At 42.8% G+C, this 57,212-nt stretch carries 56 protein-coding genes and 1 riboswitch (1 of these 57 running past the window's edge); of the genes, 27 read left to right on the top strand and 29 right to left on the bottom strand.

What is annotated here, in order from left to right:
- Positions 1–1,253, top strand: partial view of a two-component system sensor histidine kinase EnvZ gene (envZ, locus tag F0228_RS11235; RefSeq protein WP_105057739.1) — the 3' portion only. 43 nt of this gene lie to the left of the window's left edge; 1,253 of the gene's 1,296 nt are visible here — the last part of the coding sequence; the start codon falls outside the window, past its left edge; its stop codon occupies positions 1,251–1,253.
- 363 nt (positions 1,254–1,616) lie between these two features.
- Here envZ and recG read toward each other — a convergent pair whose 3' ends face one another.
- The 4 genes from recG to gmk all read right to left on the bottom strand — a co-directional run bounded on the left by recG (position 1,617) and on the right by gmk (position 7,509).
- On the bottom strand, positions 1,617–3,695 hold the full coding sequence (recG, locus tag F0228_RS11230; RefSeq protein ID WP_171730405.1) for an ATP-dependent DNA helicase RecG: 2,079 nt from the start codon (positions 3,693–3,695) through the stop codon (positions 1,617–1,619).
- Between the two features lie 632 nt (positions 3,696–4,327).
- The gene (gene spoT, locus F0228_RS11225; protein ID WP_171730406.1) at positions 4,328–6,454 is read right to left on the bottom strand and encodes a bifunctional GTP diphosphokinase/guanosine-3',5'-bis pyrophosphate 3'-pyrophosphohydrolase; all 2,127 of its coding nucleotides are present in this window, start codon (positions 6,452–6,454) and stop codon (positions 4,328–4,330) included.
- A 39-nt stretch (positions 6,455–6,493) separates the two neighbouring features.
- Positions 6,494–6,766 (bottom strand): DNA-directed RNA polymerase subunit omega, encoded by a 273-nt coding sequence (rpoZ, locus tag F0228_RS11220; protein WP_009848003.1) that lies wholly within the window; start codon positions 6,764–6,766, stop codon positions 6,494–6,496.
- Positions 6,767–6,885: 119 nt separating this feature from the next.
- A complete protein-coding gene (gene gmk / locus F0228_RS11215; RefSeq protein WP_008224466.1) occupies positions 6,886–7,509 on the bottom strand; it encodes a guanylate kinase in 624 nt (207 codons plus the stop codon).
- Positions 7,510–7,810: 301 nt separating this feature from the next.
- Positions 7,811–7,910: riboswitch (purine riboswitch) on the top strand.
- A gap of 58 nt (positions 7,911–7,968) precedes the next feature.
- Here gmk and F0228_RS11210 point away from each other — a divergent pair.
- The 3 genes from F0228_RS11210 to F0228_RS11200 all read left to right on the top strand — a co-directional run bounded on the left by F0228_RS11210 (position 7,969) and on the right by F0228_RS11200 (position 10,795).
- Entirely contained in the window at positions 7,969–9,339 is a 1,371-nt protein-coding gene (locus F0228_RS11210) for an NCS2 family permease (RefSeq protein WP_061033126.1), read from the top strand.
- A gap of 185 nt (positions 9,340–9,524) precedes the next feature.
- A complete protein-coding gene (locus F0228_RS11205; protein WP_008224461.1) occupies positions 9,525–9,950 on the top strand; it encodes a phosphate-starvation-inducible PsiE family protein in 426 nt (141 codons plus the stop codon).
- 212 nt (positions 9,951–10,162) lie between these two features.
- Positions 10,163–10,795 carry an alternative oxidase gene (locus F0228_RS11200; protein ID WP_008224459.1) on the top strand — a complete coding sequence of 211 codons (633 nt, stop codon included), beginning with the start codon at positions 10,163–10,165 and terminating at the stop codon, positions 10,793–10,795.
- Positions 10,796–10,874: 79 nt separating this feature from the next.
- On the opposite strand, the gene F0228_RS11195 is transcribed toward F0228_RS11200, so the two are convergent.
- Positions 10,875–11,741, bottom strand: coding sequence for a YicC/YloC family endoribonuclease (locus F0228_RS11195; RefSeq protein ID WP_061033127.1), 867 nt, complete (start codon positions 11,739–11,741; stop codon positions 10,875–10,877).
- Between the two features lie 248 nt (positions 11,742–11,989).
- Here F0228_RS11195 and rph point away from each other — a divergent pair, with 248 nt between their 5' ends.
- Positions 11,990–12,706: a ribonuclease PH gene (gene rph, locus F0228_RS11190; protein ID WP_061033128.1), complete on the top strand. Its 717-nt coding sequence runs from the start codon at positions 11,990–11,992 to the stop codon at positions 12,704–12,706.
- A gap of 107 nt (positions 12,707–12,813) precedes the next feature.
- Entirely contained in the window at positions 12,814–13,455 is a 642-nt protein-coding gene (pyrE, locus tag F0228_RS11185) for an orotate phosphoribosyltransferase (RefSeq protein WP_004741430.1), read from the top strand.
- A gap of 91 nt (positions 13,456–13,546) precedes the next feature.
- Here the strand turns inward: pyrE and lpxL are convergent, their stop codons facing one another.
- The 3 genes from lpxL to coaBC all read right to left on the bottom strand — a co-directional run bounded on the left by lpxL (position 13,547) and on the right by coaBC (position 16,555).
- Positions 13,547–14,530, bottom strand: coding sequence for an LpxL/LpxP family Kdo(2)-lipid IV(A) lauroyl/palmitoleoyl acyltransferase (gene lpxL, locus F0228_RS11180; RefSeq protein ID WP_171730407.1), 984 nt, complete (start codon positions 14,528–14,530; stop codon positions 13,547–13,549).
- A gap of 17 nt (positions 14,531–14,547) precedes the next feature.
- Complete coding sequence (gene slmA, locus F0228_RS11175) at positions 14,548–15,138, bottom strand: nucleoid occlusion factor SlmA (RefSeq protein ID WP_004741428.1); 591 nt, start codon at positions 15,136–15,138, stop codon at positions 14,548–14,550.
- A 169-nt stretch (positions 15,139–15,307) separates the two neighbouring features.
- Entirely contained in the window at positions 15,308–16,555 is a 1,248-nt protein-coding gene (gene coaBC, locus F0228_RS11170) for a bifunctional phosphopantothenoylcysteine decarboxylase/phosphopantothenate--cysteine ligase CoaBC (protein WP_171730409.1), read from the bottom strand.
- Between the two features lie 225 nt (positions 16,556–16,780).
- Between coaBC and radC the strand changes: the two genes are divergently transcribed.
- The 6 genes from radC (at position 16,781) to F0228_RS11140 (ending at position 20,806) form a co-directional block, all read left to right on the top strand.
- Entirely contained in the window at positions 16,781–17,455 is a 675-nt protein-coding gene (radC, locus tag F0228_RS11165; protein WP_004741426.1) for a DNA repair protein RadC, read from the top strand.
- Positions 17,456–17,746: 291 nt separating this feature from the next.
- A complete protein-coding gene (gene rpmB, locus F0228_RS11160) occupies positions 17,747–17,983 on the top strand; it encodes a 50S ribosomal protein L28 (RefSeq protein WP_004728407.1) in 237 nt (78 codons plus the stop codon).
- A gap of 13 nt (positions 17,984–17,996) precedes the next feature.
- A complete protein-coding gene (gene rpmG, locus F0228_RS11155; RefSeq protein ID WP_002535344.1) occupies positions 17,997–18,164 on the top strand; it encodes a 50S ribosomal protein L33 in 168 nt (55 codons plus the stop codon).
- A gap of 202 nt (positions 18,165–18,366) precedes the next feature.
- Positions 18,367–18,897, top strand: a complete 531-nt coding sequence (locus tag F0228_RS11150; protein ID WP_171730410.1) for a hypothetical protein — start codon at positions 18,367–18,369, stop codon at positions 18,895–18,897.
- Between the two features lie 3 nt (positions 18,898–18,900).
- Positions 18,901–19,710: a bifunctional DNA-formamidopyrimidine glycosylase/DNA-(apurinic or apyrimidinic site) lyase gene (mutM, locus tag F0228_RS11145; protein ID WP_171730412.1), complete on the top strand. Its 810-nt coding sequence runs from the start codon at positions 18,901–18,903 to the stop codon at positions 19,708–19,710.
- A 91-nt stretch (positions 19,711–19,801) separates the two neighbouring features.
- Complete coding sequence (locus F0228_RS11140; protein WP_171730413.1) at positions 19,802–20,806, top strand: NAD-dependent epimerase; 1,005 nt, start codon at positions 19,802–19,804, stop codon at positions 20,804–20,806.
- Positions 20,807–20,886: 80 nt separating this feature from the next.
- Here the strand turns inward: F0228_RS11140 and F0228_RS11135 are convergent, their stop codons facing one another.
- The 3 genes from F0228_RS11135 to F0228_RS11125 all read right to left on the bottom strand — a co-directional run bounded on the left by F0228_RS11135 (position 20,887) and on the right by F0228_RS11125 (position 23,439).
- Positions 20,887–21,639, bottom strand: a complete 753-nt coding sequence (locus F0228_RS11135; protein WP_171730414.1) for a glycosyltransferase family 25 protein — start codon at positions 21,637–21,639, stop codon at positions 20,887–20,889.
- Between the two features lie 251 nt (positions 21,640–21,890).
- A complete protein-coding gene (gene coaD / locus F0228_RS11130; RefSeq protein ID WP_171730415.1) occupies positions 21,891–22,373 on the bottom strand; it encodes a pantetheine-phosphate adenylyltransferase in 483 nt (160 codons plus the stop codon).
- 1 nt (position 22,374) lies between these two features.
- Positions 22,375–23,439, bottom strand: coding sequence for a glycosyltransferase family 9 protein (locus F0228_RS11125; RefSeq protein WP_171730416.1), 1,065 nt, complete (start codon positions 23,437–23,439; stop codon positions 22,375–22,377).
- 95 nt (positions 23,440–23,534) lie between these two features.
- Here F0228_RS11125 and F0228_RS11120 point away from each other — a divergent pair, with 95 nt between their 5' ends.
- The gene (locus tag F0228_RS11120; RefSeq protein WP_171730417.1) at positions 23,535–24,248 is read left to right on the top strand and encodes a 3-deoxy-D-manno-octulosonic acid kinase; all 714 of its coding nucleotides are present in this window, start codon (positions 23,535–23,537) and stop codon (positions 24,246–24,248) included.
- 309 nt (positions 24,249–24,557) lie between these two features.
- On the opposite strand, the gene waaA is transcribed toward F0228_RS11120, so the two are convergent.
- Positions 24,558–25,820: a lipid IV(A) 3-deoxy-D-manno-octulosonic acid transferase gene (gene waaA / locus F0228_RS11115; protein ID WP_171730418.1), complete on the bottom strand. Its 1,263-nt coding sequence runs from the start codon at positions 25,818–25,820 to the stop codon at positions 24,558–24,560.
- A 132-nt stretch (positions 25,821–25,952) separates the two neighbouring features.
- On the opposite strand from waaA, the gene F0228_RS11110 reads away from it, so the two are divergent.
- The 3 genes from F0228_RS11110 to F0228_RS11100 are packed head-to-tail and all read left to right on the top strand — an operon-like array spanning position 25,953 to position 28,875.
- Positions 25,953–26,984, top strand: coding sequence for a UDP-N-acetylglucosamine 2-epimerase (locus tag F0228_RS11110; protein WP_171730494.1), 1,032 nt, complete (start codon positions 25,953–25,955; stop codon positions 26,982–26,984).
- A gap of 9 nt (positions 26,985–26,993) precedes the next feature.
- Positions 26,994–27,785 carry a glycosyltransferase family 2 protein gene (locus F0228_RS11105; RefSeq protein ID WP_171730419.1) on the top strand — a complete coding sequence of 264 codons (792 nt, stop codon included), beginning with the start codon at positions 26,994–26,996 and terminating at the stop codon, positions 27,783–27,785.
- Positions 27,786–27,795: 10 nt separating this feature from the next.
- A complete protein-coding gene (locus tag F0228_RS11100) occupies positions 27,796–28,875 on the top strand; it encodes a glycosyltransferase family 4 protein (protein WP_171730420.1) in 1,080 nt (359 codons plus the stop codon).
- Positions 28,876–28,895: 20 nt separating this feature from the next.
- On the opposite strand, the gene F0228_RS11095 is transcribed toward F0228_RS11100, so the two are convergent.
- From F0228_RS11095 to rfaD, 12 genes are all read right to left on the bottom strand, one after another.
- The gene (locus F0228_RS11095; RefSeq protein ID WP_171730421.1) at positions 28,896–29,588 is read right to left on the bottom strand and encodes an acylneuraminate cytidylyltransferase family protein; all 693 of its coding nucleotides are present in this window, start codon (positions 29,586–29,588) and stop codon (positions 28,896–28,898) included.
- Positions 29,588–30,649 (bottom strand): nucleotidyltransferase family protein, encoded by a 1,062-nt coding sequence (locus tag F0228_RS11090; protein WP_171730495.1) that lies wholly within the window; start codon positions 30,647–30,649, stop codon positions 29,588–29,590. Before F0228_RS11090 ends, F0228_RS11095 begins: the two co-directional genes overlap by 1 nt.
- A complete protein-coding gene (locus F0228_RS11085; RefSeq protein ID WP_128162732.1) occupies positions 30,642–31,274 on the bottom strand; it encodes an acetyltransferase in 633 nt (210 codons plus the stop codon). Before F0228_RS11085 ends, F0228_RS11090 begins: the two co-directional genes overlap by 8 nt.
- Positions 31,275–31,296: 22 nt before the next feature.
- Positions 31,297–32,370, bottom strand: a complete 1,074-nt coding sequence (gene neuB / locus F0228_RS11080; RefSeq protein WP_171730422.1) for an N-acetylneuraminate synthase — start codon at positions 32,368–32,370, stop codon at positions 31,297–31,299.
- A 7-nt stretch (positions 32,371–32,377) separates the two neighbouring features.
- Positions 32,378–33,571, bottom strand: a complete 1,194-nt coding sequence (gene neuC / locus F0228_RS11075; protein ID WP_171730423.1) for a UDP-N-acetylglucosamine 2-epimerase — start codon at positions 33,569–33,571, stop codon at positions 32,378–32,380.
- A 17-nt stretch (positions 33,572–33,588) separates the two neighbouring features.
- Positions 33,589–34,740: a LegC family aminotransferase gene (locus F0228_RS11070; protein ID WP_171730424.1), complete on the bottom strand. Its 1,152-nt coding sequence runs from the start codon at positions 34,738–34,740 to the stop codon at positions 33,589–33,591.
- Between the two features lie 12 nt (positions 34,741–34,752).
- Positions 34,753–35,943 carry a UDP-N-acetylglucosamine 4,6-dehydratase gene (locus F0228_RS11065; RefSeq protein WP_171730425.1) on the bottom strand — a complete coding sequence of 397 codons (1,191 nt, stop codon included), beginning with the start codon at positions 35,941–35,943 and terminating at the stop codon, positions 34,753–34,755.
- 57 nt (positions 35,944–36,000) lie between these two features.
- Positions 36,001–37,104, bottom strand: coding sequence for a glycosyltransferase family 52 (locus tag F0228_RS11060; RefSeq protein WP_171730426.1), 1,104 nt, complete (start codon positions 37,102–37,104; stop codon positions 36,001–36,003).
- A 61-nt stretch (positions 37,105–37,165) separates the two neighbouring features.
- Positions 37,166–37,918 carry a glycosyltransferase family 25 protein gene (locus F0228_RS11055; protein WP_171730427.1) on the bottom strand — a complete coding sequence of 251 codons (753 nt, stop codon included), beginning with the start codon at positions 37,916–37,918 and terminating at the stop codon, positions 37,166–37,168.
- Entirely contained in the window at positions 37,911–39,113 is a 1,203-nt protein-coding gene (locus F0228_RS11050; protein ID WP_171730428.1) for an O-antigen ligase family protein, read from the bottom strand. The genes F0228_RS11055 and F0228_RS11050 overlap by 8 nt, the downstream gene beginning before the upstream one ends.
- A gap of 1 nt (position 39,114) precedes the next feature.
- Positions 39,115–40,068: a lauroyl-Kdo(2)-lipid IV(A) myristoyltransferase gene (gene lpxM, locus F0228_RS11045; RefSeq protein WP_171730429.1), complete on the bottom strand. Its 954-nt coding sequence runs from the start codon at positions 40,066–40,068 to the stop codon at positions 39,115–39,117.
- 78 nt (positions 40,069–40,146) lie between these two features.
- Positions 40,147–41,088, bottom strand: coding sequence for an ADP-glyceromanno-heptose 6-epimerase (gene rfaD / locus F0228_RS11040; protein WP_171730430.1), 942 nt, complete (start codon positions 41,086–41,088; stop codon positions 40,147–40,149).
- A gap of 152 nt (positions 41,089–41,240) precedes the next feature.
- Here rfaD and F0228_RS11035 point away from each other — a divergent pair, with 152 nt between their 5' ends.
- A complete protein-coding gene (locus F0228_RS11035) occupies positions 41,241–42,404 on the top strand; it encodes a nucleotide sugar dehydrogenase (RefSeq protein WP_171730431.1) in 1,164 nt (387 codons plus the stop codon).
- Between the two features lie 108 nt (positions 42,405–42,512).
- Entirely contained in the window at positions 42,513–43,151 is a 639-nt protein-coding gene (locus F0228_RS11030) for a TetR/AcrR family transcriptional regulator (RefSeq protein ID WP_171730432.1), read from the top strand.
- Positions 43,152–43,423: 272 nt separating this feature from the next.
- Here F0228_RS11030 and F0228_RS11025 read toward each other — a convergent pair whose 3' ends face one another.
- The 5 genes from F0228_RS11025 to F0228_RS11005 form a co-directional block, all read right to left on the bottom strand.
- Entirely contained in the window at positions 43,424–44,575 is a 1,152-nt protein-coding gene (locus F0228_RS11025) for a peptidoglycan DD-metalloendopeptidase family protein (protein WP_171730433.1), read from the bottom strand.
- Between the two features lie 149 nt (positions 44,576–44,724).
- Positions 44,725–45,546, bottom strand: a complete 822-nt coding sequence (cysE, locus tag F0228_RS11020; RefSeq protein ID WP_102424919.1) for a serine O-acetyltransferase — start codon at positions 45,544–45,546, stop codon at positions 44,725–44,727.
- A 204-nt stretch (positions 45,547–45,750) separates the two neighbouring features.
- Entirely contained in the window at positions 45,751–46,788 is a 1,038-nt protein-coding gene (gene gpsA / locus F0228_RS11015; RefSeq protein ID WP_171730434.1) for an NAD(P)H-dependent glycerol-3-phosphate dehydrogenase, read from the bottom strand.
- A gap of 175 nt (positions 46,789–46,963) precedes the next feature.
- The gene (secB, locus tag F0228_RS11010) at positions 46,964–47,431 is read right to left on the bottom strand and encodes a protein-export chaperone SecB (RefSeq protein WP_004741403.1); all 468 of its coding nucleotides are present in this window, start codon (positions 47,429–47,431) and stop codon (positions 46,964–46,966) included.
- A gap of 105 nt (positions 47,432–47,536) precedes the next feature.
- Positions 47,537–47,971, bottom strand: a complete 435-nt coding sequence (locus tag F0228_RS11005; RefSeq protein ID WP_171730435.1) for a rhodanese-like domain-containing protein — start codon at positions 47,969–47,971, stop codon at positions 47,537–47,539.
- 289 nt (positions 47,972–48,260) lie between these two features.
- Here F0228_RS11005 and rfbB point away from each other — a divergent pair, with 289 nt between their 5' ends.
- The 9 genes from rfbB (at position 48,261) to F0228_RS10960 (ending at position 56,886) form a co-directional block, all read left to right on the top strand.
- Positions 48,261–49,349 (top strand): dTDP-glucose 4,6-dehydratase, encoded by a 1,089-nt coding sequence (gene rfbB / locus F0228_RS11000; protein WP_171730436.1) that lies wholly within the window; start codon positions 48,261–48,263, stop codon positions 49,347–49,349.
- Positions 49,349–50,236 (top strand): glucose-1-phosphate thymidylyltransferase RfbA, encoded by an 888-nt coding sequence (gene rfbA, locus F0228_RS10995; protein ID WP_171730437.1) that lies wholly within the window; start codon positions 49,349–49,351, stop codon positions 50,234–50,236. Before rfbB ends, rfbA begins: the two co-directional genes overlap by 1 nt.
- Positions 50,236–51,117, top strand: coding sequence for a dTDP-4-dehydrorhamnose reductase (rfbD, locus tag F0228_RS10990; RefSeq protein ID WP_171730438.1), 882 nt, complete (start codon positions 50,236–50,238; stop codon positions 51,115–51,117). The genes rfbA and rfbD overlap by 1 nt, the downstream gene beginning before the upstream one ends.
- Positions 51,118–51,121: 4 nt before the next feature.
- On the top strand, positions 51,122–51,661 hold the full coding sequence (rfbC, locus tag F0228_RS10985; protein WP_171730439.1) for a dTDP-4-dehydrorhamnose 3,5-epimerase: 540 nt from the start codon (positions 51,122–51,124) through the stop codon (positions 51,659–51,661).
- Positions 51,658–53,088 (top strand): lipopolysaccharide biosynthesis protein, encoded by a 1,431-nt coding sequence (locus F0228_RS10980; RefSeq protein ID WP_345775979.1) that lies wholly within the window; start codon positions 51,658–51,660, stop codon positions 53,086–53,088. The genes rfbC and F0228_RS10980 overlap by 4 nt, the downstream gene beginning before the upstream one ends.
- 34 nt (positions 53,089–53,122) lie before the next feature.
- The gene (locus tag F0228_RS10975) at positions 53,123–54,202 is read left to right on the top strand and encodes a DegT/DnrJ/EryC1/StrS family aminotransferase (protein ID WP_171730440.1); all 1,080 of its coding nucleotides are present in this window, start codon (positions 53,123–53,125) and stop codon (positions 54,200–54,202) included.
- Complete coding sequence (locus F0228_RS10970) at positions 54,199–54,837, top strand: acetyltransferase (protein ID WP_171730441.1); 639 nt, start codon at positions 54,199–54,201, stop codon at positions 54,835–54,837. The genes F0228_RS10975 and F0228_RS10970 overlap by 4 nt, the downstream gene beginning before the upstream one ends.
- Positions 54,838–54,868: 31 nt before the next feature.
- The gene (locus tag F0228_RS10965; RefSeq protein WP_171730442.1) at positions 54,869–55,849 is read left to right on the top strand and encodes a glycosyltransferase; all 981 of its coding nucleotides are present in this window, start codon (positions 54,869–54,871) and stop codon (positions 55,847–55,849) included.
- A 116-nt stretch (positions 55,850–55,965) separates the two neighbouring features.
- On the top strand, positions 55,966–56,886 hold the full coding sequence (locus F0228_RS10960) for a glycosyltransferase (RefSeq protein ID WP_171730443.1): 921 nt from the start codon (positions 55,966–55,968) through the stop codon (positions 56,884–56,886).
- The last annotated feature ends 326 nt before the right edge of the window (positions 56,887–57,212 follow it).

Raw genomic sequence — 57,212 nt, 5'->3', positions numbered from 1 at the left:
TAACGCTATTGGTCGCTAGCCAAATCTTTTCTTACTACGCCGTGTTTAACTACGCTTTGATGCCGAGCTTACAGCAGTTTAATAAGATATTGGCGCACGAGTTAAACCTAGTATTGGACCAAGGCAGTGATATCGAGATCGACGCACCACTGCGCCAGCGCGTACTTGAGCAACTTGGAGTAACGGTCCACGCCAAGGACAGCGAAGCGGCGGGTGAGTATTACCACGCAGTATCGATTGACCTGATGAGTGAGGAGATGACCAAAGAATTAGGCTCTGAAACAGAAGTGCGGCTGATTTTAGGTAAAGAGAGCTATGTGTTGTGGATGGACATAGCACAGCTGCCTAACTCATTGATTCGAATTCCGCTCTCTGAGCTACAAGAAGAAGACTTTGCACCGCTATTTCGTAATAGCTTGATCATGGCGATGTTGATCGTTGCTGGTGGTTGGCTGTTCATCCGATTGCAAAACCGCCCACTCATTGCGCTTGAGAAAGCAGCGCAGGGTGTCGGTCGTGGTGATATTCCACCGCCACTGCCTGTGCAAGGTGCTCAAGAGATTCGTTCAGTAACTCGCGCCTTTAACCAGATGTCGAAAGGCATTCAAGAACTGGAAGAAGACAGAGCTTTGTTGATGGCGGGTATCAGTCATGATTTACGCACTCCATTAACGCGTATCCGTTTAGCCACCGAGATGATGTCGCCAGAAGATGCCTATTTAGCGGAAGGCATTATCAGTGATACCGAAGAGTGTAATGAGATCATCAGCCAGTTTATGGACTACTTGAAGCCCGTCGATCGTGAATCATTCCAAGCGGTGTTTGTGGATGATATTGCACGCGAGGTATCAAGCTCTGAAGGTGGCTATGAGGTACAGATTGAAACTGATATCCCGGATACCATGAAGCCTGCATTAGGCAATCCGATCGCGATGAAGCGTGCGGTGAGTAACTTGGTGGTGAATGCGCTGCGTTACGGTAATGGCTGGGTCAAGGTATCGACTGGCATGACAGCGGATAACAAACTGGCTTGGGTAACGGTAGAGGATAACGGCCCGGGTATCCCACAAGACCAGATCGGCAAGCTATTTGAACCCTTCACTCGTGGTGATACGGCTCGTGGTAGTGAAGGAACAGGATTAGGTTTGGCGATCGTCAAGCGTATTGTCAGCCAACACCAAGGCGCAGTGGTGGTCAATAATCGCAGTGAAGGTGGCTTAAAAGCGCAGATCAGTTTCCCTGTTAAGCCCTAGTTGTCATCGGTCCGTGTGATTTCGATGAGTTTGGTTCGGGGAACTATTAAGAGATCCCCGACTCGGTCATTCTTCCCTCTCGGAGATGACGGTATGATAAGTGTTCAGGTTTATTAAGCGCAAACGGTGTGTTTAACCTTGAAGCTCTTTCTTACTGTGTAGAACTGACGCTAGAGAAAGAGGTTGAGTAAGACTGGTGGTAAAATCTGAGTCGGACGGTAGCTATCTGCAACCTTTCGTCATTCCCTATCGTGATGAACGAATGAGTAGGGAATCTCGCTCTTGGCTTATTAAAGTAATGCGCAGAAAAAAGGCTTCCTTATGGAAGCCTTTTTACGTTGTAAGCGGGAATATCTGGGGCTATTACGCCTTAGAATACACATCACGTTCACCCAACCAGCGATTGATGATCGCCTTAGCGTTATCTGGGTAGCTATCATGAATATGGCGTGCGATACGCTGCACTTCAGGAATTAAACGTTGGTCTCGTACCAAGTCGGCAATCTTGAAGTCAGCCAAGCCGGTCTGTTTAGTGCCAAGCAGTTCACCTGGGCCGCGGATCTCTAGGTCTCGCTGAGCAATCACAAAGCCATCGTTACTCTCACGCAGCACCCCTAAGCGCTTCTGAGCTGTTTTTGATAGTGGTGAGTGATACAGCAGTACACAATGACTTGCGACCGAACCACGGCCAACACGGCCACGTAATTGGTGTAATTGCGCTAGGCCAAGACGTTCTGGGTTCTCGATGATCATTAAGCTCGAATTCGGTACGTCCACACCCACTTCAATCACGGTTGTGGCAACCAGTAAGTGCAGTTTGTTCTCTTTGAACTCCTGCATCACTGCTTGTTTTTCGGCAGGTTTCATTCGGCCGTGTACTAAACCAATTTTCACATCAGGCAGTTTTCGTTGCAGCTCTTCTGCGGTGTCTGCAGCAGCTTGCGCTTCCAATACTTCAGACTCATCAATCAGTGTGCACACCCAATAGGCTTGCTTACCCTCATTGAGGCAGGCATTACGCACGCGCTCAACAATGTCATCACGCTTGGTATCTGGAATTGCCACAGTTTGAATGGGCGTTCGACCCGGTGGTAATTCATCAATGATTGAGGTTTCGAGATCGGCGTAGGCCGTCATTGCCAATGTTCGTGGAATTGGCGTTGCTGTCATCACTAACTGGTGAGGATAGTAGCCTTGCTTAGCACCTTTCTCACGTAGTTCTAGTCGCTGGTGGACACCGAATCGGTGTTGCTCATCAATGATGACTAATCCAAGGTTTTTGAACTCGACGTGTTCTTGGAATAGGGCATGAGTACCCACCACCATTTGCGCTTCGCCGCTGGCAATTCGCGCCAGCTCAGTCTCACGAGCTTTGCCCTTGAGTTTGCCTGCCAACCAACCAACTTGAATGCCCATGGCTTCAAACCAGTTGGCGAAATTGATCGCGTGCTGCTCAGCCAATAGTTCCGTTGGTGCCATCAGTGCTACTTGCTGGCCATGTTCCAGTGCGCGAACAGCCGCTAGTGCAGCAACCAAGGTTTTACCTGAACCTACATCCCCTTGTACTAAGCGCATCATTGGGTGTGGTTTTTCTAAGTCAGTTTCAATCTCTTGGGTTACGCGTGCTTGAGCATTGGTTGGCGAGAATGGCAGCTGAGCCAGTAGCTTATCTTTGAGTGTATTCACTGGAGGAAGCGGCATCGCTTTGTCTTGCTGTCCTTTACTGCGGACCGACAGCATCGATAGGTTTTGAGCCAGTAGCTCTTCCATAATCAAGCGCAGCTGTGCTGGGTGTTTACCTTCATCAAACAACTCTAGGTCGATACCCGGAGGCGGTCTGTGAATGGTATGCAGTGCTTGTGCTAGGGTGATTTGATGGTCGTATAAGCCAGACGGTAGCAGTTCATTGACGGCTGCTTTGTCGATCAGTTCTAACGCTTGGTCGGTCAGGTTACGCAGCGTGACTTGTCTTAGTCCTTCAGTGGTTGGATACACCGGAGTCAGGTTTGCTTCCACGTCTGGTTGCTGTCTTGGAGCAAAGAATTTGTAATCCGGATGGACGATTTCAAGCCCCATATTGCCACGCTTGATTTCGCCATAAGCATGGACTTGTTTGCCCTCGGTAAAGTTGTTCTTCATTCCGGCAGTGAAGTTGAAAAAGCGCAGCGTAATGGTGCCATTACCATCGCTGATCTTTACCGCCAACATCTTACGTTTACCGAAAATGGTATCTACGCTCATCACCTTGCCTTGAACAGCGGCCCAGATTCCTGCGTGCAGTTTGATGATCGGATAGATACGCGTTCTATCTTCATAGCGCAAAGGCAGATGAAATAGCAGGTCTTGCACATTGTTAAGTCCAACCTTTTCCAGTTTCTCTGCGACTTTAGCGCCGACTCCAGATAAAGAGTTGAGAGGGATAGCAGATAAAAGCTGTGACATAACAAGGCTCATAAACGTAAGAGTGATGATCTATTCAAGCATTTTACTGGATTTTTGTACAGGATAAAGCTTAGAAGCAGATACGTGATGCGAGTAAACGGGATTCGAAGAGATTAAGAGCGAGTACGGGATATGAGAGGAATAGGGTAGTAGAAAAAATCAAAGCAGATACGGGATGCGGGTAAACGAGATGCGAAAGGATAAGAGTAGATACGGGATGTGAGTAAACGAGATGCGAAAGGATAAGAGCAGATATGGGGGGCGGGTAAACGAGATGCGAAAGGGTAAGAGCAGATATGGGATGCGAGTATGCGGGATTCGGAAGGATAAGAGCAGATATGGGATGCGAGTATGCGGGATACGAAAAGACTAAGAGCGAGTACGGGATGTATGTAAATGGCAGATGAGAGGAATAGGACAGTAGAAAAAATTAAAGCAGACTCGAAATACGAAAAGTTGAGTGGTGAAAAGCTTTTGCTCTGCGCATCTCGAGACTCGTATCTCTCATCTGCCTTATCGCTTTATCTATCGATATTCAAAAAACTAAATCAGATGTGGAGCCAAGATAGTGAGTCACGAAGTCTTTTGCTCTTCGCATCTCGCTATCTCGAATCCCTCATCTTTACTTTGCTCTAGTTCTTACGGCGTCTTACTTTGAGCGCGTGTGGCATCACACGTAGCTTCTTCATAATGCTCGCAAGGTGAACACGATCTTTGGTGGTCAGCAAGATTGTCACTGTGTACAAGCGTCCATCACGTTCTTCGGTTGAAATACCGTGAATGTTAGAGCCTGTTTTCGAGATAACGTTAGTTAACTCAGCCAGTGCACCTTGGTGGTTCTGCAGATCAACCTGTAGTTCGGCTGTGAACTCTTGGTCGTAATCGTCAGACCATTCCACCGCCATGTATTTGTCTGGTTCTTTTTGGTAACCACGAACGTTTGGACACGTTTCACGGTGAACCACAAGGCCACGACCTGGAGATACATGGGCAATGATGTGATCATCTGGAATTGGGTGACAACAGTTAGCGAACGTCAGTAGTAGACCTTCAGCACCACGGATAGGAAGTTTCTTCCTCGGTGTGTCGCTGTTGTTTTCCACTTCAGTCAGTTCGTCAGCATCACCTAGCAGGCGACGAGCAATCACGATACTCATCAGCTCGCCAAGACCAATTGATGCTAGCAAGTCTTCAACGCTATCGAGACGAAGATCAGACAACACATGTTCAACGTTCTCTTCGCCAATATCACCAATTGAGTGCTCGCCAAGTGCGTGGTTCAGTAGGCGACGACCTAAGGTAATCGACTCTTCACGGCGCATAGTCTTCAGAACCTGACGGATCTTAGTACGCGCACGTGATGTCACCACGTAGTTGAGCCATGCTGCATTCGGACGTGCGCCTGGAGCACTGATGATCTCAATGGTTTGACCGTTCTTCAGCGATTTGCTGAGTGGGTAAGGGTTCATGTCTACACGAGCACCTACACACATGTTGCCGACATCGGTATGTACCGCGTAAGCAAAATCGACCGCTGTTGCGCCTGCAGGAAGTTCGACAATGCGACCCTTCGGCGTGAACACGAAGATCTCATCTGGGAACAGATCAGACTTAACGTTTTCAATGAATTCGAATGAGTTACCAGCGCTTTGTTGTAGTTCAAGTAAGCTCTGCATCCAACGTTGTGCTTTAACCTGTGCGGTTGTGCCATTACTGCTGCGTGAGCCGTTGCCTTTGTAAGACCAGTGTGCCGCGACACCTTTGTCCGCCATTTGATCCATATCTTCAGTACGGATCTGAACTTCAACTGGCACCCCGTGAGGGCCGATCATTGATGTGTGCAGAGATTGGTAGCCGTTGGCTTTTGGTACCGCGATGTAATCTTTCATGCGGCCTGGGCGAGGCTTGTACAGGCTATGGGCCTGACCAAGTACGCGATAACAAGTATCTGGGGTATCAACCACCACGCGGAAAGCGTAGATGTCCATAATGGTGTGGAAACGCTGCTCTTTAGTTTTCATCTTGTTATAGATGGAGAACAGGTTCTTTTCACGACCAAGTACGCGAGCAGGTAAACCAACTTCTTCAAGGCGGCCTTCAATTTCGCTATGGATACGTTGAATCATCTCTTTACGGTTACCACGCGCAGCTTTCACTACGTTTTTCAGTACGCGATAACGGTTAGGGTAGAGGGCTTCGAAGCCCAGCTCTTCTAGTTCGGTCTTGATGTTATGAATACCAAGACGGTGAGCTAGTGGAGAATAGATTTCTAGGGTTTCACGAGCAATACGACGCTTTTTGTCAGGACGAAGTGCCCCAAGCGTACGCATGTTGTGAGTACGGTCAGCTAATTTGATCAAGATAACGCGGATGTCTTGCACCATTGCGAGAACCATTTTACGAAAGTTCTCTGCTTGCGCTTCTTTGCGATCACGAAATTTAAGCTTATCCAGCTTAGATACACCATCTACCAATTCAGCAACGGTATTGCCAAATTTTTCCTCTAGATCTTCTTTAGTGACATCACAGTCTTCAATCACATCATGAAGTAGAGCAGCTTGTAGGGTTTCGATATCCAGACGCATTTCTGCCAGGATTCTTGAAACAGCTACAGGGTGGATAATGTATGGTTCACCGCTTGAGCGGGTTTGCCCTTCATGGGCGTCTCTCGCTACCACATAAGATTGACGCAGAGCCTCAATTTGAGGCTCTGTTAGGTATTCTTGGGCAACGTCTTTGAGGCTATCGAATAGATACAAATTAAAGGCCCGGAAGGTTAATTAGTTCGAATGACGTTCTTATCGAGTGTGAGCGATGCTGCTTACTGCTGCAAGTTCAGCCGCTTCTTGCTCTTGTTGCTCTTGACGTTCACGAGCATCTAGTACGTCTTTAGTGATAAGACCTTCTTCGATTTCGCGAAGAGCGATAACCGTTGGCTTATCGTTTTCTTCAGGCACTAGTGAATCTTTACCGCCAGTTTGCATTTGACGTGCGCGGCGAGCCGCAATAAGAACTAGGTCGAAACGGTTGCCAACTTTTTCAACAGCGTCTTGAACAGTTACGCGTGCCATGAGGACTCCAAATAGTAATTAACTAATAAATTTTTGATGACGAGAAAGTATACAAGTTAAACTAGAGACTTTCTAGATCACCGTATACTTATCTCAATGGAAAATCTAGTCTTGCTAGCTTATTCCGCCAGTAGAGCAGTAAGCATGCCGCTGTATTTTGCTGCTTGCTTATCTTCTTTTAAGCGTTCCGCACGAATGATAGCTCTGAAGTCCATTAGGGCTGCATCAAAGTCATCATTCACGATCACGTAGTCATACTCATTATAATGAGAGATTTCTGACTTCGCTTCGCTCATGCGTTTCGCAATAACTTCTTCGCTGTCTTGACCACGAACGTTTAGACGACGCTCTAGCTCACCATTTGATGGTGGAAGAATGAATACACTCTTCGCTTGAGGCATCTGTTCACGGATCTGACGAGCACCTTGCCAGTCGATATCTAGGAATACATCGATACCGCGGTCTAGGTTTTCTTCAATCCAAACGCGTGAAGTACCGTAGTAGTTGCCGAATACTTCAGCGTACTCTAGGAATTCATTCTTCTTGATGAGATCTTCGAAGTGATGCTTCTCTACGAAGTGGTAGTGAACACCATTTTCTTCACCAGGGCGCATACCGCGAGTGGTGTGTGAAACAGATACCTTCATTGCGTAGGTTGGATTGGTTTCTAGCATTGCTGAGATCAAGCTCGACTTACCTGCGCCACTAGGTGCAGATACGATGTAAAGAGTACCTTTGCCCATCTGTATATTTCCACTGTTGGTTGGATTGAGTGAAGGCGATAAACCGACACTATAAAAGATAGCACTGACCTTAATTACGTTCCGGTAATTGCGCGTATAGAGCGGCAACTGGTGAAAATTAGGTCAGAAAAATGGAGGCGAAGAGTAGCATATTTAGATGATTGAGAACAACTGGCTTGATCGTTATTTATTGGCGAATGATCTTCTCAAAGATCGTTCTAGAAATGTAATCACTCATCAACTGCACTTTTTTATGTGATCTGGACAAAATTTGTTGAAGTTTTAATCTCAATCCTTACAATCCGCGCAAACGATTAAATGCTGTATATGTCTAGTAAAAAGGTCTAGACGTTTCTACTACCGAGCCTATCTTGGTGACTACAGTTTTTAGTGTAGAGACCTCTCTATTCTCACAGCATTTGAATCTCCAAATTCTTAATTTATTGCAAAGGTTTTGTTGTGAGTACCGATTCCACCCTGAAAGCCCAGAACACCTCTGGTTCGCTTGATTCAATGTTTAAAATCACTGAAAGAAAGACCACGATCGGCACTGAGCTGTACGCAGGTTTCATTACCTTCTTGGCAATGAGCTACATTCTGGCGGTTAACCCAGCGATTTTGGGTGGTATCCCAGGTATGGATAAAGGTGCGGTATTTACTGCAACGGCTTTGGCTGCAGCCATCTCGACGTTAATCATGGGCATCTGGGGTAACTACCCTGTGATGCTAGCGCCGGGCATGAGTATGAATGGCTTTTTCAAAGGCCTGCTATTGAGTGGTTCTGTGGCTGTGCTTTGGAATGAAGCGCTATTTGGTATCTTCCTTTCTGGTATTTTGTATCTCGCATTCTCATTGACCAATATTCGTAAATCGATGATTGAATCGATCCCAGAGGACTTAAAGCTGGCGATTACGGTCTCGCTCGGTTTGTTCATCGCGTTCTTAGGTCTTAAGAACGCGGGCATCATCGTTTCGAATCCGTTTGTATTGGTTGGTTTAGGGGATATCTCAGACCCACAAGTGATCATCGCTTACATCAGTATTTTTATTGCGCTTGGCTGTATGGTTCGTGATATCAAGCTAGCGACATTTATCTCATTCGTATCAGCGATTGCACTGACAATCCTAGCTGACGTGTTCATGGGTACATCAAATGCGCCAATCCCAGAGCAGCTAGTCGCGATGCCACCGAGCATGGCAGGTAGCTTCGGCGCGATTTTCGATTTCTCTGCGTTCACCCCTGAGAAAATGTTCGATCTATTGTTCATCGTACTTATCTTCCTGATTGTCGACTTCTTTGATGGCTTGAGCACGATTGTTGGTGTTGGCCGTGATGCAGGTATCATCGATAAAGATGGTAAGGTGCCAAATGCGAAGTCTGCTCTAGTGGCAGATGCGGGTGGTACGGTGATTGGTTCGATTCTTGGTACCACATCGATTACTGCTTTCTCTGAGTCGGGTATTGCCTCTTCTCAAGGAGCGAAGACAGGTTTGGCGGCAGTGATGGTTGCAGGCTTGTTCCTAATCTCGCTATTTCTGTACCCAATCTTCTCTATTTTCTCGGCGGCTATGGTTGCGCCGGCGATGGTCGTGGTAGGCATCTACATGGTGGGCCGCCTTGGTCAGATCAATTGGGAGAAGAAAGAGTCTCGCATTGCAGCCTTCTTCACCATTATGTTCACGGTACTAAGCTTCTCACCTGCAAATGGTATGGCGATGGGCTTTATCAGCTATGCATTCACTATGGTGGTCGCAGGTAAGGGTAAAGAAGTTCACCCGTTAATCTATGGCCTGTGTGTGGTGTTCCTAACCTACCTGATTCTGCTTTAAGGCTAATTGGCCGAGTTAAGCTGAGACAAAGAATGAATAAATGGCTCTGCAGTGAATGTGGGGCCATTTTTGTATCTGCCTCAACAAAAGGTGTGCCATTGTTGGTGTTCTCCGATAGAGAAGGGGCGACTTATATTGAGGCATGCTATTGTAGAGATTGGATTAATTATTTTTGAAGAGTGACTATGCCTTCTCATTTACCCAAATCTTTCAGTAAGCCTTTCTTAAAGGTTTTCCATATTCTTGAAGCGGTGCTGCTGGTGGCGATTACCCTTGCAACACTGTTTGCGATGCTTGAGGAGTTCATGCACGTCTTCACAGAGCGCAGAGTACAACTGACCGATATTCTGTTGATGTTCATCTATCTCGAAGTGTTGGCCATGGTTCAGCAGTTTGTGATGAACGGTAAGATCCCTGTGCGTTATCCAATCTACATCGCGATGATGGCGATCGCTCGTTACATTACTCTGGGAATGAAGGAACTCGATGCGGTTCTGATCGTTTGGCTATCTTTAGCAGCATTTATTCTAGCGGCCGCAACCTTGCTGATTCGAGTTGGTCATCACTACTGGCCGTATGTGGACCTTCGAACCAAGCAGCCGGACGAGTAAAACCGTCGACTTATAAGTCATTTAAGAGCCCAGCCATGTCGCTGGGTTTTTATTATCCCTATTGTGTCAAAAAGACATTAAGGTGTCTTTTTGTATGTTGTTAATATGGAGTCTTAATGACTCCTTTGCTTGTCTTTTCCTTGATATATAAGTCTTTGTGTTGTGGCATGAATGTTGATTAGTGAGTATTAGACTCATATAAGGAACACGCTATGCATTTTGAAAGCACTCATTACAAACCTGAAATATTCTCCGAAAAGGTTGCGCTTCTTGTTACTCGACTTCTCAAAAAAACGCTTAACCTGTTTTATGGAAAACATTTAGCCAAACGTGCGATGTTGTTGGAAACCATTGCGGCTGTACCAGGCATGGTCGCAGGTGTATTTAACCACCTTAAAGCACTACGTCGTATGAAAGATGACGGCGGTTGGATTAAAGAGCTATTGGATGAAGCAGACAATGAACGGATGCATTTGATGATTTTCCTGACCGTTACCAAGCCATCCATTATAGAACGCATCTTAGTGATGTTACTGCAGTTTATCTTTCTCATCATCTACGGCGTTATCTACCTAGTTTCTTCTAAAACTGCGCATAGGATTGTCGGCTACTTTGAAGAGGAAGCCTGTAACAGTTATTCAGAGTACATATCCAAAATTGAAGAGGGGGCTCTGCCCAACCATCCAGCGCCAGAAATCGCGATTACCTATTATCGCCTACCTGAAGGCGCAACATTCTTAGATGTGCTTTTCCGTATCAGAGAGGATGAAGCTAAGCATCGCGACAAGAATCACGACATTGCCAATCTCTACAAAACGAAAGACTTACCTGAACATCAATGCTAATGCTCCTTTATTACTAAAATAAAGAAAAGCCCCTGCATCTTTCGATACAGGGGCTTACTTGTATTAGCTCTGCATTGGCTTATTCAATGTTCTGAATTTGCTCACGCATCTGTTCGATAAGAACCTTTAGCTCTACGCCAGATGCTGTGATGTCAGTGCTGATAGACTTAGACGCTAGCGTGTTTGATTCACGGTTGAACTCTTGCATCATGAAGTCCAGTTTACGGCCACATGCGCCGCCTTTCTTCAATACTGCATTGGCTTCTTTCACGTGAGAGTCAAGGCGGTCTAGCTCTTCGGCTACGTCTGACTTCTGTGCGAGTAAGATAAGCTCTTGCTCAACGCGAGAACCTTCAAGCTCAATTTTCGCTTCTTCAAATTTGTTAAGCAGTCGCTCACGTTGCCATTCTAGGATCTCAGGCATGCGTGCACGTACTTTTACCACTTCTTCAGTGATTGCATCTAAGCGCTGTACGATTAGCGCCTTCATGTTCTCACCTTCACGAGCACGAGCATCAATGAACTCTGCAATCGCATCGTTGAACGCTGCTAGCAGGTCTTTGTTGATCGCATCCATGTCTTGCTCAGGCGTTTCCATCACACCAGGCCAGTTCATTACTTGGAATGGATTCAGACGGCTCTCTTCACCTGTCATGGTCATCACTTGGTTCGCCGCATTGATCACTTGCTGCGCCAAACCTTCGTTGATGCTTAGCTCGCCTTTTGCTGCTGGGTTAGCTTCAAAGCGTAGGTTACATTCTACTTTGCCGCGCGCTAGGCGCTTACGGAAACGCTCGCGTAGGATTGGCTCTAAACCACGGAACTGTTCAGGCATACGGAAGTAAGTTTCTAGGTAGCGCTGGTTTACACTACGGATTTCCCATACTGCGCTGCCCCAATCGCCTTTTACTTCTTTGCGTGCGTACGCGGTCATACTATAAATCATCGAATTTTCCTGTCTTTTATCATTCTGAAAATAACGCGCACGCATAGTATCACGATACGGGTGACAGCCGAAGCTCATCACTTTTGCTAAGGAATCACTTTTCTTGAACAGCGTCTTCGAATGGTAAATAGCTTTGCACGATAAACTGCTATATAATCTCGCCCCAATCAAATATGTCTCACCCCTTTCTTAGGTGATGCACGCTTTCGATAGTAAATCACTTCAGACTGTTAATAAGGTAGATACCAATGCGTCCAAATGACCGCGCTGTAGATCAAATTCGTCCAATTAAAATTACTCGTAACTACACAGCTTATGCTGAGGGTTCTGTATTAGTTGAGTTCGGCAACACTAAAGTTCTATGTAATGCGACGGTAGAAGAAAACGTACCGCGTTGGTTGAAAGGTCAAGGAAAGGGTTGGGTAACGGCTGAATACGGCATGCTGCCACGTGCAACGCACACTCGTAACCGTCGTGAAGCAGCGAGCGGTAAGCAAGGTGGTCGCACGATGGAAATCCAACGCCTGATCGCTCGTAGCCTACGTGCTGTTGTGGATCTTAAAGCGATGGGTGAAATAATGATCACTGTTGATTGTGATGTTATTCAAGCAGACGGCGGTACACGTACTGCGTCTATCTCTGGCGCAAGCGTAGCAATGGCTGACGCAATCAAGAGCCTATTAGACAGCGGTAAACTGAAAAAGAACCCAATGAAAGGCCACGTAGCGGCAGTTTCAGTGGGTATCGTTGGTGCAGAAGCACTGTGTGACCTTGAATACGTTGAAGACTCAGCAGCCGATACAGATATGAACGTTGTAATGACGGAAGACGGTAAGATGATTGAGATTCAAGGTACCGCAGAAGGCGAACCGTTCAGCCACGAAGAGCTGATGAAGCTTTTAGCCCTGGCGAATAAGGGCATTGCCGATATCGTCGAAGCGCAGAAAGCAGCGTTGGCCGACTAGTCATTTTTAATAGCTCCCAATTTGGGGGCTATTTTTTTGTCTGTAAAACCCGAAAGGGTGGTACAGAGCGTAAGTTAAGTTTTATTGAGTAAACATAGAGGATGAGCATGAAAGCATATCAACGTGAATTTATTGAATTTGCACTAGAGAAAGAAGTACTTAAGTTTGGTGAGTTTACTTTAAAGTCTGGCCGTAAGAGCCCTTACTTCTTCAATGCTGGATTGTTTAACACAGGCCGTGACCTAGCGCGCTTAGGTCGTTTCTACGCAGCAGCACTGGCGGATTCTGGTATTGAATTTGATGTACTGTTTGGCCCTGCATACAAAGGTATCCCAATCGCAACGACAACAGCTGTTGCACTGGCCGATCACCACGATGTAGACACGCCTTACTGCTTTAACCGCAAAGAAGCAAAAGACCACGGTGAAGGTGGCAACCTAGTCGGTAGCGCACTGGAAGGTCGCATCATGCTGGTGGACGACGTAATCACTGCAGGTACTGCAATTCGTGAATCGATGGAAATCATCCAAGCGAATGGTGCTGATCTAGCGGGCGTTCTTGTTGCGATTGACCGCCAAGAGAAAGGTAAAGGTGAGCTATCTGCGATTCAAGAAGTAGAACGTGACTTTGGTTGTGCGATTATCTCTATCGTTAGCCTGACTGACCTAGTAACTTTCCTTGAAGAGAAGGGCACTGACGCAGCGCACCTTGAAGCAGTGAAAGCGTACCGCGCTCAGTACGGCATCTAATACAATTTGTTATAGCTATAGAATGCAAAAGGGGCTGATGAATCATCAGCCCCTTTTCTTTTGGTTCAGAATAGTATTTATAGCGGCTACTCTACTTATAACGAATACCGCGTTCAGCTTCTGGGTCTTCCATGGTTTTGAAACGTTTGTGTAGCCACATCCACTGTTCTGGTGCACGTAAGATGATTTTCTCAAGGTAGCTATTCATGTAAACAGCAGCTGCTTTCTCATCTTTTTGCGGGTAGTTATCTTCGATGGACTCATCGGCCATGATTTCATATTTGCCGTTGTCGTTTCTAAAGCCAGAACCTGGAACAATCGCGCAGCGGCTGGTGTAAGCCAGAATGCTAGTACCAGTCGTCGTACACGCATCAGGCACTGCGAAGAAAGGCACAAATACAGATTTATTGCGACCGTAATCATGATCAGGAAGGTAGAAGAGGATCTCACCCTGACGCAAGATTCGGATCATGCGCTTCACATCTTTACGGTGAATGAGGCGGTTGCCGTTTTGGGTACGACCGCGGTACTGAATGAACTCATAAGCAGGGTTGTTGTGTGGACGATACACCCCTAAGCCAGGAATACCGAGTACAGCCATCGCTCGTGCGGTGATCTCTAGGTTCAAGGCATGCACACAGCAGAGAAGAACACCTTTGCCATTGGCTTTGTGCGTACGCAGCATCTGAGTGTCTTTGTCTACTAAGATTCGCTTGAAGCGCCACGTCGGCCAGAACCAAGTAATACCGGTTTCGATCAGCGCCATACCCGTATTCTTAAAGTTCTCGCTCACCATAGCCGCAACTTCATTTGCTGGCTTGTCTGGGAAGGCGAGTTCTAAATTGCGAGTGGCGACTGCGACGCGCTTTTTGCCATAACGAGCGCCTAAAGTGCCCAATGAGCGGCCTAACAGTAATAACAGGCGGTAAGGTAGAACGTTAACGATAAGCGCCAACAACCCAAAGCCGAACCATACTCCCCAATATTTAGGGTGAAGCAGTGCCAGTGTAAAAGGCGGCTTAGTAATAACGTGTTGTGCAGTGCTGCTTGTCGGAGAAGTTTTCGTCATAACCATCACTTAAAGTTGGATTGCTACTTAATCTGAGCGCTGAGTAGTGCCCAATAAGCATCGAAGTTTTCTGTTGGTTGATACTTGAAGTCAGAACGCACAAAGCGATTTAGGCTGCCTTCAACTTGGCCGAGCAATTGTGCCGCTAAGATTTTCTCATCAACCGGGAATGATTTCCCTTCACGAAGCTTTCTTTCTCGCAGAATTTGGCGAAGTTGAGTCTCAATGCGTTCGAATAGCTGATTGATGCGGTCACGTAGGCGCTCGTTTTCAAACATTAGAGCATGGCCAGATAAAATTCGAGTCAGGCCTGGGTTACGTTCTGAGAAAACTAAGATCAGTTGCAGTACTAGGCGTATGCGCTCTAGCGTGTCTTTCTCTTCATCCAGAATGCGGTTGATTCGAGACATCAAGGCTTCTTCAATAAACTCGATAAGGCCTTCAAACATGCGAGCTTTGCTAGGGAAGTGGCGGTAAAGTGCTGCTTCAGAAACGCCAACTTGCTTGGCTAATTTTACCGTCGTGATACGAGAAGCACCTTCGGTCGATTCCAACATTTGTGCGAGAGCTTGTAGGATTTCTTCACGACGGTTTGATTTTCGAGTACCAGCCATCTATTTACTTCCTTTCCTAAAGATGAGGATTGAGTGAAGAAGGATTATAAACACCATTCAATTCTGTTTCCTAGTTTTGTAAGCCCTAGGTCAACAGAATCGAGAGGTGTCAGCAGATTGTCAGCTCAAAATTGTCTATTTATCCGACAATATTGCTCTAATCAGTGAGTTAGTGATTCTTTTCTAGCAGTTGTTGGATCTGCTCAAGGATCTGGAATCCAAGCGCACCTTTGCTATCCAATGGCAGAGATTTATCGCCACCTTTCCAATAAAGGTGCAATTCGTTGCTGCTACTATTGAAGCCTTGGCCTTCAACAGACACATCATTAGCGCAAATCATATCCAGGTTCTTTCGCTCTAGCTTACCGCGAGCATATTTCTCAACGTCTTGCGTTTCAGCCGCAAACCCTACTGTAAATGGGCGGCCTTCAGTCATTGCCGCGACAGAAGCGACGATATCTGGGTTTTTCACCATGTGAATCGTCATGTCATCTTTACCATCTACTTTTTTAAGTTTCTGGTCTGCAATGGTTTCAGGGCGGTAATCAGCAACGGCGGCGCAGCTGATGAAAACATCGTGTTGGGCGGCGTGAGCAGTAACGGCATCAAACATCTGTTGAGCACTATCGACATCGACGCGAGTCACTTTTTCTGGAGTAGCGAGTGACACAGGGCCGCTCACTAAAGTGACCGTCGCACCTTGTTTAGCAGCGGCTTCAGCTAATGCATAGCCCATTTTCCCTGAGCTATGGTTGGTGATGTAACGCACTGGGTCAATAGCTTCACGAGTTGGTCCTGCAGTAATAAGTACAGAGCAGCCAGCAAGTGGTTTAGGTTGGAAGAAGTCTTCACAGCGGTGTACAAGCTGCATTGGCTCTAACATGCGGCCCATGCCTACATCACCACACGCTTGTTCGCCAGCCGCTGGGCCCCAAATCTCACAACCACGACGTTTTAGCGTCGCGATGTTCTCTTGAGTGGCAGGGTGACTGTACATCTGTTGGTTCATTGCTGGCGATACCGCAACTGGCGCATCGGTCGCTAAAACCAATGTGGTCAGTAGGTCATTGCCCATGCCAGCAGTCATACGTGCAATAAGATCGGCAGTCGCCGGTGCCAACAATACTAAGTCAGCCCATTTTGCGAGTTCGATGTGACCCATTGAAGCTTCAGCAGCAGGATCAAGCAAACTATCAGACACTGGCCTTCCCGAGACCGCTTGCATGGTCAGTGGAGTGATGAACTCTTTGGCTGCATTGGTCATGACGACCTGCACTTGTGCCCCACGTTCAACCAAGCGTCGAGTCAGCTCGGCACATTTGTAAGCAGCGATACCACCACTAATACCAAGAAGAATTTTTTTCCCTGCTAGGCCTGGTTGGTCAGCGTTACTCAGTGGATTAACCTGTGTTTGCATGATTCTGTTCCTTAATTTTTCTGCGACTTACGATATCAGAACAAAGGATGAGTGCCTAGAAGCAGAACTTGAACAGACTTGACGCTCATCAAATTGGCGTTATCAAACTTATCAATTACACGGTTTTGTTGGTGGCTCGGCTGACTTTATCTCTATTTAATGATCTCTGGATACTAGCTGGTTACGCTGATGGGTTATGTTCATAAGCAATGGATTTGCTCTTCTATGCCGATAAATAAAATGCCTGCAGAGTCGATGCCAAGAGAGAAACTGCTTACTCGAGGGCCAGATTCTTTGAGTGATGCTGAGCTGCTAGCCATCTTTCTTCGAACGGGCACGCAAGGAATGAACGTTCTAGAGCTGGCAGATAAGCTGCTCAAGGACTTTGGCTCGCTTAGGCACCTTTTTTCTGCAACACAAGCTGAGTTCTGTGCTCATAAAGGGATGGGGCAGGCGAAGTATGTTCAATTGCAAGCCGTACTGGAGATGACGCAGCGTTATCTCGCAGAGACCTTATCTCGAGGCGATGCACTGACCAGCCCGAGTCATACCAAACTCTATCTCTCAAGTATGTTGCGCGACCGCCAGCGAGAAGCCTTCTATATACTGTTTCTTGATAACCAAAATAGAGTAATAAAGGATGAAGTGATGTTTGAGGGGACGATTGATGCTGCATCGGTTTATCCTAGAGAGGTCGTTAAACGGGCACTTCACCATAATGCTGCCGCCCTCATATTGGCACATAACCACCCTTCGGGTATTGCAGAGCCAAGCCAAGCAGACAGACGAATAACTCGTCGATTGACTGATGCCTTAGCGCTGGTGGACATTCGAATTCTCGACCATTTTGTGGTCGGAGACGGCGAAGTTGTCTCTTTTGCTGAGCGCGGATGGATTTGAATCACATTTTAGGTTGTTAACTACGTTAAATCTGCTATCATTCCGCCCACATTTTTAGACCTAAAATCAGCTCTGATTACTCAAGCAAGCTGCGCTGCACAAAAAAAGATCACGAAATCCGCAAAAAGGATCTGTTCGGGTCTTGAGCAATGCGTGTCAAGTTAGTATAATGCGCGACCTTTGATAGCCTTGTATGGATTTTCCATAACGGTTTTTACCTTCTATTTTAATTGATAGAGAGGTTCGGCCACCAAGGTTGATATCGAGCTGAAACGATTGGAGAAGACATTCATGTCCCGAGTATGCCAAGTAACTGGTAAGCGTCCAGTAACGGGTAACAACCGTTCACACGCACGCAATGCTACTAAGCGCCGTTTTCTGCCGAACCTACAAACTCATCGTTTCTGGGTAGAGAGCGAAAAACGTTTTGTTAAACTACGTCTAACTGCTAAAGGCATGCGTATCATTGATAAGAAAGGCATCGATGCTGTTCTTGTTGATATCCGTGCACGTGGCGAAAACGTTTAAGAGGAATTAAGCAATGGCTAAAGGCATTCGTGAGAAAATTCGTCTAGTATCTTCTGCAGGTACTGGTCACTTCTACACAACTGATAAGAACAAGCGTAACATGCCAGGCAAATTTGAGATCAAAAAGTTTGATCCAGTAGTTCGCCAACACGTTATGTACAAAGAAGCGAAAATCAAGTAATTGATGCTTTTTTGGCTCTTCTTCAGTAGAAGAAAGAATTGAAAAACCCAGCTTAATCGCTGGGTTTTTTTATGCCCAAAATTTGGTGACTTCATGTACTTTTTAGTCTTTATAAGGATCTAGCCGGTACAAATAGCAACATAGAAAGTATCGCCACTTTCACGATATACTGAAGGCTCAATAGGTTAGATGGCAGAATCAGATGAGATATCGTGGACGCAGGTGGAACAACATACTCATGTTAAGCGTGATCGCTTTTATTGGGGTGCTCAACCTTCCGACTTTGATCAAAGCGTATCTTATCGAGCCAGAACCTGAGCAACAGGTTAGTAGCCCTTATCCCTACCTGTTAAATCCTGGAGCCGAGTTGCAAGCGTTGCACTTTGCTAAGTGGTCATTGGTACTCGAAGATGGTCAGTGGGGTTATCAATTGAAAGGTTCCGCCCCAGCTCAAAGCATTAGCGCTCAAGAACGCGCTCAACGCTGGCAACAGCTTGTTGGTACCGAGGTTGACTCGCAAACCTATACTGACCTTGCTTCTCAGCTTACTACCCCACACACCATAGAAGTGTGGTATCAAGACCAAGAAGAGCCTCAACGTATTACTTATTATCAGCTGCCTGAGTTTTGGTTGTTAAAAAACTGGAATGATCAGTGGTTGGCGGTGTCTATTGAAGAGAGCTACCTGTTTCCAAGTCTTAGCCAAGACAATCCCTCAACATCGGACGATTAGATTATGCCTGAATTACCCGAAGTCGAAGTAAGCCGCATGGGGATCTCGCCTCATTTAGTCGGCGAGACCATTAAGACACTGACCTTTCGTACGCCAAAGCTGCGTTGGGATATCCCACAAGAGCTTAAAAAGCTAGAAGGGCAGGTGATTCGTGCGATCTCGCGTCGTGCTAAGTACCTGTTGATTGAAACTGATACAGGTACTGCAATTGTTCATCTTGGAATGTCTGGATCACTGCGCGTATTAGATGCCGATTTCCCGGCGGCAAAGCACGATCACGTGGATCTCAAGCTGACTAACGGCAAAGTACTGCGCTATAACGATCCGCGTCGTTTTGGCGCTTGGTTGTGGTCGGCGCCTGATGAAGTTCACTCTGTGTTGCTTGGCTCTGGACCTGAGCCGTTAACCGACGATTTTAATGCTGACTACACCGCTGAGAAGGCAGAAAAGCGTAAAGTTGCGGTCAAGCAGTTCATCATGGACAACAAAGTGGTGGTCGGTGTCGGGAATATCTACGCTAATGAAGCTTTGTTCTCTGCAAAAATCCACCCGTTACGATCGGCAAACAAAGTAACCAAAGCTGAATGGATCTTGTTAACCGATGAGATCAAACAAGTGCTCGCGACGGCTATTAAGCAAGGTGGCACGACGTTGAAAGATTTTTCTCAGGCGGACGGTAAACCAGGCTACTTCGCACAAGAGCTGCAAGTGTATGGTAAAGCAGGTGAAAAGTGCCCAAGCTGCGAAGCGCTGATTCAAGAGCTAAAAATCGGTCAGCGCAATACGTTTTATTGCGAAGAGTGCCAAGTATAGAAAATCTGAACTCGTGTTCACTTTTTATTGCTAGTCGGTAGGCTAGCGAGTGGCTACAATTGTACTAATTATATGAATTGAGAATAGTAGAATGAAATATTTAGTAACTGGCGTTGCTGGTTTTATTGGCTCTGCAGTGTCAGAGAGACTATGTGCGGCAGGACATGAGGTTGTTGGTATCGATAACCTAAATGACTACTACGAAGTCTCTCTGAAACATGACCGCCTTAAGCGAATCGAACATGAAAACCTTACCTTTATCGAGCTTGATCTAGCTGATAGAGAAGGTATCGCTGATCTTTTCGCACAGCAAAAATTTGACCGCGTTATCCACTTAGCGGCACAAGCTGGCGTTCGTTACTCAATCGATAACCCAATGGCTTATGCGGACAGCAACCTTGTTGGTCACTTAGCTATTTTGGAAGGCTGCCGTCATAACAAGGTTGAACACCTAGTTTATGCTTCTTCAAGCTCGGTATATGGTCTGAACCAGAAAATGCCATTCCACACGGCAGATAGCGTTGACCACCCGATTTCATTGTACGCAGCGACTAAGAAGTCGAATGAGCTGATGGCGCATACCTATTCTCATCTATACGATGTGCCGACAACAGGTCTACGCTTCTTTACGGTTTACGGCCCTTGGAGCCGCCCTGATATGGCGATGTTTAAGTTTGCGAACTTAATCGTGGCGGGTAAAGAGATCGACATTTACAACAACGGCGACATGATGCGTGACTTCACTTATATCGATGATATCGTTGAAGGCATTATTCGTGTACAAGACCGAATTCCAGCAAAACAGCCAGATTGGACAGTAGAGCAAGGTTCACCAGCAACCAGCTCTGCACCATACCGTGTATTCAACATCGGCCATGGTAGCCCAGTTAAATTGATGGATTACATCGAAGCATTGGAAACTGCGTTAGGTATCGAAGCGAAGAAGAACTTCATGCCAATGCAACCTGGTGATGTATACGCAACTTACGCCGATACTGAGGATCTGTTTGAAGCAGTTGGCTACAAGCCTCAAGTTAAAATCCAAGAAGGCGCCAAAGCATTCGCGGATTGGTATAAGGCTTACTACTCACTGTAACCCCCAATTGTAGTTATAAAAAATAGCGCTCAATGAGCGCTATTTTTTTGTTTTTAATACAGGATTATTCCGTTTTTATTCTAAAACTTTGGGCTGTACTCTTTATTCAAGGTAAACAAGTGATTGATGTTTGTGACTAGATTGAGCACCATACTTTTCAATTTATTCATTAGTTTCATTGAAGCAACAAAGTAATTCTTTTCTCCTTGATGCTTACGGTTACCAATGATCGACGGCTTATCATTTCGTTGCATTCCTGCTTGATTGACACCAAACATCGGTTGATTGTGAATCCAAGTGTTTCTCAAGAATACATCAACAGGGTGTCTAAAGGTTTGACTATGTTTGATGAATGCTTTTGCGGCAGTAGGAGATAGCGCATAGCCAGCCGTCCCTTGAGGTACCTTTAAATATTTGACTAGGTTCTGTTTCTCGTACTTACAGACTGGATAATTTAATCTGTTCTTACTATTTTGTAATCGAATATACCCGCATTGTTCAATATGTTGTTTTGCGATGGTTAAAGTATTCCGAAAAGTATCTGCATCAATATCAACATGATCTTCGAAAACTAATATGGGTTCATTAAGTTCGACACACTTTTGCCAAACTAAGTAATGACTTGCATAGCATCCAACTTCGCCAATTGCGTGTGCTCTCCCCATATTGTATTGAAATTCATTGCTCTCAATTCTTTCGAGCAAAGGGTGTTCATCGACTCGAGCATCCACCCCAATAAAAAATTCAAAGTCAACCTGAACATCCTTAAGGGCAGTAGTTGTCGACTTTTGTCTACAATGATTATTTTTTAAGGTAATACAGTATGATTTCATAATGTTGTATTGATGTGTTTGTTGTTAGGGGAATATGTTAGCACCTACCTGTTTTGTTGCGATAGTTAGCCACTTTCCTGTAAGTGAGGGTTGTGATTGATGTCAACAATCCTAGAACTAATGAGGTTAATTTGTTACTAAAGATGTGTTTGAGGTTCTTAACTGTAAAATCTATTACTCGCTGTAGTAATTGATTCATCCGAATTAAAAATAGCGCTCAATGAGCGCTATTTTTGTTTTTGAATACAGGATTATTTCACTGTTTTCAGTTTGATTTCATCTGCAACTTTCTGTGGCACAAACTGACTTATTTCCCCACCGTGTATCGCGACTTCACGAACAATAGTCGAAGATAGGAAAGCATACTCTTCCGAAGGGGTTAGGAACACGCTTTCAAGGCCGGGGAGTAGCTTGCGGTACATGCTAGTGAGACCGAACTCGTACTCAAAATCCATAGTTGTTCTTAGGCCACGTACCAATACGTTAGCTTTCTGCTCTTTGGCAAAGTCGACAAGTAAACCAGAAAAGCCTTCAACAGATACATTAGGTAAGTGAGACACGGCATCACGCAACAGCTCTACTCGTTCATCTAACTGAAACATGGTCTTTTTGCTTGGACTCGCGGCTACTCCCACCGTGATATGATCAAACATGCTTGCAGCTCGGACAATAATATCGAGGTGACCATTGGTTACCGGATCGAAAGTGCCTGGGTAGATAACGTGAGTGGTCATATTAGCTGTCCTTGCTTGGTGTTTTAATAGAGTTTAAGGCTTTATCGAGTTTCTGCTGTACCATGTCGAGCGTGATGTCTTTCATCAGATCATCGCCTTTTGCTCGAGTTCCCCACGGAAGGTCTTTAACCGGTTTCCCTTGTTGCGCCTCTACATGTTGTTGATAAACACTGACTACGATATCAAGGTCATTGTAGGGCCCTGTTCTTCGAGGATCACTGTGTGCGTATAACCCGATGACAGGTGTTGATTGTGTCGTTGCCAGATGTGCTGGACCGGTATCTGGTGCGATTACCACGGTCGCATGCTTGAGTACTGCGGTGAGCTGTTTTAGGTGAGTTTTACCAATTAAGTTGATGATAGGAGATTGGCATAGCGCTTCGATGTCGTTACCAAGGTTTACTTCTCTTGGTGCTGGAGAGCCACACAGTACCACTTGCATCCCTTTTTCTACTGCATAATCGGCAATAGCGGCATATCGCTCAGTTAACCAGTTACGTGAATCTTTGCTTGCGGCAGGAGAGATAACCAAGGTTTGTTTCCCAGCCATGGTGTCGATGGCTAGTTGTTCGTCTTCCTGTGTTAAAGGAATATCCCACAGGGGTTTATCGAAGGGTACACCAATGTAGCGAGCAAACTCGGCAAAGTTATCTAACACATGAAACTTATCTGAAATAGGCAGGTGGCGATTAGTAAAGAGTGATTGCATTTCACGAGTACGGTTTTTGCCAAACCCTACTTTACACTTCGCCTTTATTCCCCAGGAAAGTACGCTGGCTCTGAGTGCGGCTTGCATGTGTAGCAGCGCATCAAATTTTCGATCTGACAATTGGCGCCATAGTTCACGCATTCCTTTGAAGCCTTGTTTCTTATCGAAAATAATTACCTCAATACCCGGCAGGTCGCCGATCAGCATGGCTTCTATTTTCCCGGTTATCCAAGTAATTTTCGTTTCAGGCCACTGCTTCTGGATGGCTTGAACCACAGAAATAGCATGACAAACATCGCCAATCGCGGATAGGCGAAGTATGCAAAGAGATTGAGGTGCAGTTGAGAACAGTGACATAAAGAGCCCAAAAAAGTGAATAACATCAGAATTATGCAGATACTCGCATTAGTTGTAAAATAGCAATGACGAAAAGCGACCCAAAGGCCTCATAGATGGAAACGATTAACACTAAGAACCAAACAATTTGGTATGACCCTGAGCTTCTGGCACAAGTGCCGGAGGGTGAGATGGTTCAGATCTTTGAGGCAGAATACTGGCAGCAACGTGAGTCTATTTCAGGGAGTGCACAGGGGCGTGGTACCACCTGGTTTATTCAACTTGATGGAATGCAAGCCGCGTTGCGTCACTATCGCCGTGGTGGGCTATTTGGCAAACTCGTCGAGGACCAATATCGATTTTCTGACTGGGAAAGCACGCGCTGTGCGATGGAGCTTAATGTTCTTAAGGTACTAGCTAATGCAGGTGTGAATGTACCTAAGCCGATTGCCGCTCGGGCGACGAAAAGCGGGCTTTTTTATCGTGCAGATCTGATGTCGGAACGAATTCCCAATGCGAAAGATCTGGTTGATGTCTTGGTTTCTGATCCGATACGTGCGGATGTTTATCAAAAGATTGGCCGCGAGATACGCAAAATGCACGATGCTGGGGTTAATCACACTGATCTCAACATTCATAATATCCTGCTTGATGATTCACAAAAGGTGTGGATTATTGACTTTGATAAGTGTGGTCAGCAAGCGGGTGATGACTGGAAAGAAGGTAACTTGAGTCGCTTAAAGCGCTCATTCCTAAAAGAAGTGAACAAGCGCCAGATTCAATGGCAAGAGTCAGATTGGGAGCCTCTTTTAACAGGCTACCAAGGCTAACGAAATCGAATGGTTTTTAGGGCGTATTGACCTTTTGCGGTTAAATTTTGTTCGGATGGGGACGCCTAGTCAAAAGCGTTTTTATCGCGGCGAGGGGGAAGTAGCCTAGTCATTCTAAGCAAATCTCCCTTAACAAAGAGTAAAGTGCTTTTTGCGGGGGCGTCTAGCTCGAACCCTTCGGGCAGCGTTTGCTGGTCATTTCTACTACGTTATCGGCTTATCATGTAGGCTAGCTACACATCAAAGCCTCTGCCTTGTATAAATACCCAGCAACTCGCTGCAAAAATCAGCTCAAAAGATCAACACGCCCTAGTCAATAATATATTGTAAGGTGCTATCCAACGCCCCTCGGTTCTGCTCAACCACTTGATAAGCCGCTAAGCCCCTGTCTTGACACAAATCAGGGTGGGTAAATAGCTCTCTGAGCTGGTCAGTAATTTCATTGCTGTTTTGACAAATAGTAACAGCATTCGCCTCAAGCAGTTTGTCGGTGATTTCGCTAAAATTAAAGTAACTAGGGCCATTCAGTAGAGGCAACTTCAGGGCTGCTGGCTCTAGCAAGTTATGCCCTCCTACTTTATCTCCAACAAGGCTTCCGCCCATAAAACAGACATCAGCACCGCCGAGTAGTACCAACATTTCGCCCATGGTATCAGCGATATAGACTTCAACATCAGATGTTAATCGCTGCTGACTCGTTCGAGTTATAGTGTTGAAGTCGTGCTGCTTAGTGAGCTCTGCCACTTGGTTAAATCGCTCAGGGTGGCGAGGAACGATCATCAGCAACGCATTTGGATTGTCTTTAAGAAGTTGCTTATGAGCATCTAAAACAATGTCGTCTTCACCTTGATGAGTGCTAGCAGCAATCCAGACATCGCGATCAAAACCTATCTGTTTCCTCAATGCTTTGCCTTTTTCAACGTGTTCAGTAGAGACTTCAATATCAAACTTGATTGAGCCCGTCACATGCACAGATGCTTTATCTAGGCCTAGCCTTACAAAACGTTCCGCATCACTAGGGTACTGACAGAGTACCTGAGAAAGGTTATTAGCTAGAAGGTTAAACACGGGTTGGAATTTGGCGTAGCGTTGGCATGAACGTTCAGAAAGGCGAGCGTTGAGTACTGATATAGGAATCCCAGCTTTCGCCACGCAATGTAGCGTGTTTGGCCAAAGCTCTGTTTCCATAATCAACATCTGCTTTGGCTGTACTGATTTAAGGAAGCCTCGTACACACCAAGAAAAATCAATCGGCATGTAGCGATGTTCGACCAAATCACCAAGCTTGTCTATTTGCTCAGCACCTGTGCTGGTTGTCGTGGTAACAATGATGGCTTGATTTGGTTCTCTCTGCCTCAATTGCTTGATAATAGGTATCGCAGCAATAGATTCACCCACCGACACCGCATGAATCCAGATAGGGCTTTTACCTTGAACTTGCGGCGTGATACCGAAATGCTCTTTCCAGCGCTTGCCGAAACTTGGTTTGCCGGGTTTGCTCTTATAAAGCCCATAGAGGAGTAGTGGAGAGGCCAATGACAATATAAGAGTGTATATAAGCCGTATAAGCATAAGAACAGTGACACCAGAGGGTAAAATCAGTAATGAGAAGAGTATTTTCTTCAATCTCGAAAGTAAAGAGCGTTATAATTAAATGCTTAGTGACACTTTCAAACGGAAATGGTGAACTCTATCTCATCGCTTATTCAAACCGATCAATCCTATCGTTTTTTGCTCTATGTCGAGCAAAACTACTCATTTGCTATCCTTCGCCCATTTTATAATTACGCGAAGCAACTTGGCCATGACGTAAAGTGGTTGCTCGTTGGTGAGGATGCTTCTGAACATCTTTTATTAGATCAAGAGCAGCGCGTGTCTTTGACAGAAGCTGTCGCCTATAATCCTTGTGCTGTCTTAGTACCCGGAGATCGCGTTCCTGCTTTCATTCCAGGGTTGAAGGTGCAAGTGTTTCACGGTTTGAATGAGAGTAAACGAGGGAACTTATATCCTGAGCGTGGTCTATTTGATTTGTATTGCACAGAAGGCCATGAAAGAAGCAACTCATTGGAACCATTAGCTAAGCAGCGCGGCTACTTTCAAGTCAAAGAGACTGGCTGGTTGAAGCTAGATAGCTTGTTAAATTACCAAACCAGTGACAAGCATTTTGAAAGACCTCAAATTCTATTCGCTTCCACTTTTTCGCCAAGTTTATCCTGTGCTGAATTGGTTTATGAAGAGCTTAAGCGCCTAAGCAAACTGAGCCAGTGGCAATGGTTAGTCACATTGCATCCTAAAATGAAGCAAGAGACACGAGAAAAATACCAGGCGTTGGAAGGGGACAACCTTCTGTTCTTCGACAATGATCGAGTGATTGAAATGCAGCATCGTGCTGATGTGATGGTATGTGACAACTCATCGATCTTTCAGGAATTTTTGTTGCTTAATAAGCCGGTTGTTACGGTAAATAACCGAGACCCTCAAGCGAGTTTCATCAATATTACCCAAGCAGAGCAGTTAGAATCCGCAATTCAACAAGCGATGCTACCGGATGAAGCAAGAGACAAAGCCATCGCTAATTATGGTCCGTCAATAACGCCATATTTGGACGGGCAATCCTCAGCGAGAGTTCTGAGTGCTATTACGGATGTGCTAGAAAGCGGTTGGCAGGATAAAAAACCAAAAAATTGGATTCGTAACTTTAAAATCCGTAAATCTTTAAACTATTGGAAATTCTAGGGCTGAATAATGAGAAAACATACCCTGTCTGTCATTGTTATTACCAAGAATGAAGAAGACCGAATTGAAACTTGCCTTAAATCTGTGGTTGATATTGCCGATGAGCTAATTGTGTTAGACAGCGGTTCAACGGACGCAACCGTTGAGATATGCCAAAAATATACAGACAACGTGACCATCACCGATTGGCCGGGCTTTGGTAAGCAAAAGCAACGAGCGCTAGATAAAGCGACATGTGATTGGGTGTTATCAATCGATGCAGATGAAGCTTTAGACCCTGAAATGAGCAAGGCTCTTGTTGAATTATTAAAACAAGATCAAATCAAACATACTGCTTACAAACTTCCTTGGGGAGTGACGCTCTATGGAACAACACTTAAGCATGGCCGCAGTGCTCGTGCTGTGTTGAGGCTCTTCAAAAGAGAAGGTTCTAGATATACGTTGGATGAAGTGCACGAAACTGTTGTACCGGAACAAGGAACGACGGGTATCCTGAAAGGCTACTTGCTCCACTATACTCACCGAGATTATGGGCACGGCTTAGATAAAGCGGCGCAATATGCTTGGCTTGGTTCTCAAAAATATCACCGTAAAGGTAAGAAATCACACGGCTTATTTCTTGCTCTACTACGAGCGATGTGGACGTTTTTCCTTGTGTACATTATCCGTCGTGGTTTTATGGATGGCAGTGTCGGTTTCATTATGGCTATGACTTACGCTCAGGTGAATTTCAATAAATATGTTGGTTTGTGGATTCTTGAAAATCGCTCAGAAGACAGTTCAACAGACCAAGCTAAATAGGGACCGATAGATGAAGATTTTAGTTTGTGCATCTTACTTACATGCATGGAACAGTTTGCGTCCAGAAGCTGCGATTTTTATCGAGCTAGCTCGTCAAGGGCATCAAGTGACGATCATGACTCAGGGAGAATCTGAGCACGTATCGAAGCTAGAAGAGCACGGCATCCGAGTTGTTGATGGCTATCCTAAACGTAAAATTTGTTTTGATACCATTAAAAAGATCCGTCATGAGTTAAAAACGCACAATTACGATATCTGCTATGCTTTTAACTCTAAGACAATACCCAATGCAGCTTTTGCGTGTATTGGCTTTGACGTTAAGTTGGTTGTTTATCGAGGTACTACTGGCGGGCTGTATCGACATGACCCAAGTGCTTACCTAACTCAGCTCCATCCTCGCGTGGATGGTATTGTGTGTGTGTCTGAAGCAGTACGACAGGATGTAGTGAAGCGTGTTTGGAAGAACAAAGATAACGTTGTTACCATATACAAAGGGCATGAATTGGATTGGTACAAGGTACCACCAACTGAGCGCTCTGAATTTGGTTTGAGTGAAGAGGATGTTGTTGCGATTACTGCAGCGCACGTCAGGCCAAGCAAAGGTATTTCCGTTTTGCTTGAAGCGACCAAATACATTTCGGCACCCAACTTCCATCTGATCTTAGCGGGTAGTGGTTATGAGCCTCACTTTGATGAGATGAAAGCGAGCCCTATGAGTGAGCGAATTCATTACATAGGTCACCGAACCGATATCCCTTCAATTATGTGTATGGCAGACTTTCAAGTTCAACCATCGATCAGCGGAGAAGGGCTACCACGCACGATTGTCGAAGCAATGGCAAATGGCACAACTTCAGTAGTGACGACCACCGGTGGTGCTCCTGAACTCGTTGTAGATGGCGAAACGGGTTATATTGTCCCTACGGGAGACGCTAAAGCGTTGGGCGAGTCTATGGACAAGCTCGCACAAGACAAGGCCAAGTGCACAGCCATGAGTGAAGCGGCTAAGAAGCGCTTAGATGAAAGCTTTAGTTCACGAGTAACAGTGAAAAAGCACCTGGAATTTTTTGAGAAGTTGCTTCAGCAGTAATATAGAGTGAAGAGGGCTATTTAGCCCTCTTTGTTCATAAAGAACTCGGCTAGCTCAAAGTCTAATGGTTGGTCAATATCAAAAGAAACTCGATTTTCCATAACGTAGGCGAAGGATTCATCTGTGTATCTAATTTCGCCGTACTCCATAAACCTTCGAACATCAAAGATGTAAATAGCCCCATTGAATCGGAAAAAATCACCGCAATCTTGAGATCGTTTTAATGCTTCTGGGCGAATAAAGTCTCCCATTGTGCCATCTTCAGGGAGCGTGTTAGCCCAAAGCGGTGGGTGCTCACATGGTGTAACGGAAACTACAGAGAAAGCCTGCTTTTCAATGAACAGATCCAATGCTTCATCGATATGCTGAGCTGTTCGCAACGGAGATGTTGGTTGAAGCAGTACAATTATATCTATGTCACTACCAAATTTTTCTAACGTATAAGTTAAAACGCTTTGCGTCGTAGCAGTATCTGATGCTAGGTAGTCAGGTCTTAGCTCCGGAACATTGACACCAAATAGGGAAACTACATCTACAATCTCTTGGTCATCAGTGCTAACGAATATTTTGTCGATAAATTTACTGTTTTGAGCTGCATCAATTGACCACCCAATCAGTGGTTTTCCAGCTAGAGGCAGTACATTTTTTCTTGGAAGTCGTTTACTACCACCACGAGCGGGAATAAGTGCTAAGACCTTTTTTCCATTAATCATTAGAACATCCCTAAACTGTGAATATCAGCTTGTGCGCGATTAAAATCATCCATACGACCAATATCAAGCCAATATTCATGAATAGGAAACATTAGGATATTGTTTCTTTGTTCCATGTGCTGTTCTAGCAAAGTCGGCATATCAATTTTGTGACTCTGGGGAACCGAGTTAATCACTTCTGGAGAAACCACATATATACCAGCATTAACAAAGAAACGTTGAATTGGTTTTTCAACCATACTCGTTATTTTGTTTCCTTCTCCATTGATCACACCATAAGGGATTTGATAATCGTACTCTCGCACACACATTGTTGCGTCGGCTTGATTTTCATTATGGAAATCAAGTAGGCGTTGAAAGTCCACCTTAGTCAGTACATCACCATTCATCATTATGAGCGGTAACCCTTTCGGTAAATCATCGGGTAGAAGTCCCAGCGCCCCTCCTGTACCGAGTGGTTCATCTTCATGAACATAAGTAATGTTCACGCCAAGCTCTGTACCATCACCAAAGTAATTTTCAATTTGCTCAGGCATGTAATGGGTTGAAATATAAAAGTTTTGAAATCCGGCTTTGATAAAGTTATGTATCAATGTTTCTAGAATAGGCTTACCACCAACCTTTAGCATAGGTTTCGGACAACTATCTGTTAAAGGTTTAAGGCGAGTGCCAAAACCTCCAGCCATAATGAACACCGGGTTTTGATAGTTAGGCTTATTAACTAAGGCACGATGCAAGGTTTCTAAGCCAACTAATCTGCCATCGTCTACGATTGGAATAAACAGAATATCAAGCTTGTTCATTTGCTCAATCAAGTACTCTCTTGAGCTCTCTGAATTCGCGGTCATTGGTGAACAGTTCATTACATCCGCTACAGGAGCTTCGAGGTTTTTTCCTGATAAAAGCCCTCGACGAATATCTCCATCAGTTACCACACCTAATAATGCTTGAGAGGAGTCAACGACTAATGCACCACGCAGTGCTTCTGAGTCTATAATTTGTAGCGCATCTTTTAGTGTTGCTGCCGGTGATAAGATGGCTTGTTTCCAACTATTAATCATTTTCAATCAACTTAGTTTCTTGATTTTGTTTAGCGAAAGTAACAATCTGAGAGCCTATGTCTTTAACAATAGTGCTCCCTGCTCCTACAATACAGCCTTTGCCTAGCTCAATGCCCTGGATCACCGTTGAACCTGCTCCCACATACACACAGCAGTGAGTTTTAACTTGCCCACAAAGTGTTGCTCGAGGAGCAATGTGGTTATGCTGGCCGATGGTGCAATCATGTTCAATGAGTGCTGCAGTATTAATGATGCTGTGAGCTCCTACCTCAGCGCCGGCCTGGACGACTGCTTGATGAAGAACTTGAGATCCTTCAGCTAGTGACGCAAAATTTGAAACATGAGCAGTTGATGCTATAACGGTCTCAAATCGATAGCCTAGCTGGCTAAAATAGAGTCCAACTTTTTCTCGTAGTGAAGATTTTGGCATCATGCCGATACCATTTACCAACAGAACATCATTTGGTGAGTACTTCGTTATATCTGTGTCTTCTAAGAGTTGTGTAAGTCCCACGAAAACACTACGTTGAGTTATGTCATCTGGGCTAATAACTGCAATAATCTCTCGTCCTTTCTCCAGCAAAATATCGGTTAACACGCTAGCATGCCCACCTCCACCAATCATTACAATAGGAAGATTCACCTCATCACTCAATGATCAGCTCTCCTGTTTTGTATCCCTTGGTTGCTTTAGTGCCAAGAAGTTCCCAATAACGGTAAGGGGACAAACCAATACCTGGACGCTTAATTGTGAGGTTAGATTCTGTTAATTCTTCACCCTCTTTAATATCCATTGCTGCTACTAAGCTTTTTCGCGCTACGGATTTGTTTTTCATTTCAGATACTGTAGGAGTTTTTACGCTAGAGCCTAATGCAATCTCAATCTGACGGATGGCTTTTACCATTGCCTCTAGCTCTTGTGGCTCTAGAGAAGCTTTATGGTCTGGACCTTCCATGTTTTTATCTAATGTAAAATGCTTCTCTATGAGAACAGCACCACGGGCAACAGCCGCAATTGGTATCGTTATTCCTTCACTGTGGTCCGAATAGCCTGCCGCCAAGTCAAATGTTCGCCCTAGCGTATCCATTGCTCTTAGGTTGATTTCTTCCATTGGAGCAGGATATTCTGTCGTACAATGAAGAATTGTTACTTTCTCTTTTAGCGCTTTTTGACCAGCTTCTGATGCATAAGCTTCTTGGAAACCTAGCATCGAAGGTTCTGCTTTTTCATCTGCCGTATATCCGTAAGCAATCACTCCAAGAGCTGTCTCAATTTCGGAAATTGTTGCCATACCTGTTGATACAATAAGATCGCAACCGGTACGAGCATGAGCCAATACAAGAGGAGCGTTCGTTAATTCACCGGAAGGCAACTTCAAGCGCGTTAAACCAAGATCATTGACTAAGAAATCTAAACTTTCAAAATCGAAAGCTGTTGATAGAAACTCAATACCAAGGGACTCACAGTATTTGACGAGATCATGGTGGGTGTCGTACGACAGTTCTAAACGGCTTAACATCGCTAACTGAGACTCTTGCTTTTGAGTATTTGCTACTTGATATTCAGCTTGCTTAGCCTCTTCGGTAACTAGGTTTTTTGCTTTAAAAGTTTGGAACTTTACTATATCCGCTCCGGCTTTGTGAGCAGCGTCGACCAAAGAAAACGCTAGTTCTTCTTGGCCGTTATGGTTTACACCCGCTTCAGCAATAATCAAAGTCATTATTGTCTCACTCTACTTTCTTGTTTAAGTCAGGTTCAATGTTTACATCATAAAAAGACTTACAAGGATCAAAATCCAATCCTTTAATCATCTCTATGACTTGCTTGCTACTATCACCTTGCCCGTAGGGGTTAGCAATATTTTCATCTTCAGCTTTATACTTTCGGCTCACAGCGAGGCCAATCGCGCTACTGATGGATTCTTTCGTAGCTGTGGTGTTTAAAACACTTTTTGCGGCCAAGCGCCCCTTTTGTCTAGCCCCTATGTTCACTGTAGGGACATCAAAAGCTGGTACTTCAATAATACCACTCGACGAATTACCAATAACTGCAGCCGCATGCTTTACCGAGCTCAGATAACGCACTTGCCCTAGTGATGGGATTGCAAAGACACGTTTTGGTTGACTTGCTGCATAATCTTCTAGCATTGGGATAATGCGTCGACCACCGTCATCTGCGTTAGGGTAAGTCAATATAACTTGATGATCAGGGTATTCTTCCAATGCGTCTAAAAGCGATTGAAAGCTTTCCTCTGGAGATTCGTTACCCAGAGTAACAGGGTGATAAGTCACGACAAAATAAGGTTTTGTGAGTTCAAAACTTAGTGATTCACTCAACTCAGAAACCGTCATAAAAGACGCTCGGTTTAGGTGGTCTAAGCCAATTGCACCAATATTTCTGACACGTGCTGGTGATTCACCAAGTTGAATCACTCGGTTTCGGTATTCGTCTGTCGATGTACCATGTAGGTAACTCAACTTGGTAATCGCATGGCGAATTGCATCGTCATAAGCACCTTCTGTTATTTCACCACCATGAAGATGAATTATCGGAATACGAAGTATCATAGCCGTTTGCGCTGCAGCGAGCGCTTCAAAGCGATCCCCAAGAATGACAAGAACATCTGGCGCTAGTCGCGACAAGGCATCGGCAAACCCCAATACACCCAGCCCCATACTTTTCGCTGTACCTACAGCGGAATCAGAAGACAACAAAATCTCTATTTTCTCATCGATATTGAAGCCATCTTTTTCAATTTGTTTGTAAGTATCACCGAATTCCGGTGATAGGTGCATACCAGAAACAAGCAATTGAAGTGTTAGGTCAGGATCGCTTTGTATGTCCTTTAAAAGCCAAAAGAGCAGACCATACTCTGCTCTTGTACCAGTAAAGACCGCAACCTTTTTATGTGTCTGAGTCATGTATGTATTAAACCTACTTAGCCTTTGATTTCCACTGGGGTACTTGGAAGATTGATTAGGTGCGCCTCAATAAACTCTGAGTAAGTTAGGTCACCACGTATTGCATTCTCAAACATAGGTAATCTGTGCATGAGCTGCCAAATTGGTCGAGTCATTACGCCTGAACCATTTGTGCCTTTAAGTACCTCTTCGCGACTTTCTTTATCCGGACAAATGATTGCATTTAACCAATAGTTTGACTGCGCATATTCAGGTTCAGTGACAAACTTGATGTCTGAACCTTTAAAAAAGTCATTGTAACCTTCAGCAAGCACTCTCTTTTGTTTTAGGTACTGCTCGATAACTTCCATCTGAGCACACCCTAGAGCTGCATTCAGGTTTGGCATACGATAGTTGAAACCAGGTTCATCATGGAAGAACTCATACGGATGAGGAACTTTTGCTGTCGTCGTGACATGCTTAGTACGCGCACCTAATTCTTGAGTCTTACATAACACCATGCCACCACCGCCTGTAGTGATGATCTTATTGCCATTGAAGCTGACAGCACCAAAATCACCAATAGTACCGGTGTGTTTGCCCTTGTAGAACGAGCCTAGGCTTTCTGCGGCATCTTCAACCAACGTGATGTTCCATTTCAAGCAAACGGCAACCAGTTCATCAAGCTCTACAGGGTGACCAAACGTGTGCATTGGTATAACGGCTTTGATTCTTCTGCCTGTTTTTTTATGAATACACCCCGCGTCTGTGACTTCAGCATTCTCTTCTAAAAATGCATCCACAGCCTTAGGGCACAACCCTAAACTCACTGGAGATACATCCAGAAAAATAGGCTCAGCCCCCATATGATAAAGAGCATTGCAGGTTGCAACAAAAGTCAAAGCTTGCGTGACGACCAAGTCGCCTCTTTGAACATCAGCCATGTACAATGCAGCATGCAATGCTGCTGTGCCATTTACTGTCGCTACAGCTTTAGCCGTACCAGTGTAAGCTTCAATTTTTCTCTCAAAATCATCAACAAATTTACCGACGCTAGAAACAAATGTACTTTCAATTGTTTCCATTACGTACGCTTTTTCGTTGCCATCGAATGTCGGTGCATGTAAGGGAATAAATTCGTCTGTTTTGTAAGTATCTCTCACAAATTCAACAATAGATGTCGCTTTCATTGAATGCTCCACTTACATCTTGCTATCGAGGTATTTACCCGTTTCTTTGTGCCCAAAATCAGGGATCATGGTAAAGAACAGTTTCACAATCTGCTCTTTAGTCCAAGCTCGCTCACCTTTCATCTCAGAGATGCTGCTTTCAAACAAAGTAAGAAGCTCTTGCTCATAAAGAGGTTCATTTTTGATGATGCCCAGATTTTCGAATCGAGACATATCCAGCTCTTCTTTATCTGTAAAAAACTCTTCGAAGTCTTTTTCACCCGTAGTATCACTTGCAGTAAACAAACATGGCCACTTGCCCTGCTCTGGAAGCGTATGTGCAAGTTGGCGAGCTTCTTCTTCTGTTTCACATAGGTGAGGTTCAAAACCAAGTAGCTCTAGGTATTTCACCGCGATATCTGCAAACGAAATAAGATGTAGAGCTTCACTCAGTTTCGGGAAGAAAATGTCACGGTTTTCGCCAAAGATACAAGACATTAAACATAGCTCTCCCGACTCTTGAGGAGTAACAAAGTAACGCTTGATGTCGTTTGGGGCCACGATAGGTTGGCGCTTTTGGATACGTTGGTTAAATCCGTGAAGTAACGAACCATCAGAGAATGCCACATTTGCAAATCGAGCCGTTGAGATTGCCATTTGCTCGCTTTTACGCATCAGGAACATTTCCATAATACGTTTGGATGCTCCCATCATATTGACTGGGTTTGCAGCTTTATCTGTTGAAACACAGAAATACTTTTTCGCGCCAGCATCAATAGACTGCTGGATCGTTTTGTCAGTATTAAAAACATTCACATCGATCATGCGCATCAGTGTGTAAGGATCTTTTTCACTTCTAACATGCTTAAGCGCAGAGAGGTTCAATACATAATCGAACTTACCATCAGCTTTGATGAATGCATCGTACTCTAGAGAACCAATGTCCAAAGCAAATGTTTGGAAGTCACCATCAATGTAACCAAATGAACTACGGATATCTCGAACAAGCTCTACCATATTGTTTTCACTAATATCGACAACATGTAGCTTCTTAGGGTTACGTTTGAAGATTTCCTTGGTAACAGCTTGACCAATAGAGCCTGCACCCCCTAATACAAGAAAGCGAGACTGTGAAACAACGTCCGATAGCTTTTCTTGATGTCGTTTTATATCAGAATTGAAGAGGGCCTCTGTTCGGCCGATCAAAGATAAAGCGTTAGTCATGGCATTACTCTATATGTTGAACTGGATTAGATAACTAATTTACGCATTGTACTAAAATTATAATTCAAATTTTTGCAAAACTTGATTAATTCTAAAGTCTAGTTCTTTGGGATTTTCTTCAAAGCTGGCGATTGTATTGATAGCTTCGGATACTTCTTCTTGTTTTAATATTTGAAAAACATCACAGTACTCCTCTAGTCCCATGCCCACTGACGAAAACAAAGACACAATACCCATCTTTTGATTCGACATCATAAGAAATAGCTCAACTGGAAGTTTGGGAGGCAGTTGTTCAACGCCCTCAAAGAGTTTGTTGTAATCGTCTTTTGGCTCAGAAGGGTGGAGCTTTAAAACAACATTATAGCCAGCATTGATTGCCTGTTTATAAATGTCCTGATAGACCTTTTTGACAAAGTTGATATCTTTGAATCGTAGAGCGTTTTCTTTAGATGTGGGCTGAGTAGCAAGAATGATCGTTCTTTTTCTATTTGTGTAATTATCGACTTGGAATAGTTCTGATACTACCTCAACAGCGTGTCCTGATTTTGATAGAGTAAGTTTTTTTACTTTGTCTTTTACTTTTGAGGGTGATTTCTCAGGTGAAAGAAGGTGAATTTCTAGACACTCTTTTTTTTCGCCCATGGTCATTGTCTTTGAAGGGTAGCCCTTAAACCGTCTAAATGTTTTTTTTACTGGACTATGAACAGGAATTTCAATGTAGTTCCTCATTCCATCTTCAATCATTTTATATGTTGGAACCAACAACCTAAATAATCTAGACATTTTATTGTCATCATTGAAAACAAAAAGTTCATAGCTACCTAAATCTGGAAGTGTATTTTTTTTATAATCATTAATATAGGAAGTCAAAGAACTCTTTAAAAAATTAGGGATACGCAATCCGAGCATGGAGGATTTTATTATAAATTTACCAATTAGACCCTTTCGCTTTATTTCGGATGTTAGCTCATCTCTACTAGCCAATATAATGTTAATGTTACTTGGTAGGTTAGATGTATTTATAAGTGTAGAAGGAATATTTTGGTAGTCATTAAACAATGTAATGGTTGATTTTTTATTTGACTTAACAGCATGAAAAACACTTAGCATAACATGCCTTACCGTAGAGCAAATATAAAGATTTGAATTTCCATCTATCATGATTTACCTCGATAAGACTGTATTAACTTGACTGTGTAAGAGTATTTTAACCACGTAAAGCTCATTGTTTTTTAATGCTAATTTTGAATTTTATGTTATGTAGGTGACGTTGGATAGTTTCGTTTAAATTGAACCACTCACGCTTACATTTCTTGAATAAACTTCTGGTGCTTGTGCGTTTTTCATATCCGATATCAGAATCAAACTTTGGGTCATTCGTTAAACAGGGTACTGCAGAGCCGTAGCACTCGACTTCGTTTTGCCAGAATCGATCCATATAAATATCGACAGCCATATACCACTCTTTTGAATGTTCGAGGAACTTTTTAGCTCCTGAAGGTCTTAAGAAATAGGCTGTTGCACTCATATGTCCTTTAGTGAACTTATGAATGCTTGTAGATCTAGCTTTGAACACTTCATAAGAGTCATACTTACGGCGCTTATTTTTGAATAATCGAATGCACCCTATAGTATCTGGAATATCTGGGATATCTTGTATGAAATTTAAAAAATCCTCTTTAAATAAAAGAGCATCGTCTTCAATTATTATTATTGGTTTATTAATTTCTACACATTTCTCCCATAGAAGAAAATGACTCGCATAACAACCTAACTGCCCAGCACTTAGTGTTTTTGCTCGGTATGTTTGGCTTAAGTCATCATTGTAACGACTTAGTAGTGGGTGAGAAGGGGATACCCTTCCATCGATAGCAGAGAATAGTTCAAAAGGAAGAGATAAATCATTCAATTGATTGCAAATATTCTCCTTTCTCTCGGTGGAAGATTCTAAGTTTATGACAAAGATTTTAGTCATTGGTAACCCTCTTATACCTTGATAATATAGGAAACAAAATTAATAAATATACTATTAAAGGTTGCGGATGATTAAGTGGGACATCAGACATAGATGCTACAAAAATCACGGTAAAAACCCCCCAAACTATCATTTTTTCACGTTTTGATAAGTGATTGCTAATTGATATTGGGTATATCATAACTAAAGATAAAATAATAAAACCAATAATACCTGATTTTATTAACTTATCTAGGAATTGGTTATGATAATGCGTGGGATTAAAGTTATATAATGAATAAGGAGCCTCACCTCGACTATAAAGCTGTTTTACTTTTAATTGATGGTAATCACCATTTCCAAAAAATAAATTATCTTTTACTAACTTTGGTGCAACTAACCACATTTGAAGTCTTAGCCCAATAGAGTTATTAAACTCTCCAGATTCAATTTGACTTATTTCAAATTTCGTTTTTTTTACAGTTTCAATTATGCTGCCTTTAAGTAATACTAGAGAGCCAAAAGACACTATAGAAAATAATATTAGTATCCGGATTGTTAGTCTCACTGCTTCCTTTTTAGTATCCTTAATATGAATCGCCGATATGATTAAAAGAGATAAAGCAAGAGCAAGCCATACACCTCTAGATTCACTTGTGATCAGAGGATAAGAGACTATAAGTAAAGTAAATACACATACCAGCTTTTCTTTAATATTAGAGCTCGATAATATAATTGAATATGCCGTAGAAGCAATTAATGCGCATATGGTAGCGTATGGGATTGGGTTTATATATCCAGTAAATCTATGGTAGCCTATTAAAAAATGGTAATTAAAACTATTAAAAAATAGTGTCAAGCTGCCTATAAGCAATAGATATGCAAGGAGCTTCTTATTGGTGTCCATTATAGGACAAGCAGCTAGAAATATGGAACTAGCTATTAACATTCTCATTTCTCGAGAGCTTGCTCCGTGGGTGTAGTAACTAAAAATAGTATATAAAGCAGCTACTATTAAAATGTATAAATAAGGGCGGAATAGTTGTTCTTTAATTTCTATTTTGTTCACCTTGGAGTAGGCTAAACTAGCCAAAGCACCGATGACTAAAAATATTGCCATTTTTTTATCTCCACTTGGAATAATTAGCATTCCTGAAAAAGCAAATAAATAAGGAGATAGCATTAATAGTTGTAGGATATTGTTACGAATAGTCATGTTATGAATACGGGTTTAAAGTACTTTCAGGACGAGTCTTAAGTAGTCTTAAGATCCACATATATTGCTCAGGATTTTTGCTCACGTAATCTTCAATGCATTGATTCATCATACGTGCATCCTGTTCTTCGCTTCCTGTTGGAAATGGCAAAGCGGGGTAGAAGTCCAGAGTGTATTGGCCAGTGTTGCTATCGTATTGAGCGAATAGTGGAACAATTTTAGCCTTGCTCAGTTTAGATAATCGACCAAGGCCTGAAATAGTTGCTTTTTGTGTAGCAAAAAAATTAACGAAGACGCTGTGCTCGCGACCAAGATCCTCATCTGGGAGATAATAACCTAGGTAACCATCTCGTACAGACTTGATGAAAGGTTTTATACCGCCGCTACGGTCATAAACTCGACCGCCGTATTGTACGCGCTGTCGATGCATCAGCCAGTCACTGAGTTTGTTTTTCTGAGCTTTTGCCATCGCCGATACAGGTAAATTGCGTGAAGCTAATAATACCGCTGGGATATCGATAGCCCATGTGTGTGGCACCAGCAAGATAACATTCTCGCCATTGTCTGTAATATCAGTCAAATTACTCAGGCCGTTTATCGACGTATTACTCTCTAACCAATCTTTGCTTTTAAGGGTTAGGGATGCAAAGCCCATCAAAAATGAGATGGATGTAACGTATGACTTATAAAGGACTTCTTCGCGCTCTTCCATTGACTGCTCAGGAAAACACATCTCAAGGTTTACACGCGCTCGACGGTTGGCTTTATTCTTTATTTTTACGGCTTGTTTAGCCATAAATTTAGCCATAGCTAAACGAATACTATTAGGAAAAAAGCTAACTAACGAAGATAGTAGTACTGCGATCCAGGTGCCCCAGTATTTAGGCGCGAGAAAGCCCCATTCAAACTCAGGGTTGTATGCTTTGGGGTCAAAGTCATTGCGTTGTGTGGTCATTAATACACTATTACATTTTTTATTAGGGAAACAGGGAAACGAGCTAAAAGCTCGCTACTCAGGAAATGATTATATTTATTATCCGTTAACAAGCTTCATATATTCAGCAACACCGTCGGCGACCGATTTAAACTCAATATCACAACCTGTACTGCGTAGTTTAGTTAAGTCAGCTTGGGTGAACTCTTGATAAGCGCCTTTTAAGTGCTCTGGGAATGGGATGGTTTCAACTTCTCCCTTGCCATGATGTTTGATTACCGCTTTTGCCACTTCTTCAAATGACTCTGCATTGCCGGTGCCTAGATTAAAAATGCCAGAAACGCCATTCTCTAAGAACCAGAGGTTAACGGCTGTTACATCACCAACATAAACAAAATCACGCTTAAAGGTTTCGCTGCCTGCAAACAGTTTTGGATTCTCACCAGCGTTCATTTGGTTGTTCAGGTGGAAGGCTACGGATGCCATGCTGCCTTTGTGTTGTTCGCGCGGTCCATAAACATTGAAATATCTAAAGCCTACGATTTGCGAAAGTGTCTCGTTGTGCGCTGCTGCATCAGCCGTTAAGCGACGAACGTAGTTGTCAAATTGTTGTTTTGAGTAGCCATATACGTTCAATGCACCTTCGTATTCGCGCTCTTCAATGAAAGTATCAGTTTCACCATATGTTGCAGCGGAAGAGGCATATAGGAACGGAATTTCACGTTCTACACAGTAATGAAGCAGTTCTTTTGAGTACTCATAGTTGTTAAGCATCATGTACTTGCCATCCCACTCAGTGGTTGCAGAGCATGCTCCTTCGTGGAAGATCGCTTCAATATGACCGAAGTCATCGCCAGCCATCACTTGAGTTAGGAAGTCATCACGATCCATGTAATCTGTGATGTCTAAGTCGACAAGGTTCTTAAATTTCTTACCGTCTTTTAAGTTGTCGACGACTAGAATATCGTTGTGGCCCGCTTCGTTAAGCGCCTTAACAATATTGCTGCCAATCATGCCAGCACCACCGGTTACGATAATCATAATTCTCTAACTCTTTTGAATACAAAACTACCACGAGTATAGCAAGGAATAGATAAGGCGGGCTAGTGGAATAATTCCCCAACCGGAGTATGATATGGCAAGCTAAGTTATAAATTTTGTTGAGTTAATTGCTCAAAACTATAGGTATTATCATGAAGATTGCAGTAGCCGGTACAGGGTATGTAGGTCTCTCAAATGCGATGTTGTTAGCTCAGCAGCATGAAGTGATCGCAGTGGATATAATCGATGAAAAAGTGACGATGCTTAACAACAAGCAGTCGCCTATTGTTGATGCTGAAATAGAACACTTCCTGGCAAATAAAGTACTGAACTTCAGGGCAACGACCGATAAATCAGTGTATGAAGGTGCCGAGTTTGTCATCATTGCAACGCCTACCGATTATGATCCTAAAAACAACTACTTTGACACCAGCTCCGTCGAGTCTGTTATCAAAGATGTGATGGCAGTAAATCCTAAAGCTGTGATGGTCATCAAATCAACGGTTCCTGTTGGCTATACTGAACGGATCAAACAAGAACTGAACTGTGAAAATATCATCTTCTCCCCTGAGTTTTTGCGCGAAGGTAAAGCGTTGTACGATAATTTGAACCCTTCTCGAATTATCGTTGGTGAATGCTCTGAGCGAGCGAAAGTGTTTGCAGACCTTCTGGTCGAAGGCGCTGAAAAAGAGAATATCGATGTTTTGTTCACCAACTCTACGGAAGCTGAAGCAGTAAAACTTTTCTCTAATACATACCTAGCAATGCGTGTTGCATATTTCAATGAACTTGATTCTTACGCGGAAGCGCATGGCTTGGATTCTCGCCAGATCATTGAGGGTGTGGGCTTAGATCCTAGAATTGGCAATCACTACAACAATCCTTCGTTTGGTTATGGTGGCTATTGTCTACCGAAAGATACCAAACAGCTATTAGCTAACTACCAAGATGTACCAAACAACATTGTTGGTGCTATTGTTGATGCTAACCGCACCCGCAAAGATTTTATTGCGGATTCAATCATCAAGCGCTCTCCGAAAATAGTCGGCATTTATCGCTTGATCATGAAGGCTGGCTCGGACAACTTCCGTGCTTCGTCAATTCAAGGGATTATGAAGCGCTTGAAAGCTAAGGGTATCGAAGTTGTTGTGTTTGAACCGGTACTAAAAGAAGAGCACTTCTTTAATTCGAAAGTCTATTCTGACCTTGAGGAATTCAAAGCGGTGTCCGATGTGATTGTTTCTAACAGAATGGTAGAAGAGATTGCAGATGTGGCAGACAAGGTTTACACACGAGATCTGTTTGGTAGTGATTGATTTGGTTCTATTTTAGCTAGTGCTAATTAGACCAGATGTTAACAGCTCGATCTATCTGTTTAGTGGCGATATACTAAACCACTAAACGGATAGGGATACTAATAAATAATGAAAACACGTGACAAGATTGTTTACGCTGCTTTAGAGCTTTTTAACGAGCATGGTGAGCGTAGTATTACGACGAATCATATTGCTGACCACATCGAGATCAGCCCTGGTAACCTCTACTACCACTTTCGTAACAAGCAAGAAATTGTCCGTGATATCTTTACCCTCTACTCTACTGAATTGCTTGAAAGGTTTACTCCCATCCAAGGTCAGAAAGAGAGCCTCACGCTATTAAAACACTATTTAGATTCCATATTTACTCTGATGTGGAAGTACCGTTTTTTCTACGCAAACCTTCCTGAAATCTTGTCTCGTGACGAGCAACTTCACCTCGATTACATGGCTGTGCAAGAAAGACTTCAAACTAATCTTGTCGATATTATGAAGGCTTTTGTTGACTTGAACTTGCTGAAAGCGAACGATTCAGAGATGAAGTCGATGGTGACTTCTCTTCACCTGATCGCATCGGGTTGGTTAGCGTATCAGTCTGCGATGTCTCCAAAAGCCCAAATAACTGAGCAAGTTGTGCACCAAGGTATGCTGCAGATGATCGCGACCGTTAAGCCGATTGCGACCGCGCAAGGTTTTGAACAGCTGACATTATTAGAAGATGGTGTAAGGGCGTTGAACTCTAAATAGAAAGATGTGAGTAAGCGAGATACGGGTAAACGAAGAGCGGGAAAGAGCAGATTTGAGTTACGGGATACGAGTAAACGAAAAGCAGGAGAGCGACGACTAGGTTGCTTTTTTCATGTCACGTTTTGCTCTAACCTTGTATCGGCTCTCATGATTTTTATCTCGATGACTTGAACTCCGTATCTGTTTTTAAGCTCTTCGTTTCTCGATTACTCGAATCCCGCGACTTCTCTTGAGCTCTTCGTATCTCGGTTGCTCGAATCCCGTATCTGCTTCTACCTAACCAACCAACTCTTTGGATTCTGAGCTTGGCTGTTTCTGCGAATCTCAAAGTACAGTGATGGGCGGGTTTGACCGCCAGTGTCACCAGCAAGGGCAATGGCTTCGCCAGCTTTCACTTTATCGCCTTCTTTCTTGAGTAGTGCTTGGTTAAAGCCATAGAGCGTCATGTCACCTTTGCCGTGATCAAGAAGGATTACTAAGCCATAACCACGTAGATACTCAGCAAAAACAACGGTGCCTGAGTAAACCGATTTAACCTGTTGACCATATTTGGCATTAATCACCATACCTTTCCAGTTAACTTGCCCGGTTTGACGTGAGCCGTAGTTATGCAGAACTTTTCCTTTGATTGGCCAAGGTAGTTTTCCTTTACGCTTTGCTAAGCCATCCATAGGCACTGCGTTACGTCTTTCTCTAGCGGCTTTCTCTGCTTTGGCGATCTCCGCTTTGAGGCGGGTCTCATTACGCTGCAGTTCGGCTAAGTAATTTTTATCACCTGAGATGTTCTTCTTAATACTGCCAACGGTTTTCTTACGCTGCGTTTGAGTCTGAGCTAACTTGTCGCGTTTTGTTGTCTGTTGTTTTAACAGAGTTGCGATCTGCTCTTGTTCAAGTTGGCGCTGTTTATGGCTTTCTTCTAATTCCAGTTGTGTTTGTTCAATAGTTTTAATTGTTGCAGAACGGGCTTTAGCAAGATGTTGGTAGTAATGGCTGATGCGATCTTCTTCGACACCCGTGTTGAGAATGTGAGATGAGGCTTTGGCGCGACTTGTCATGTAATAAGTTTGAATCAGTTGTTCCAACTTATCGGTATGGACTTTTTTTTGAGCAGTAAGGACTTTGATCTTGGCATCTAAGCTAGCAATATTCGCATTCGCCGTATTAAGCTGCTTTTTACTATCTTGGATAGCTTTTTCGAGCGCAGCTATAGAGAGCTCTTGTTTCTTTAGGCTTGCTTGTAGACTATCGAGCTTCTTTTGCTGTGAAGAGAGGGCTTTTTGCTGGCGAGTGATCTCGCTAGACACACCCTTTAATTCACCTTGAGATGCGGCAAATGACGATATTGATAAAAGCGCAGCACTTAGGCTGGCTGATATAAGAAGAGTTCGGCTGATAGCTCGAATATGTTTCATCATTATCGTCATTTAGTTGTATTCATCTGCTCGTAATTTTTAGAATTTCGCTGAATCGAATCTACATCTGCTTTTAAGCTCTTCGTATCTCGGTTACTCGAATCCCGCATCTGCTCTTAAGCTTTTCGTATCTCGATTACTCGTATCCCGTTACTGCTGTTTTATATCCCATCACCATGGATAAAGCTTTGTGATCGACCATTGAACCCTTGGTCCATATCTAGAGAAGGTTTATCTGTCTTTGGCTTACCAACAATCTTAGCGGGTACACCAGCGACCGTAGTATGTGGTGGTACAGCTTGTAGTACCACAGAACAAGAGCCAATTTTAGCGCCTTCACCCACTTCAATATTGCCGAGTATTTTCGCACCAGCACCAATCATCACGCCTTCACGGATTTTAGGGTGACGATCACCGCCTTCTTTACCGGTACCGCCGAGAGTAACATCTTGAAGGATGGATACGTCGTTTTCGACCACCGCCGTTTCACCGATAACAATACCCGTCGCGTGATCGAGCATGATAGCTTTGCCGATACGTGCTGCAGGGTGGATATCCACTTGGCATGCGACTGAAATCTGGTTCTGTAGGTAAGTGGCAAGTGCAATACGCCCTTGTTTCCATAACCAGTTCGCCACGCGATAACCTTGCAGTGCGTGATAGCCTTTAAGGTAGAGCAATGGCATAGAGTACATTTCTACAGCCGGATCTCGAGTAACTGTCGCGCAGATATCACAAGCGGCTGCATCAATGATCGAGTCATCTTCTTCAAAGGCTTGTTCAACAACTTCACGCACTGCCATCGCAGGCATTGAGGCTGTCTTTAACTTGTTAGCAAGAATGTAACTGAGTGCGGCCCCTAGGCTTTCATGGTTGATAATCGTGGCATGGTAAAAACTTGCAAGCATAGGTTCCTGCTCAGACTGCTGTCGAGCTTCTTTTACAATGCATTGCCAAACTTTTTGTTGTTCACAGTGTTTCATTTTTCCATCCATTCTTTATCAGGGGCTGATGCGATGGCGAGATGAGAGTTTCTAAGAGCTACAAGAACAGAAGCGAGTAACCGAGATTCGAGTAACGAAAAGTAGCCGTCATTAAGAAGCTCAATTTGCTCTTGCTCTCTTCGTATCTCGTTTACCCGAATCTCGTATCTGCTTTTACTCTTTTCGCATCCCGCATCTGCTCTTTTATCTTTCTGACTTCTTATCTCTAGCAAGTAGATCTTGCGCAGCTAAGTGTGCGTCTTTTCCTTGATACAACACTTGATAAATTTGTTCAACAATTGGCATCTCAACACCCATGCGTTCTGATAGTAACCAAACTTCTTTAGTGTTGCGATAACCTTCTACCACCTGACCAATTTCTTCTTGGGCGGTATCAACATCTTTACCGGAACCTAACGCTAAACCAAAGCGACGGTTACGCGATTGGTTGTCGGTACATGTCAGTACTAGGTCACCAAGTCCCGCCATACCCATAAAGGTCTCAGGTTGTGCACCAAGAGCTGCACCCAATCGACTCATCTCAGCTAAGCCACGGGTAATCAACGCTGTACGTGCGTTGGCACCGAAGCCAATACCATCTGACATACCAGCCCCAATCGCGATAACGTTTTTAACCGCACCACCAAGCTGCATACCAATGAAATCTGAGTTTGCGTATACGCGGAATGTCTTGCCACAGTGAATCTTTTCTTGTAGTTCTTCTAAGAAAGTCTCATCCGGTGAGGCGACTGAAATTGCTGTCGGCATACCCATCGCAAGTTCTTTGGCGAAAGTAGGGCCAGATAGAACCGCTAGCGAGTAATGGTCACCAAGCACATCATGTGCGACATCTTTAAGTAGTCGGCCAGTCTCTGGTTCCAATCCTTTTGTAGCCCAGCAAATACGAGAATTCGCTGACAAATGAGGCTTTAAACTATTCAAAACGATACCAAATACATGGCTAGGAACGACGATTAGGAGATCACGACTGGCCGTCACTGCTTTCTCAAGGTCTGACTCGATGATCAGGCTTTCTGGAAAGTCGATATTAGGGAGAAACTCATTATTCGCGCGCTCTGAGTCAAGACGTTCCATGTGGATAGGGTCGTGACCCCAAAGAACAACGTTTGCACCGTTACGCGCTAGAGATATGGCTAAAGAGGTTCCGTAAGAACCAGCACCAATGACTGTCATGGCGATTTCTTTGCCGTAAGCGTTTGTCGTGTTAGTTGTGTCTGTCATGCTTCCACCTAAAAATAATGAGGGAAATCGAAGAGTTCTGGAAAAGCTTCCTAATAATCAGAAGGCTCTCTACTTTAGTACAGTGTAAAGAAAAAATGCACACCGCAGAAGTTGCGATGTGCATTTAAAAGTTAACTAACGTTTAAATCGTTAGAATTAAATTCTACTTTGAGAATTAAGCCTGTTCGCCTTCAGCTTGTTGAGCTTGGTTCTGTAGGTAGTTCATGAACAAAGCATCGAAGTTTACAGGTGCTAGGTTCAGTTGTGGGAACGTACCTTTAACCACTAGGCTAGAGATTGTTTCACGAGCGTATGGGAATAGGATGTTCGGGCAGAATGCGCCTAGGCAATGTGCTAGTTGACCAGCTTCCATTTCGCTTGCAGAGAAGATACCACCTTGTTGAACTTCACAAAGGAATGCTGTGTCATCTGCGTTCTTAACTGTTACCGTCAGGCGTAGGATTACTTCGTAAACACCTTGGCCAAGTTCGCGGCTTTGAGTGTCTAGGTCCAGTTTTACATCTGGGTTCCACTCTTTTTGAAACATGTCTGGAGAGTTTGGCGCTTCGAAAGATACGTCTTTTAGGAAAATACGTTGGATTGCGAAGTTCTGTTGTGCGTCTTGTTGTGCTGCTTCAGCCATTTTCTTGTCCTTAAAAATTTAAATTAGACTTTGTTTACCATATCAGTCGAACAAAGCCTGAAAGTCATATTGGTTTAACTCGGTCAGCTTACTTCTTGCCTTGAACTATTTCTTGCCTTTAACCAAAGGAAGGTTAGCTTCGCTCCAAGCCACTAAGCCGCTTTTCAGCACGCTTACGTTTTCGAAACCTGCTTTAACCAGCAAGTTAGCGCTTTCTTGAGCGGTTTGACCTGTCTTGCATACTACGATGATTGGGTCAGCTTTACGGCTTTCAAGGCTACCAAAGCTATTTGATTTGATGTCTGACGGTAAAATGTGAAGTGCGTCAGTAATATGGCCCTTTTTGAACTCATCTTTAGTACGAATATCAACCACAACACCGTTCTCACGGTTAATAAGCTGTGTAGTTTGTGCTGCAGTGATCTCGTTGTACGCTGCATTAGATGTTTTGATAACGTTCGCAATGATGGCAACAACCAAGCCGATCCATACGATGGCTAAAATCATATTCTCTTGAACAAATGGAACTAACTCTTGCATGTCTTGAACTCTTATTCGTTATTGGGCGGAAAATTATAGGGTAGGAGTATAGCGAGGTTTGGAGTTTAGTGTACATAGAGATCTAAATCTTTAAACAGCATCAGAAGCAAAGTTTAACGATTTTTTTGATTATATTTTCCGTTAGATAGATAATGCACCGATTTACATTTTCAAATTTTAATGCGTAGTGTGGTTTTCGCTTTGTTACCAATGGGCGGTAGCGTGCTTGGTAAAGAGGTTTGCACTGTGCACAGTTTATGAATCAAGAAAGTTAGGTTAGGGGTTTTTTGTGAAGATATTAGTCACTGGTGGTGCTGGTTTTATCGGTTCTGCAGTTGTTCGCCATATTATCAGTAATACATCGAACAGCGTTGTAAACGTTGATAAGCTTACTTATGCGGGCAACTTGGAGTCACTTGTCGATGTTGATTCAAATGAACGTTATGCATTCGAACGAGTAGATATTTGTGATCGCTCAGAACTTGACCGCGTTTTTGCAGAGCATAAACCGGATGCGGTAATGCACTTAGCCGCTGAATCACATGTTGACCGCTCTATCACTGGTCCTGCTGCATTTATTGAAACGAACGTAGTTGGAACATATACGTTATTGGAAGCTACACGCGAGTACTGGAATAACCTTGAAGATCAAGCCAAAGCAGAGTTTCGCTTCCATCATATCTCTACAGACGAAGTTTATGGTGACCTTCCTCACCCTGACGAAGTGCCTGAGGGAACAGAGCTTCCGATGTTCTTAGAGACCACTTCTTATGAACCATCTAGCCCTTATTCTGCTTCAAAAGCATCAAGTGACCATTTGGTGCGTGCGTGGCTTCGTACTTACGGCCTACCAACTATTGTTACTAATTGTTCAAACAACTATGGTCCATATCATTTCCCTGAAAAACTGATCCCACTTGTTATTTTGAATGCTCTAGAAGGAAAAGACCTCCCTATCTACGGTAAGGGGGATCAAATTCGTGACTGGCTGTTCGTTGAAGACCATGCTCGAGCACTCTATAAAGTAGTAACCGAAGGTAAAGTTGGTGAGACCTACAACATCGGTGGCCATAACGAGAAGAAAAACATTGAAGTCGTGAATACGATTTGTGACATCCTTGATACGCTAGTACCGAAAGAGACCAAATACGCAGAGCAAATTACCTACGTTCAAGACCGCCCGGGTCATGACCGTCGCTATGCTATTGACTCCTCTAAAATGCAACGTGAATTAGGTTGGACACCGGAGGAGACGTTCGAAACGGGACTTCGTAAGACAGTACAGTGGTACCTAGACAATTCTAAGTGGTGTCAAAATGTGCAAGATGGCAGCTACCAACGCGAGCGTCTAGGTGTAGTAACAGGAGATGTAAAGTAATGAAAGGTATTGTATTAGCTGGTGGCTCTGGTACTCGTCTGTACCCACTTACACGTGGCGTGTCGAAACAACTCTTGCCGATTTATGATAAGCCAATGGTGTTCTACCCGATTTCTACTTTGATGTTGGCAGGAATCAAAGACATTCTGATTATCACGACACCTGAAGATAATGCGGGCTTTCAACGTTTGCTTGGTGATGGCTCTGATTTTGGTATCAACCTTGAATACGCGATTCAACCAAGCCCTGATGGTCTAGCACAAGCGTTTATTATTGGTGAAGACTTCATTGGTGATGACAGCGTGTGTTTAGTACTAGGTGATAACATCTTCTATGGTCAGTCTTTTTCTCAAACACTACAAAGTGCAGCTTCAAGAGAATCAGGCGCGACTGTGTTTGGTTATCAAGTGAAAGACCCAGAGCGCTTTGGTGTCGTTGAATTTGATGAAAACATGAAAGCCGTTTCAATTGAAGAAAAGCCAACACAGCCTAAGTCAAACTATGCAGTAACCGGTCTTTACTTCTACGATAACCGCGTGGTTGAAATGGCTAAGCAAGTGAAGCCATCTGAGCGCGGAGAGTTAGAGATCACGACCCTAAACGAAATGTACCTCAATGATGGCTCACTGAATGTAGAATTATTAGGTCGTGGTTTTGCGTGGCTAGATACAGGTACACATGAGAGCCTTCATGAAGCGTCTTCTTTTGTACAAACAATTGAACATGTCCAAGGTTTAAAGGTGGCTTGTTTGGAAGAGATTGCTTGGAGAAATGGATGGCTGAGTGACGAGCAAGTTCTGGCTTTGGCAAAACCTATGATGAAGAATGAATACGGGCAATATTTGACTCGGTTAGTCAGTGAAATCAAAAAAGAGGTAGCATGCTAATGCGAGTATTACTCACGGGCTGTTATGGTCAAGTTGGCTCTTGTTTAATAAAACAGTTAGATAATGATGAGAAGATTAAAGTATTAGCGCTTGATAGAGAGCATCTTGATATCACGAATCAAGAAGACGTTATTGCTATTATTTCTGAATTTCAGCCGACCATAATTATTAACGCTGCTGCACATACTGCAGTGGATAAAGCTGAAGAGGAAATTGACCTCTCTTATGCGATAAATCGTGATGGTCCCAAGTATCTAGCACAAGCTGCGCAAAGCATTGGTGCAGCAATTTTGCATATCTCCACAGACTATGTCTTTGAAGGTAATAAAACCGGGGACTATATCGAGACAGATACGACGAACCCTCAAAGTGTTTACGGTGAAAGTAAACTGGCTGGGGAAATTGCAGTTGCACAGTCATGTGATAAGCACATTATTCTTCGTACCGCATGGGTCTTTGGCGAGAATGGTAATAATTTCGTGAAAACGATGCTGCGCTTAGGGCAGACTCGAGAGGCGTTGAGTATTATTGGTGACCAGTTTGGTGGACCAACTTATGCGGGTGATATTGCAAGTACATTGATTCAAATCGCGAACCGCATTAATCAGGGAAGTGAGGTGGAATATGGTATTTACCATTATTCGGGGTTGCCTCATGTCAGCTGGTTTGATTTCGCTGACGCGATTTTTGATGTTGCTGTTCAGCAAAAAGTTCTTGAGAGCAAGCCAACCCTAATAAGAATTACAACCGACCAATACCCAACACCAGCAAAACGTCCAAATAATTCTCGTTTAAGTAACGAGAAAATTCTGACAAACTTCTCTATTGATGCGAGTGATTGGAAGGCTGCTTTAAACAATATTCAAGCGTATACCGGATAATAAAATGAAAGTAATCGATACACGTATTCCAGATGTGAAAATTATAGAGCCAAGTGTATTTGGTGATGAGCGTGGTTTCTTTATGGAGACTTGGAACCAGAAGCTGTTTGAAGAGCTTGTGACGGGAAAGCCAACACAATTTGTACAAGATAATCACTCAAAGTCAAAGAAAGGCATCTTGCGTGGTTTACACTATCAAACGGAAAACACTCAAGGGAAATTGGTGCGTGTGGTTTCTGGTGAAGTGTTTGATGTTGCTGTGGATATTCGACAAGGTTCACCAACTTTTGGACAGTGGGTGGGAGAGTATTTGTCTGCAGAAAACAAGCGACAACTTTGGGTGCCGGAAGGCTTCGCTCATGGTTTTTACGTTACAAGCGATGAAGCTGAGTTTGTGTACAAGTGTACTGATTATTATAACCCTAACGCTGAGGTGTCTATTCTTTGGAATGATGCCTCTATTGGGATTGAATGGCCAAATAATAGCTTACCTCTCCTATCTAACAAAGATGAAAATGCTTTGAAACTCGATGAAATATTGTGACAGTGTTCGAAAAGGATAGGGTTAAAAGCGGTTTTATTTGGAGTGCACTGGATAGCTTTGGTGCACAGCTAATAGGTTTAATCATTAGTTTAACGTTAGCTAATCTTCTCGGTCCAAGTGCATTCGGATTAGTAGCGATACTGACAATATTTATAGCAATTGCAAATGTTTTTGTTAATGCAGGATTTAGCCAGGCATTAATTAGAAAGCTAGATAGGAATGAAGTCGATTTCGCCACAACTTTTTATTTTAGTTTAATAGTATCAGTAGTATGCTATATGTTGTTGTATTGGGCCGCTCCCTATATTAGTGATTTTTACCAGGAACCACAGCTAACATCATTAACTCGTTATATTGCGTTCGTTATTATAATTAATGCTTTTTCGGTGATTCCTAAAGTGAAGTTAAGTGTTGACTTGAACTTTAAGACACAGGCTAAATGTAGTTTAGCTTCACTTTTAATTAGTGGTTCATTAGCTTTATACTTAGCAGTAAATGGTTTTGGTGTTTGGGCATTAGTTATGCAACAAATAACTTTGGCTCTAGTGAATACGTTAATGTTGAGCTATATTGATCCTTGGTGGCCAAAGTGTCGTTTTTCTATAGATTCCTTTAAAGAGTTATTCGGTTTTGGATCCAAATTACTTTTGTCTGGATTGCTGGATACAATATACACTAATATATATGGGCTTATTATAGGGAAGTATTTTAGTTCTGCTCAGCTAGGGGTGTTTAATCAGGCTGATAAGCTTTCAAGTGTGCCAGCTATGACCCTTACAGGAATTATTCAAAAAGTTACTTTCCCTCTCTTAAGTAACATGCAACATGACATAAAGAAGCTAGATCGTTCTTATTTGTTAACATTGCAGTTTTCAGCTTTTATAATTTTCCCATTTATGCTTGGCATTAGTATTATTGCAGTACCTTTAATTGATGTTCTTTTAGGAGATACGTGGCAAGCCAGTGCTGAGTATATTAGTATCATTAGTGTGGCATTTTCATTATATCCTATCCATGCAATAAATTTGAATATGCTTCAGGTTAAAGGCCGTTCGGATCTTTTTCTAAAACTGGAAGTTATTAAGAAGATAATGATGACTATTATGTTGATTATTACTGTACCCATTAGTATTAAAGCGATGTGTATTGGTATGGTTGTGACATCATTTTTATCATTGTTAATTAATACGTATTACACAGGCAAGCTATCCACATTAACTGCTTATAAGCAGTTAATGTCTTTACTGCCAATAGGCTTGATTGCAATCTTATCTGCCTTTATTGGGTTCTTTGTTGGTAATAATTTAGATAACAATATGTTAAGAATTGCCTTAACATTAGGGGTGGCGTTAATTAGCTACATTATAATGATGACCACCTTACAACGTCCTTTGCTAATTAAATTAAAAAACACATTGAAGGTATAGTCACTAAACTTTACCTTTCTTGGAGTCACAATAAATGATCGCATTAAATAGTCCTATAAAACCTAACTTGAAAAAACTTTATAAATTACTTGAACAAGTAAATAGTAGTGGTTGGTTTACTAACTTTGGGCCGATGCATAAAGAGCTTACAGAGAGATTAGAAGCTTATTTGGGGGTGGAAAATCTTCTCTTAACTAATAATGGTACATCGGCACTGCAAGTAGCAAGCCGAGCTATGGGGACTCAATCTATCATTGCAACGCCATTTAGCTTTGTTGCAACGGTAAGTGCTTACGAGTGGCAGAAAGATGAGTTAGCTTTTGCTGACATAGACCCAAGAAGCTTGAATTTAAGCCCTAAAGCAATAGATGCTGCTTACCAGTTGGGATGTAAGGCAGATACTGTAGTCGCGACTCACGTTTACGGTAATCCGTGCGATGTGGAATCGATAGAACAATTGAGCAAACAACATAACTTTAAGGTTATTTATGATGCAGCACATGCATTTGGTGTAAATATCGATGGGCGCTCAGTATTGAACTATGGTGATGCTAGCACGTTAAGCTTCCATGCAACTAAAGTTTTTCACACGGTTGAAGGGGGGGCTATTGTTTTCAAAGACAGGGCTCATTTGGAAAGAGCTGAAGATATTATTAACTTTGGAATTAGACCTGGAGATGGTGTTGTTGATGTAGGTATCAATGCTAAGCTCAACGAGTACCAAGCTGCTGTGGGTCTTGTCAATCTTGAAGATATTGATGATATTTTAAATCATAGATCTGAGCTATTTTACCAGTATCGTCAAGGTTTAAAAGAATTGGTGGAGCTACCACTTTGGCATCCTGAGGCTAATGCTAATGGTGCTTATATGCCTATATTGCTTGAGAGTCAATCTCAAATGAAGTCTATATCATCAGTACTCGCTAACAATAATATTCAATCGAGGCACTATTTCGCACCTAGTTTGGACACTGTGTTTACTGAAAAAGATAATTTTGGAACAAAAAACAGTCAGAGTGCCTCTGAGCGAATATTGTGTTTGCCGATGCACGCACACCTAAGTACAGGCGATGTTGATACTGTGCTAGAAATAATCAAGAAGGGACTTCTATGAATCTGTATTTAGTTGGTGCTGGTGGTTTTGCTCGAGAAATTTATAGTTATCTAGGTGAGTCAGACTTTGAATATGAAGGTTATATTCTTCAAGGTCTACTTAGTGACTATAAAGGTGATTTAGATACTTATCCTGAAGTAAAGCACCGGATTGTCGATGATAGAGAAAGTACTGCAATGACTCAGAATGATGCAGTAATCATCGCTATTGCCTCACCGGAACAAAAAAATAAGCTATATGATTTTTATACTAAAAAGGGTATAAAAATTTTAAGCTATATTCATCAGAGTGCGGTTATTGGTTTTAACGTCAAAATTGGGGAAGGAACGGTGATCTGTCCGAATACAACATTGACTACTGGTATAACACTTGGGAAGTGCGTTACTGTAAACGCGAACTCAACTATTGGTCACGATGCCGAAATTGGAGACTATTCGACATTGAGCGGTCATTGCGATGTTACAGGCTTTGCAAAACTAGGAAAGAGAGTTTTTATGGGATCAAGCGCTGTTGTTATACCCAAAGTTAGCGTAGGAGATGATGCTATCATTGGGGCGGGGAGCGTCATCGTTTCAAGAGTTAAACCAAATGTTACTATGCTTGGCAACCCGGCGAAGAGACTTAAATTAAACTAGGCCAAATTTATAATACTGTAAAGGTAGATACATGTTCACTAGACTAGATTCGAGCCCGTCGGAAAAAGAAATCATAAATACTTGGAAATACGCAGACAAGGTTTATGTTTCGATAGTTTGTATAACATTTAATCAAGAAGTCTATATAGAAGAGGCTATCAATAGTTTTTTAGCTCAGGAAACGGAATATAGATTTGAGGTGATTATTCATGATGATGCTTCTACAGATAAAACTCAAGAAATACTTGAAAGATATGTCAATGAGTATCCTTCCATTATTAAGTTAATTGTACAAGAAGAAAACCAATACTCTAAAAACTGTCAGAAACCGTTTGTTAATGCATTAGATCGCGCAGAAGGGTTATACATAGCGGTATGTGAGGGGGACGACTTTTGGATTGATAAATCTAAAATAGATAAGCAAATCAAACATTTAATTTCCAATGACAACGCATCAATGGTCCATACAAATGTATATGATTTTGAGCAGGTTTCGAACAAGGTTATTCTTAGTCAAGTCCCATTAAAAACTAATACTACTAAAAGCTTATTTGTACAGAATCGAATTAGAACGCTAACTACAATGTTTCGAAAAATAGACTGCGATAGTTTTTTTTCAGAGCACGGAAGCGAGTCAGAAAAGTGGCTATTGGGTGATTGGCCACTATGGATTTACCTTTCAATGAAAGGTGAGGTCATTTTTATTGATGACGTAACAGCAGTTTATAGGGTCTTGCCAGAATCTGCATCAAATACCAAGAGTGAAGCTAAATATAATTTATTTAGATTATCTACTTTAAAAATGAGGGTTTATATGGCCTACAAGTCTAATATGACTTCAGAGGCCCTGGGTTTGATAGGAAATTCATCAATTGCAAACCATTTACTCCATGGAACAGAGCTTATAGATAATGCATTTAAGTTTGCTTCATTGAAATATAAGTTTCTACTTCTGATCAATGTACTCATCCCTGTAAAAAAAATTGCTGAATTCAGACTTCGTTTAAAGTGATAGAAGATAAGAGCTAGACTTAACTTATGATAATGTTTACATAGACAGAATCGTCTAGGATATAAAGCAGCCAGTTATTCAGGTTAATAAAAATCAATTAAAATTAAGGTTTTACTTTGGATTATGATGTAATTTTGGCTTCTTATAATGGTAGTAAATACATTGAGGAGCAAATTCTTAGCATTCTAGGTCAAACTGTTAGGCCTAAAGCTATTTATATTAGAGATGATTGTTCTTCTGATGACACTATTGCCATTATAGAAAATATAGCCAAAGAATTTGATAATATAATCTTACTTGACGATAATTTGGGTAATTTAGGTTACGTAAAAAATTTTGAGGTATTAGTTAAATCCGTACGATCAAAATATTTTTTCTTTTCCGACCAAGATGATATTTGGTTGGAAAATAAAGCTGAAACAATGTTGAATAATATAATAGATGAAAATAAATCTAGTTGCTTTAGCAATGCTTATGTAACAGATAGCCAGTTACGTATACAGGGCAGTAAGTTAGATGATTCTATTTATTATAAATTGAATAAAAAAAATGGAATACTAGTAAATAATTTTGTTACTGGTGCAACCTTGCTCTGTAAATCGGATTTCGTCATTTCATTACTTCCTTTCCCTGACGGTATACCTCATGACTATTGGATTGCAGCAAACTCAGAGGTTAGAGGAGAGCTTTGTTACGTAAATAATGAGTTAATATATTACCGACAACATGATGACAACCTTATTGGTTCTAATATCGGAGAAGGTTATATCGCAAGGATCCGGAAGTCTCTTACTAAGGATAATGTTAAGAAGAGAAAAGCAGCAATTTTCGAGAAAGTTAGATTGCTAAGAGAAATTAACAATAGAAATGGGGATATTAAAATTTCAAAAGACGTTGCCACCATAATAGAAAGTAGATATTACTGTTATTATAATCACGGAAGCTTTATAACCATATTTCAATTATTTAAATTAATGAATATTAAAGAATTCATTTACTTGTTATATGACGTTTTTAAATTAAGGAAAAGCCAATGATAATAAATTTTGTCATTAATTGATTTTTACTTATTTACTTCTGTTTTTTATGTAAGGTAAATGTTTTGAATCTATTTTTTTTTAAAAGGAAAATAAATTTCACACTTGGATTTGTATTATTCCTAATTACAACATTTTATTTAATTCCTTCCAGGGTCTTTGATATACCTATGTTATACATTATCAATGTCCCTCTGGCTTTTATCTTTATTTCTAAATGCTTAATGGAATTGAAGATAGATAAGTTTAGTCTTTACTTTTTATTTTATCTTGTATTTTTGTTATTTTTGACTATTGGATTTTCTTATTATCATGCGGCGTCTGAC

Source organism: Vibrio sp. 99K-1 (assembly GCF_013114585.1).
Lineage (GTDB): Bacteria > Pseudomonadota > Gammaproteobacteria > Enterobacterales > Vibrionaceae > Vibrio > Vibrio chagasii_B.
The sequence above is the reverse complement of the archived record's forward strand: the minus strand, read 5'-3'. Positions and strand labels throughout refer to the sequence as shown.

Excerpts from the sequence above, each read along its gene's own strand:
- F0228_RS11035 (WP_171730431.1), top strand. The coding sequence starts at position 41,241 with ATGAAGATTGCAGTAGCCGGTACAGGGTATGTAGGTCTCTCAAATGCG.
- neuC (WP_171730423.1), bottom strand. The coding sequence starts at position 33,571 with ATGACTCAGACACATAAAAAGGTTGCGGTCTTTACTGGTACAAGAGCA.
- coaBC (WP_171730409.1), bottom strand. The coding sequence starts at position 16,555 with ATGCAAACACAGGTTAATCCACTGAGTAACGCTGACCAACCAGGCCTA.
- mutM (WP_171730412.1), top strand. The coding sequence starts at position 18,901 with ATGCCTGAATTACCCGAAGTCGAAGTAAGCCGCATGGGGATCTCGCCT.
- coaD (WP_171730415.1), bottom strand. The coding sequence starts at position 22,373 with ATGACCACTCACGTTATCTACCCAGGCACTTTCGATCCGGTAACCAAT.
- secB (WP_004741403.1), bottom strand. The coding sequence starts at position 47,431 with ATGGCTGAAGCAGCACAACAAGACGCACAACAGAACTTCGCAATCCAA.
- recG (WP_171730405.1), bottom strand. The coding sequence starts at position 3,695 with ATGTCACAGCTTTTATCTGCTATCCCTCTCAACTCTTTATCTGGAGTC.
- F0228_RS11120 (WP_171730417.1), top strand. The coding sequence starts at position 23,535 with ATGGAAACGATTAACACTAAGAACCAAACAATTTGGTATGACCCTGAG.
- F0228_RS11100 (WP_171730420.1), top strand. The coding sequence starts at position 27,796 with ATGAAGATTTTAGTTTGTGCATCTTACTTACATGCATGGAACAGTTTG.
- slmA (WP_004741428.1), bottom strand. The coding sequence starts at position 15,138 with ATGGCTGGTACTCGAAAATCAAACCGTCGTGAAGAAATCCTACAAGCT.
- rfbA (WP_171730437.1), top strand. The coding sequence starts at position 49,349 with ATGAAAGGTATTGTATTAGCTGGTGGCTCTGGTACTCGTCTGTACCCA.
- rpoZ (WP_009848003.1), bottom strand. The coding sequence starts at position 6,766 with ATGGCACGCGTAACTGTTCAAGACGCTGTTGAAAAAGTTGGCAACCGT.
- F0228_RS11095 (WP_171730421.1), bottom strand. The coding sequence starts at position 29,588 with ATGATTAATGGAAAAAAGGTCTTAGCACTTATTCCCGCTCGTGGTGGT.
- F0228_RS11050 (WP_171730428.1), bottom strand. The coding sequence starts at position 39,113 with ATGACTATTCGTAACAATATCCTACAACTATTAATGCTATCTCCTTAT.
- rfaD (WP_171730430.1), bottom strand. The coding sequence starts at position 41,088 with ATGATTATCGTAACCGGTGGTGCTGGCATGATTGGCAGCAATATTGTT.
- F0228_RS11065 (WP_171730425.1), bottom strand. The coding sequence starts at position 35,943 with ATGACTAACGCTTTATCTTTGATCGGCCGAACAGAGGCCCTCTTCAAT.
- waaA (WP_171730418.1), bottom strand. The coding sequence starts at position 25,820 with ATGCTTATACGGCTTATATACACTCTTATATTGTCATTGGCCTCTCCA.
- F0228_RS11060 (WP_171730426.1), bottom strand. The coding sequence starts at position 37,104 with ATGATAGATGGAAATTCAAATCTTTATATTTGCTCTACGGTAAGGCAT.
- F0228_RS11085 (WP_128162732.1), bottom strand. The coding sequence starts at position 31,274 with ATGATTGGTGGAGGTGGGCATGCTAGCGTGTTAACCGATATTTTGCTG.
- F0228_RS11200 (WP_008224459.1), top strand. The coding sequence starts at position 10,163 with ATGCATTTTGAAAGCACTCATTACAAACCTGAAATATTCTCCGAAAAG.
- F0228_RS11090 (WP_171730495.1), bottom strand. The coding sequence starts at position 30,649 with ATGATTAATAGTTGGAAACAAGCCATCTTATCACCGGCAGCAACACTA.
- rph (WP_061033128.1), top strand. The coding sequence starts at position 11,990 with ATGCGTCCAAATGACCGCGCTGTAGATCAAATTCGTCCAATTAAAATT.
- F0228_RS10965 (WP_171730442.1), top strand. The coding sequence starts at position 54,869 with ATGTTCACTAGACTAGATTCGAGCCCGTCGGAAAAAGAAATCATAAAT.
- lpxL (WP_171730407.1), bottom strand. The coding sequence starts at position 14,530 with ATGGTTATGACGAAAACTTCTCCGACAAGCAGCACTGCACAACACGTT.
- F0228_RS11135 (WP_171730414.1), bottom strand. The coding sequence starts at position 21,639 with ATGAAATCATACTGTATTACCTTAAAAAATAATCATTGTAGACAAAAG.
- F0228_RS11150 (WP_171730410.1), top strand. The coding sequence starts at position 18,367 with ATGAGATATCGTGGACGCAGGTGGAACAACATACTCATGTTAAGCGTG.
- F0228_RS11140 (WP_171730413.1), top strand. The coding sequence starts at position 19,802 with ATGAAATATTTAGTAACTGGCGTTGCTGGTTTTATTGGCTCTGCAGTG.
- F0228_RS11105 (WP_171730419.1), top strand. The coding sequence starts at position 26,994 with ATGAGAAAACATACCCTGTCTGTCATTGTTATTACCAAGAATGAAGAA.
- gmk (WP_008224466.1), bottom strand. The coding sequence starts at position 7,509 with ATGGGCAAAGGTACTCTTTACATCGTATCTGCACCTAGTGGCGCAGGT.
- F0228_RS11195 (WP_061033127.1), bottom strand. The coding sequence starts at position 11,741 with ATGATTTATAGTATGACCGCGTACGCACGCAAAGAAGTAAAAGGCGAT.
- F0228_RS10970 (WP_171730441.1), top strand. The coding sequence starts at position 54,199 with ATGAATCTGTATTTAGTTGGTGCTGGTGGTTTTGCTCGAGAAATTTAT.
- gpsA (WP_171730434.1), bottom strand. The coding sequence starts at position 46,788 with ATGACAGACACAACTAACACGACAAACGCTTACGGCAAAGAAATCGCC.
- rfbD (WP_171730438.1), top strand. The coding sequence starts at position 50,236 with ATGCGAGTATTACTCACGGGCTGTTATGGTCAAGTTGGCTCTTGTTTA.
- F0228_RS10975 (WP_171730440.1), top strand. The coding sequence starts at position 53,123 with ATGATCGCATTAAATAGTCCTATAAAACCTAACTTGAAAAAACTTTAT.
- neuB (WP_171730422.1), bottom strand. The coding sequence starts at position 32,370 with ATGACTTTGATTATTGCTGAAGCGGGTGTAAACCATAACGGCCAAGAA.
- lpxM (WP_171730429.1), bottom strand. The coding sequence starts at position 40,068 with ATGACCACACAACGCAATGACTTTGACCCCAAAGCATACAACCCTGAG.
- F0228_RS11055 (WP_171730427.1), bottom strand. The coding sequence starts at position 37,918 with ATGACTAAAATCTTTGTCATAAACTTAGAATCTTCCACCGAGAGAAAG.
- F0228_RS11030 (WP_171730432.1), top strand. The coding sequence starts at position 42,513 with ATGAAAACACGTGACAAGATTGTTTACGCTGCTTTAGAGCTTTTTAAC.
- radC (WP_004741426.1), top strand. The coding sequence starts at position 16,781 with ATGCCGATAAATAAAATGCCTGCAGAGTCGATGCCAAGAGAGAAACTG.
- F0228_RS11025 (WP_171730433.1), bottom strand. The coding sequence starts at position 44,575 with ATGACGATAATGATGAAACATATTCGAGCTATCAGCCGAACTCTTCTT.
- rpmG (WP_002535344.1), top strand. The coding sequence starts at position 17,997 with ATGGCTAAAGGCATTCGTGAGAAAATTCGTCTAGTATCTTCTGCAGGT.
- F0228_RS11070 (WP_171730424.1), bottom strand. The coding sequence starts at position 34,740 with ATGAAAGCGACATCTATTGTTGAATTTGTGAGAGATACTTACAAAACA.
- rfbC (WP_171730439.1), top strand. The coding sequence starts at position 51,122 with ATGAAAGTAATCGATACACGTATTCCAGATGTGAAAATTATAGAGCCA.
- F0228_RS11205 (WP_008224461.1), top strand. The coding sequence starts at position 9,525 with ATGCCTTCTCATTTACCCAAATCTTTCAGTAAGCCTTTCTTAAAGGTT.
- rpmB (WP_004728407.1), top strand. The coding sequence starts at position 17,747 with ATGTCCCGAGTATGCCAAGTAACTGGTAAGCGTCCAGTAACGGGTAAC.
- F0228_RS11125 (WP_171730416.1), bottom strand. The coding sequence starts at position 23,439 with ATGTCACTGTTCTCAACTGCACCTCAATCTCTTTGCATACTTCGCCTA.
- pyrE (WP_004741430.1), top strand. The coding sequence starts at position 12,814 with ATGAAAGCATATCAACGTGAATTTATTGAATTTGCACTAGAGAAAGAA.
- F0228_RS11005 (WP_171730435.1), bottom strand. The coding sequence starts at position 47,971 with ATGCAAGAGTTAGTTCCATTTGTTCAAGAGAATATGATTTTAGCCATC.
- cysE (WP_102424919.1), bottom strand. The coding sequence starts at position 45,546 with ATGAAACACTGTGAACAACAAAAAGTTTGGCAATGCATTGTAAAAGAA.